The sequence below is a fragment of the Streptomyces sp. NPDC086549 genome, from assembly GCF_044746205.1.
Lineage (GTDB): Bacteria > Actinomycetota > Actinomycetes > Streptomycetales > Streptomycetaceae > Streptomyces.
Window position 1 is genome coordinate 228,298 of the sequence record NZ_JBIVBS010000005.1, and the last position, 56,408, is coordinate 284,705.

General features: G+C 70.5%; 49 protein-coding genes and 1 pseudogene (2 of these 50 only partly in view). 22 read left to right on the top strand and 28 right to left on the bottom strand.

Annotated features, from left to right (window positions below):
* Positions 1-1,449 carry the 3' portion of a hypothetical protein gene (locus ACIPSA_RS18920; RefSeq protein WP_402635955.1) on the top strand. It extends 138 nt beyond the left edge of the window, so 1,449 of the gene's 1,587 nt are visible here — the last part of the coding sequence; its start codon lies off the left edge, out of view; its stop codon occupies positions 1,447-1,449.
* 45 nt (positions 1,450-1,494) lie between these two features.
* Here ACIPSA_RS18920 and ACIPSA_RS18925 read toward each other — a convergent pair whose 3' ends face one another.
* The 3 genes from ACIPSA_RS18925 to ACIPSA_RS18935 form a co-directional block, all read right to left on the bottom strand.
* Positions 1,495-2,982 carry an SPFH domain-containing protein gene (locus tag ACIPSA_RS18925; protein ID WP_402635958.1) on the bottom strand — a complete coding sequence of 496 codons (1,488 nt, stop codon included), beginning with the start codon at positions 2,980-2,982 and terminating at the stop codon, positions 1,495-1,497.
* 131 nt (positions 2,983-3,113) lie between these two features.
* Positions 3,114-3,332, bottom strand: a complete 219-nt coding sequence (locus tag ACIPSA_RS18930) for a hypothetical protein (protein ID WP_351667879.1) — start codon at positions 3,330-3,332, stop codon at positions 3,114-3,116.
* 26 nt (positions 3,333-3,358) lie between these two features.
* Positions 3,359-4,822, bottom strand: a complete 1,464-nt coding sequence (locus tag ACIPSA_RS18935) for an amidase (RefSeq protein WP_402635962.1) — start codon at positions 4,820-4,822, stop codon at positions 3,359-3,361.
* 213 nt (positions 4,823-5,035) lie between these two features.
* On the opposite strand from ACIPSA_RS18935, the gene ACIPSA_RS18940 reads away from it, so the two are divergent.
* From ACIPSA_RS18940 to ACIPSA_RS18955, 4 genes are all read left to right on the top strand, one after another.
* Entirely contained in the window at positions 5,036-6,424 is a 1,389-nt protein-coding gene (locus ACIPSA_RS18940) for a glycoside hydrolase family 43 protein (protein ID WP_402635965.1), read from the top strand.
* A 328-nt stretch (positions 6,425-6,752) separates the two neighbouring features.
* Positions 6,753-10,781, top strand: coding sequence for a molybdopterin-dependent oxidoreductase (locus ACIPSA_RS18945; protein ID WP_402636678.1), 4,029 nt, complete (start codon positions 6,753-6,755; stop codon positions 10,779-10,781).
* Between the two features lie 176 nt (positions 10,782-10,957).
* Positions 10,958-13,072 carry a molybdopterin cofactor-binding domain-containing protein gene (locus ACIPSA_RS18950; protein ID WP_402636681.1) on the top strand — a complete coding sequence of 705 codons (2,115 nt, stop codon included), beginning with the start codon at positions 10,958-10,960 and terminating at the stop codon, positions 13,070-13,072.
* A 31-nt stretch (positions 13,073-13,103) separates the two neighbouring features.
* A complete protein-coding gene (locus tag ACIPSA_RS18955; RefSeq protein WP_402635968.1) occupies positions 13,104-13,574 on the top strand; it encodes a (2Fe-2S)-binding protein in 471 nt (156 codons plus the stop codon).
* A gap of 116 nt (positions 13,575-13,690) precedes the next feature.
* Here the strand turns inward: ACIPSA_RS18955 and ACIPSA_RS18960 are convergent, their stop codons facing one another.
* Positions 13,691-14,248, bottom strand: a complete 558-nt coding sequence (locus ACIPSA_RS18960) for an NAD(P)H-dependent oxidoreductase (RefSeq protein WP_402635971.1) — start codon at positions 14,246-14,248, stop codon at positions 13,691-13,693.
* Between the two features lie 100 nt (positions 14,249-14,348).
* Here ACIPSA_RS18960 and ACIPSA_RS18965 point away from each other — a divergent pair, with 100 nt between their 5' ends.
* Entirely contained in the window at positions 14,349-15,029 is a 681-nt protein-coding gene (locus ACIPSA_RS18965) for a TetR/AcrR family transcriptional regulator (protein WP_402635974.1), read from the top strand.
* Between the two features lie 5 nt (positions 15,030-15,034).
* Here ACIPSA_RS18965 and ACIPSA_RS18970 read toward each other — a convergent pair whose 3' ends face one another.
* Entirely contained in the window at positions 15,035-16,171 is a 1,137-nt protein-coding gene (locus ACIPSA_RS18970; RefSeq protein WP_402635977.1) for an FAD-dependent oxidoreductase, read from the bottom strand.
* Positions 16,172-16,191: 20 nt separating this feature from the next.
* Complete coding sequence (locus ACIPSA_RS18975) at positions 16,192-16,875, bottom strand: TetR/AcrR family transcriptional regulator (protein WP_402635980.1); 684 nt, start codon at positions 16,873-16,875, stop codon at positions 16,192-16,194.
* 138 nt (positions 16,876-17,013) lie between these two features.
* On the opposite strand from ACIPSA_RS18975, the gene ACIPSA_RS18980 reads away from it, so the two are divergent.
* The gene (locus tag ACIPSA_RS18980) at positions 17,014-18,060 is read left to right on the top strand and encodes a LacI family DNA-binding transcriptional regulator (RefSeq protein WP_402635983.1); all 1,047 of its coding nucleotides are present in this window, start codon (positions 17,014-17,016) and stop codon (positions 18,058-18,060) included.
* A 322-nt stretch (positions 18,061-18,382) separates the two neighbouring features.
* Here the strand turns inward: ACIPSA_RS18980 and trxA are convergent, their stop codons facing one another.
* On the bottom strand, positions 18,383-18,769 hold the full coding sequence (gene trxA / locus ACIPSA_RS18985; protein WP_402635986.1) for a thioredoxin: 387 nt from the start codon (positions 18,767-18,769) through the stop codon (positions 18,383-18,385).
* A gap of 120 nt (positions 18,770-18,889) precedes the next feature.
* On the opposite strand from trxA, the gene ACIPSA_RS18990 reads away from it, so the two are divergent.
* Positions 18,890-20,326 carry a dihydrolipoyl dehydrogenase family protein gene (locus tag ACIPSA_RS18990; protein ID WP_402635989.1) on the top strand — a complete coding sequence of 479 codons (1,437 nt, stop codon included), beginning with the start codon at positions 18,890-18,892 and terminating at the stop codon, positions 20,324-20,326.
* A gap of 48 nt (positions 20,327-20,374) precedes the next feature.
* On the opposite strand, the gene ACIPSA_RS18995 is transcribed toward ACIPSA_RS18990, so the two are convergent.
* Positions 20,375-21,070 carry a peptide deformylase gene (locus ACIPSA_RS18995; protein ID WP_402635992.1) on the bottom strand — a complete coding sequence of 232 codons (696 nt, stop codon included), beginning with the start codon at positions 21,068-21,070 and terminating at the stop codon, positions 20,375-20,377.
* Between the two features lie 135 nt (positions 21,071-21,205).
* Here ACIPSA_RS18995 and ACIPSA_RS19000 point away from each other — a divergent pair, with 135 nt between their 5' ends.
* Entirely contained in the window at positions 21,206-22,606 is a 1,401-nt protein-coding gene (locus ACIPSA_RS19000; protein ID WP_402635995.1) for a PepSY-associated TM helix domain-containing protein, read from the top strand.
* A gap of 147 nt (positions 22,607-22,753) precedes the next feature.
* Here ACIPSA_RS19000 and ACIPSA_RS19005 read toward each other — a convergent pair whose 3' ends face one another.
* The 3 genes from ACIPSA_RS19005 to ACIPSA_RS19015 all read right to left on the bottom strand — a co-directional run bounded on the left by ACIPSA_RS19005 (position 22,754) and on the right by ACIPSA_RS19015 (position 24,160).
* Entirely contained in the window at positions 22,754-23,116 is a 363-nt protein-coding gene (locus tag ACIPSA_RS19005) for a tetratricopeptide repeat protein (protein WP_402635998.1), read from the bottom strand.
* A gap of 74 nt (positions 23,117-23,190) precedes the next feature.
* Positions 23,191-23,637 carry a MarR family winged helix-turn-helix transcriptional regulator gene (locus tag ACIPSA_RS19010; RefSeq protein WP_402636001.1) on the bottom strand — a complete coding sequence of 149 codons (447 nt, stop codon included), beginning with the start codon at positions 23,635-23,637 and terminating at the stop codon, positions 23,191-23,193.
* A gap of 55 nt (positions 23,638-23,692) precedes the next feature.
* Positions 23,693-24,160, bottom strand: coding sequence for a MarR family winged helix-turn-helix transcriptional regulator (locus tag ACIPSA_RS19015; RefSeq protein ID WP_402636004.1), 468 nt, complete (start codon positions 24,158-24,160; stop codon positions 23,693-23,695).
* Between the two features lie 393 nt (positions 24,161-24,553).
* On the opposite strand from ACIPSA_RS19015, the pseudogene ACIPSA_RS19020 reads away from it, so the two are divergent.
* A pseudogene (locus ACIPSA_RS19020) lies at positions 24,554-25,482 on the top strand (galactosylceramidase); the annotation flags it as partial.
* Between the two features lie 498 nt (positions 25,483-25,980).
* A complete protein-coding gene (locus ACIPSA_RS19025) occupies positions 25,981-27,288 on the top strand; it encodes an RICIN domain-containing protein (protein WP_402636684.1) in 1,308 nt (435 codons plus the stop codon).
* Between the two features lie 117 nt (positions 27,289-27,405).
* Here the strand turns inward: ACIPSA_RS19025 and ACIPSA_RS19030 are convergent, their stop codons facing one another.
* The 3 genes from ACIPSA_RS19030 to ACIPSA_RS19040 all read right to left on the bottom strand — a co-directional run bounded on the left by ACIPSA_RS19030 (position 27,406) and on the right by ACIPSA_RS19040 (position 30,244).
* Entirely contained in the window at positions 27,406-27,807 is a 402-nt protein-coding gene (locus ACIPSA_RS19030) for a tautomerase family protein (RefSeq protein WP_402636007.1), read from the bottom strand.
* Between the two features lie 190 nt (positions 27,808-27,997).
* Positions 27,998-28,741 carry an SDR family NAD(P)-dependent oxidoreductase gene (locus ACIPSA_RS19035; protein ID WP_402636011.1) on the bottom strand — a complete coding sequence of 248 codons (744 nt, stop codon included), beginning with the start codon at positions 28,739-28,741 and terminating at the stop codon, positions 27,998-28,000.
* Positions 28,742-28,825: 84 nt separating this feature from the next.
* Positions 28,826-30,244 (bottom strand): carboxypeptidase regulatory-like domain-containing protein, encoded by a 1,419-nt coding sequence (locus tag ACIPSA_RS19040; protein ID WP_402636014.1) that lies wholly within the window; start codon positions 30,242-30,244, stop codon positions 28,826-28,828.
* A 154-nt stretch (positions 30,245-30,398) separates the two neighbouring features.
* Here ACIPSA_RS19040 and ACIPSA_RS19045 point away from each other — a divergent pair, with 154 nt between their 5' ends.
* Positions 30,399-30,968 (top strand): TetR/AcrR family transcriptional regulator, encoded by a 570-nt coding sequence (locus ACIPSA_RS19045; RefSeq protein WP_402636017.1) that lies wholly within the window; start codon positions 30,399-30,401, stop codon positions 30,966-30,968.
* Between the two features lie 323 nt (positions 30,969-31,291).
* Here ACIPSA_RS19045 and ACIPSA_RS19050 read toward each other — a convergent pair whose 3' ends face one another.
* Both ACIPSA_RS19050 and ACIPSA_RS19055 read right to left on the bottom strand, forming a co-directional pair.
* The gene (locus tag ACIPSA_RS19050; RefSeq protein WP_402636687.1) at positions 31,292-32,008 is read right to left on the bottom strand and encodes an NPP1 family protein; all 717 of its coding nucleotides are present in this window, start codon (positions 32,006-32,008) and stop codon (positions 31,292-31,294) included.
* Between the two features lie 187 nt (positions 32,009-32,195).
* A complete protein-coding gene (locus tag ACIPSA_RS19055; RefSeq protein WP_402636020.1) occupies positions 32,196-33,302 on the bottom strand; it encodes a lectin in 1,107 nt (368 codons plus the stop codon).
* A gap of 628 nt (positions 33,303-33,930) precedes the next feature.
* On the opposite strand from ACIPSA_RS19055, the gene ACIPSA_RS19060 reads away from it, so the two are divergent.
* From ACIPSA_RS19060 to ACIPSA_RS19080, 5 genes are all read left to right on the top strand, one after another.
* Positions 33,931-34,710 carry a hypothetical protein gene (locus ACIPSA_RS19060; RefSeq protein ID WP_402636023.1) on the top strand — a complete coding sequence of 260 codons (780 nt, stop codon included), beginning with the start codon at positions 33,931-33,933 and terminating at the stop codon, positions 34,708-34,710.
* A 41-nt stretch (positions 34,711-34,751) separates the two neighbouring features.
* Positions 34,752-36,656, top strand: a complete 1,905-nt coding sequence (locus ACIPSA_RS19065) for a hypothetical protein (protein ID WP_402636026.1) — start codon at positions 34,752-34,754, stop codon at positions 36,654-36,656.
* 60 nt (positions 36,657-36,716) lie between these two features.
* Positions 36,717-37,457 (top strand): VOC family protein, encoded by a 741-nt coding sequence (locus ACIPSA_RS19070; RefSeq protein ID WP_402636029.1) that lies wholly within the window; start codon positions 36,717-36,719, stop codon positions 37,455-37,457.
* Positions 37,458-37,823: 366 nt separating this feature from the next.
* Positions 37,824-38,273, top strand: a complete 450-nt coding sequence (locus ACIPSA_RS19075) for a hypothetical protein (RefSeq protein ID WP_402636032.1) — start codon at positions 37,824-37,826, stop codon at positions 38,271-38,273.
* A 91-nt stretch (positions 38,274-38,364) separates the two neighbouring features.
* A complete protein-coding gene (locus ACIPSA_RS19080; protein WP_402636035.1) occupies positions 38,365-39,963 on the top strand; it encodes a multicopper oxidase family protein in 1,599 nt (532 codons plus the stop codon).
* A gap of 107 nt (positions 39,964-40,070) precedes the next feature.
* On the opposite strand, the gene ACIPSA_RS19085 is transcribed toward ACIPSA_RS19080, so the two are convergent.
* The gene (locus ACIPSA_RS19085; RefSeq protein WP_402636038.1) at positions 40,071-40,619 is read right to left on the bottom strand and encodes a DUF1062 domain-containing protein; all 549 of its coding nucleotides are present in this window, start codon (positions 40,617-40,619) and stop codon (positions 40,071-40,073) included.
* A gap of 650 nt (positions 40,620-41,269) precedes the next feature.
* Between ACIPSA_RS19085 and ACIPSA_RS19090 the strand changes: the two genes are divergently transcribed.
* Positions 41,270-41,491: a hypothetical protein gene (locus tag ACIPSA_RS19090; RefSeq protein WP_402636041.1), complete on the top strand. Its 222-nt coding sequence runs from the start codon at positions 41,270-41,272 to the stop codon at positions 41,489-41,491.
* Positions 41,492-41,648: 157 nt separating this feature from the next.
* Here the strand turns inward: ACIPSA_RS19090 and ACIPSA_RS19095 are convergent, their stop codons facing one another.
* The 3 genes from ACIPSA_RS19095 to ACIPSA_RS19105 form a co-directional block, all read right to left on the bottom strand.
* A complete protein-coding gene (locus ACIPSA_RS19095; protein WP_402636044.1) occupies positions 41,649-41,858 on the bottom strand; it encodes a hypothetical protein in 210 nt (69 codons plus the stop codon).
* Positions 41,812-42,420, bottom strand: coding sequence for an ABC transporter substrate-binding protein (locus tag ACIPSA_RS19100; RefSeq protein ID WP_402636047.1), 609 nt, complete (start codon positions 42,418-42,420; stop codon positions 41,812-41,814). The genes ACIPSA_RS19095 and ACIPSA_RS19100 overlap by 47 nt, the downstream gene beginning before the upstream one ends.
* A 435-nt stretch (positions 42,421-42,855) precedes the next feature.
* Positions 42,856-43,821, bottom strand: a complete 966-nt coding sequence (locus tag ACIPSA_RS19105) for an alpha/beta hydrolase family protein (protein ID WP_402636050.1) — start codon at positions 43,819-43,821, stop codon at positions 42,856-42,858.
* Between the two features lie 167 nt (positions 43,822-43,988).
* On the opposite strand from ACIPSA_RS19105, the gene ACIPSA_RS19110 reads away from it, so the two are divergent.
* On the top strand, positions 43,989-44,582 hold the full coding sequence (locus tag ACIPSA_RS19110; protein WP_402636053.1) for a TetR/AcrR family transcriptional regulator: 594 nt from the start codon (positions 43,989-43,991) through the stop codon (positions 44,580-44,582).
* Between the two features lie 146 nt (positions 44,583-44,728).
* Positions 44,729-45,460, top strand: a complete 732-nt coding sequence (locus ACIPSA_RS19115) for a hypothetical protein (protein ID WP_402636056.1) — start codon at positions 44,729-44,731, stop codon at positions 45,458-45,460.
* Between the two features lie 75 nt (positions 45,461-45,535).
* On the opposite strand, the gene ACIPSA_RS19120 is transcribed toward ACIPSA_RS19115, so the two are convergent.
* The 4 genes from ACIPSA_RS19120 to ACIPSA_RS19135 all read right to left on the bottom strand — a co-directional run bounded on the left by ACIPSA_RS19120 (position 45,536) and on the right by ACIPSA_RS19135 (position 50,777).
* Positions 45,536-45,814 (bottom strand): hypothetical protein, encoded by a 279-nt coding sequence (locus tag ACIPSA_RS19120; protein WP_402636060.1) that lies wholly within the window; start codon positions 45,812-45,814, stop codon positions 45,536-45,538.
* Between the two features lie 107 nt (positions 45,815-45,921).
* On the bottom strand, positions 45,922-46,716 hold the full coding sequence (locus tag ACIPSA_RS19125) for an oxidoreductase (protein WP_402636063.1): 795 nt from the start codon (positions 46,714-46,716) through the stop codon (positions 45,922-45,924).
* A 61-nt stretch (positions 46,717-46,777) separates the two neighbouring features.
* Entirely contained in the window at positions 46,778-47,605 is an 828-nt protein-coding gene (locus ACIPSA_RS19130) for an alpha/beta hydrolase (protein WP_402636066.1), read from the bottom strand.
* A 220-nt stretch (positions 47,606-47,825) separates the two neighbouring features.
* Entirely contained in the window at positions 47,826-50,777 is a 2,952-nt protein-coding gene (locus ACIPSA_RS19135; RefSeq protein ID WP_402636069.1) for a LuxR C-terminal-related transcriptional regulator, read from the bottom strand.
* A 236-nt stretch (positions 50,778-51,013) separates the two neighbouring features.
* Between ACIPSA_RS19135 and ACIPSA_RS19140 the strand changes: the two genes are divergently transcribed.
* Positions 51,014-51,871: an alpha/beta fold hydrolase gene (locus ACIPSA_RS19140; protein ID WP_402636072.1), complete on the top strand. Its 858-nt coding sequence runs from the start codon at positions 51,014-51,016 to the stop codon at positions 51,869-51,871.
* Positions 51,872-52,009: 138 nt separating this feature from the next.
* On the opposite strand, the gene ACIPSA_RS19145 is transcribed toward ACIPSA_RS19140, so the two are convergent.
* Both ACIPSA_RS19145 and ACIPSA_RS19150 read right to left on the bottom strand, forming a co-directional pair.
* Entirely contained in the window at positions 52,010-52,984 is a 975-nt protein-coding gene (locus ACIPSA_RS19145) for an NADP-dependent oxidoreductase (RefSeq protein ID WP_402636075.1), read from the bottom strand.
* Positions 52,985-53,488: 504 nt separating this feature from the next.
* Positions 53,489-53,935, bottom strand: coding sequence for a cupin domain-containing protein (locus ACIPSA_RS19150; RefSeq protein ID WP_402636078.1), 447 nt, complete (start codon positions 53,933-53,935; stop codon positions 53,489-53,491).
* A 685-nt stretch (positions 53,936-54,620) separates the two neighbouring features.
* Between ACIPSA_RS19150 and ACIPSA_RS19155 the strand changes: the two genes are divergently transcribed.
* A complete protein-coding gene (locus tag ACIPSA_RS19155) occupies positions 54,621-55,004 on the top strand; it encodes a nuclear transport factor 2 family protein (RefSeq protein ID WP_402636081.1) in 384 nt (127 codons plus the stop codon).
* On the opposite strand, the gene ACIPSA_RS19160 is transcribed toward ACIPSA_RS19155, so the two are convergent.
* Together ACIPSA_RS19160 and ACIPSA_RS19165 are read right to left on the bottom strand one after the other, a co-directional pair.
* Entirely contained in the window at positions 54,953-55,351 is a 399-nt protein-coding gene (locus ACIPSA_RS19160) for an alpha/beta fold hydrolase (RefSeq protein ID WP_402636084.1), read from the bottom strand. The two genes, ACIPSA_RS19155 and ACIPSA_RS19160, sit on opposite strands and share 52 nt — an antisense overlap.
* A gap of 635 nt (positions 55,352-55,986) precedes the next feature.
* Positions 55,987-56,408, bottom strand: the 3' portion of a protein-coding gene (locus tag ACIPSA_RS19165; RefSeq protein ID WP_402636087.1) for an FMN-dependent NADH-azoreductase. It continues 190 nt past the right edge of the window; only the last 422 of its 612 coding nucleotides appear in the window; its start codon lies beyond the right edge, outside the window — the gene reads right to left on this strand; the stop codon is at positions 55,987-55,989.

A 56,408-nucleotide genomic window follows, 5' to 3' on the forward strand; every position in this document is an offset into this window, starting at 1 on the left:
CTGTGCCGGGACCGGGAGCTGCCCGAGGCCGTCGTGGACGCGGTGATCGAACACCCCGACCGGCGTACGCGCGGCTTCCTCGCGGTCAATCCCCATGTCGATCCCGCCCAGCGGGCACGGCTGGTGGACGACCCGGACTGGTTCGTGCGGTGTCACCTCGTCGAGGGGCCCAGCGTACGTTTTCCCCACCGGCCGAGGCCGCTGCCCGACGAAGCCGTCGTCCGGATGATCCGCACGTACAACGGCGAGGAACCGCTGGGCAATTACGGCTTCTTCCAGCAGATGTCCGCCGAGCTGATCCGGTCCATGCCCACGCATCCGCTTCCGGAGGTCCGCTGGTGGGGCGTCGGCAGCTGGGACCGGCTGCCGCCCGACGTCAGGGCCGCGCTACTGGCGGACCCCGACGACCGAGTGCGGGAGCGGGTGCGGGTCTTCCAGCGGTACGAGGATCCGGCGTGGGTGGAGAGCGAGCTGCCCGCCCGGCCGTGCCACGCCCGCACCGACCTGCTGCTCCACCGGGCCCTCAGCAGAGGCGTGGTGGACGGCGTGCTCACGGCTCCGGCCGACGGGGACGACAAGGCGATGATCGCCGGCAATCCCAGTCTCCCCGCCGACGTCGTCGCCCTCCTGGCCGCCGATCCGGACCCGGAGGTGCGCGAGCGGATCGCGCGCCGCCCGGATCTCCAGCCCGCCGAGCGCCACGCCCTCGTCACCGACCCGCACCCGGAGGTGCGCAGAGCCGTCGCGTACCGCGTCGATCCGGGGCCCGCCGAGCGCGAGGCGCTCGCGGTGGACCCCGACCCGAAGGTACGGCTGGCCGTGTCCGTGCACCCCGCACTGACCGAGGAGGAACGGGCGCGGATCGATTACGAGGTCCCCATGGACTGCCGCTTCGGGTTCCGTTCCGTGTCCGTGCTGCCACAGCCCCGGGACCCCGAGGCCGTCCGCCGCAAGGCGCTCTCCGGTCACCCGATGCTGCGCCGGGAGGCCGCGGAGGACCGCGAACTGCCGACAGACCTCGTGGCCCGTCTGGCCGAGGACGACGATCTCGGCGTACGGGTGCTGCTGGCCCAGAACCACCCGGACGCCCCGGCGGCGCTGCTGCTGCGCAGCTTCCTGGAGTACACCGGCCCCGAACGCGAGAACCTGATCAACCGGCCGAACTTCCCGCATGCCGGTCTCGCGGCCCTCGCCGACCACGAGGACCCGCAGGTCCGCGCTCTGGCCGCGCGGGACCCGGACACCGAGCCGGCCACCGTGGAGCGGCTCACCCGCGACGTGGACCCGGATGTACGGGCCGCGCTCGCCGGGCATCCGAACCTGCCGCGGCCCCGGCTCGCGGAACTCCTCGACGACGAGGAACTGGCCCACGCGGCCGCCTCCAACCCGGCACTGGACCCGGTCACGATCGACCGCCTGCTGACGACGGACGGCCGGGGCCCCTGCTGAGGGAACCCCGGCCGTACCACCGAACCGGACAGGCCCTGGCCCGTCCTAACCCTCCTTCTCCACCGGCACCTTCTGCGACGGCGGCGGCGTCACGACTCCGTTGAGGGCCGAAGTCCCGTTCGGGGTCTGGTTGTTCTGGTTCATCGAGGCGAGCAGCTGGCGGGCCAGGCCGAGACCGGTGCCGCCCATGGTGAGCGCCTTGGCGAACATGTCGGCCATACCGTCGGCTCCGTTGAGCAGCACCATGTTGTCGACGTTGCCGAAGGCGGACGCGCCGGCCTTCACGATCTCCGGCCAGTTCTCAGCGAGTTGCTGGGCGACCACCGCCTCCTGGTTCTCGGCGAGGGCGGCGGCGCGGGCCTTGATGGCCTCCGCCTCCGCGAGACCCTTGGCCTTGGCCGCCTCGGCCTCCGCCAGGCCCTTGGCCTGGGCCGCGGCCGCCTCGGCCTCACCGGTGGCCCGGGTCGCCGCGGCCGTGGCCGCACCCCGGGTCTTGGTCGCCTCGGCCTCGGCGCCCGCGGCCGTCTTGACCCGGGTCGCCTCGGCCCCCGCCGCGAGCTCCGTCTCCTTCGCCTTGGCCTCGGCCCCCGAGATACGCGCGTCACGCTCGGCCTCGGCCAGCGTGCGCTTCTCGTAGGCCTTGGCGTCCGCGGGCTTGCGGACGTCCGCCTGGAGCTGCTGCTCCCGCCGGTGCGCCTCGAGTTCGGCGACCCGCGTCTCCTGGACCACGACCTCCTGCCGGGCGGCCGCGTCGGCGAGCGGACCGGCCTGCCTGGCCTTCGCCGCCGCCTTGTCCCGCTCGGCCTGGTAGCCGGCCTGGAGGATCTCGCTGTCCCGGGTGGCCTCCGCCATCAGGGCGAACGACTGCTGCTCCGCCTCGGTGGCGAGACGATTCGCCTCCGCCTGCGCGATCCGCGCGTCCCGCTGGACGGCCGCCGCGTGCGGGGCGGCCAGGTTCCTGATGTACCCGGTCGGGTCCTCGATCTCGTGGATCTGCAGCGAGTCGACGATCAGGCCGAGCTTCTCCATCTCCGTGCCGCAGGCGGCCCGGGTCTGTCCGGTGAGCTTCTCCCGGTCGCGGATCATGTCCTCGACCGTCAGTCCGCCCACGATGGACCGCAGATGACCGGCGAACACGATGTGCACCCGCTCGGACATCAACTTCTGCTGGTCCAGGAACCGGCGGCCCGCGTTGGCGATCGACACGAAGTCGTCGCCCACCTTGAAGATGACCACACCCCGCACCCTCAGCGGAATGCCCTGGTGGGTCACGCAGTCCACCGACAACTCGGTCTCGTTCAGGTCGAGAGAGAGCTTACGCACCGCCTGCACGCCGGGCAGCACCAGAGTGCCGCGCCCCGTGACGATGCGGAATCCCATGCCCTCCTCAAGACCCTCGGTCCGGTGCTTCGAACCGGAGATGATGAGCGCCTCGTTCGGCTCGGCGACCCGCCACATCATCTTGAACACACCGATCAACACGAGAACGGCAGCGACCGCCGTCCCCGCAACGACGCCGACAACCATCGGCATACGCCCCCTTGGCATGGTGCCCTCTCGGCACCGAACGAAGGGAGTGTGCTCCCGCGCAACCGCATGGTGAAGGTTCTGACGAATCCTTGTTGCATTCTTGATGCGCGGCTCTCACCTGGGGCGGAGCACGCTCAACTGTCGTACGCCGCCGTGACGTAGACGGTTCTCGGCGGCAGGTACTCCACCACCATCACCACCGTGCCCCGCTCCATCCTCCCGGTCCCGTCCGCGGCATAGGCGAGGAAGTGCTCCGCGCCCCCGCGCACCCGGACGATCACCTCGCCGACGAGCCCGGGCCCGATCGTTCCGGTGACCCGCCCCATGAGCCCCACCATCGACGCATCGTCCATGGTCACAGGGTACGGGCGGAACACGCTCACGCGGCCGGGGCGTCCGCGACGACGTGGTTCGGCGGCCACCGGTCGTGCCAGCGCAGCTCCGCCTCCAGCTGGGCGGCGAGGGAGATCAGCAGGGCCTCGCTGTTCGCCGGGCCGAGGAGCTGGGCGCCGACCGGGAGTCCCCCGAGGCCTCGGCCTCGTTCGCCCGGGGAGGTGCCGCCACCGTCGACGAATCCGGCGGGGACGTTGATGCCGGGCCAGCCCAGGACGTTCCACGGCCAGGCGTAGGGGCAGGCGGCGATCATGGCGCGGTCGGTGGCCAGGCCGCCGAGGTTCAGCATCGAGCCGATGCGGGGCGGGGGAGCCGCCGTCGTCGGGGCGAGGATCACGTCGTACGTCCCGAAGAACCCGCCGATCCGCCGGTGCAGCGTCGCTTCCGCGCGCCGGGCCGCCCGCAGCGGGGCCCCGCCGAGCAGCCGGCCCAGACGGGCGGCGTCCCGGGTGCGGCGGTCGAGCAGTGCCGGCTCGGGCGTCTCACGGACGTGCTCGGCGATGCCGGCCGTGGCCCGTGGCACGAAGGTCAGCCCGATCTGGCCGTAGGGCGGGTCGGCCTCCTCGACGCTGTGCCCCAACGCCGCCAGTTTCTCGGCGAGTTCGAGGATCCGGGCGCGTACCTCCGGCTGGAGCCGGGCCGGCACAGCGGTGAACGGCGGCTTCAGCGACAGCGCGATGCGCAGCCGTCCGGGGTCCCGGCCCACCGCGTCCGAGGCCTTCAGAACGGGGGGCTGATGCGGGTCCAGGTCGTGGTTGCCGCTCGCCGCGTCGAGGAGCAGGGCCGCGTCGGCGACGGTCCGGGCCAGGGTGCCGTTGACCGTGATGCCCTGGAAGGACTCGCCGCGCGGCCAGGTGGAGATGCGGCCGCGCTGCGGCTTGATGCCGATCAGATGGGTCCAGGAGGCCGGGATCCGCACCGAACCGGCGCCGTCCGAGCCGAGCGCGGCCGGGATCAGCCCCGCGGCGACCGCCGCCGCCGAGCCGCCGGACGAGCCGCCCGGGCTGTGGTCGGCGTGCCACGGGTTGCGGGTGTCGCCGAACGCGGGCCCCTCGGTGAACGGCCACTGTCCGAGCTCGCAGGTGTTGGTCTTGCCGACGATCACGGCCCCGGCCGCGCGCAGCCGCCGTACCGCCTCGCCGTCCTCGGCCACCGGCGGGAACGCGCCCGGGCAGCCGAACGCGGTCGGCTCGCCCGCGACGTCCGTGTCGTCCTTCACCGCCACCGGCACCCCGAGCAGCGGGCCCCGCTCCCCGGCGGCCAACTTCCGGTCGGCTGCGTCCGCTTCGGCGAGCGCGGCCTCGTCGCGTACGATCCGGAAGGCGTTGAGGGTGCCCTGGGTGGCCGCGATGCGGGCGAGGGCCTGCTCGACGAGCCGACGGGAGGTCACCTCCCCGGCGGCCAGTGCGCGGGCGGACTCGGCCAGACCTTGGGCACGGTCGAGCGTCATTGCGGGACCACCTCCGGGTGCACGATGTCTACCGGAGAGTAACTCCCGAACGGCTGGCGTAGCACAGGTTTCGCACAGGCGGCGCCCGGTCGTGTCGAAAGCATTGACGTGCACCTGCCGCCCCTCTACTTTCTGCCCGACTTCTCGAACCACGTCCGAAATATCGGACGAATGGGTATGCATGAGTATGCACGAGTCCAGGGAGAGCCGCCCGTGACCACACGTCCCTCCACCCCCTCCCGTCGCGCCCTGCTCCGCGCGATGGCCGCTCTGCCCGTGTCGGCCCTGGTCCTGGGCGAACTGCCCGGACTGCTCGGCACGGCCGCGGCCGCCGCCCCCGCGAGCGGCTCCGCCACCCGCTACACCATCGTGCCGTTCCTCAACAGCGACGACGGCACGGTGAACGTCTACCAGTCCGACGACGCCACCGACTTCCGGCTGGTGCAGGCCTCCGCCTACACCCCGCCCAGCAACCGCATCCGGGACGCCAGCGTCTTCAAGCACACGGACGGTTACTACTACCTCACCTACACCACGCACACCTGGCAGGACGTCAGCACCACCATCGGCTTCGCCCGCAGCTCCGACCGGGTCGGCTGGACCTTCCTGTACGACTACACGGTCCCGATCACCGGCCTCTCCCGCGCCTGGGCGCCGGAATGGTTCGTGGACAGCGACGGCAGCGTCAACGTCATCGTGTCCTGCTCGACCACCGACGACGAGTGGATCTTCACACCGTATGCGCTGAAGGCGACCAACTCCACGCTGACCGCCTGGAGTTCACCGGTCGCCCTGTCCGGCATCGGCAGCAACCACATCGACACGTTCATCGTGAGGATCGGCTCGACCTACCACGCCTTCACCAAGAACGAGACGGCGAAGTACATCGAGTACGGCACCGCGTCGAGCCTCACCGGCCCGTACACGATCTCCAGGACGGGCGACTGGGCGGGCTGGGGCAGCTACCGCGAGGGCCCGTCCCTGGTGCAGCTCGACAACGGCGGCTGGCGGATCTTCTTCGACGGCTACGGCGACGGCACCTACTACTACAGCGACAGCTACGACACCTTCGCCACCTGGAGCGCGCCGAAGGCGCTGCCGGGCGTCTCGGGCACGGCCCGGCACTTCACGGTCATCAAGGAGACGGTGTCCGGCGGCGCGAGCCTCACCAAGAACGCCACCCGCTCCTTCCAGTCCGGCAACTACACCACCCGGTACTGGGAGGAGCAGTCCGCCCTGCTCAACCTGCCGACCGTGACCAGCTCCAGCGCCACCGCCGACAAGCAGGCCGCCACCTTCACCGTGGTCGCGGGCCTGGCCGACGCCAACGGCTACTCGTTCCGTGACACGTCGGGCAACTATCTGCGGCACTACAACTTCCGGGCCCGCTTCGACGCCGACGACGGGGCGACGACGTTCGCGAAGGACGCCACGTTCGTCGCACGGGTGGGCTCGGCCACCGGGTCGGTGCGCTTCGAGTCGTACAACTACCCCGGCTACTACCTGCGTCACTACAACTACCAGCTCCGCGTGGACGTCTCGGACGGCACGGACCTGTTCCGGCAGGACAGCTCGTTCGTGCCGGTGACCGCCTGGGCCTGAGCGGTCGGCATGACCGTGACCTGCTGGAGGTTCGCGCAGGTCACCGGTGTGCGGGACCGCCGGCGATCCATGGGTGAGCCCGGCGGCGGTCCATGGGTGAGCCCGGCGGCGGTCCCGCTCACACCCGTCGGCCGGGACCTGTGCGGCGGGCTTAACTCCCGATGATCGGCCGAGGTGATCTCGACGTAATGAGAGGTACGTACGTTCGTCCTGTACGAACCGGCCCGATCACCAGGCAGAGGAGGCGCCCGTGGCCGCGCCCGACCCGCGGACCGACCGCATCTCGAAGGTGCGGACGGTCTGCTCGTACTGCGGTGTGGGCTGCGGCATGGTCCTCGACGTCGGCAGCGGACCGGACGGCCGCCGTGCGGTCCTGAAGGCGTCCGGCGACAAGGAGCACCCCGCGAACTTCGGCCGGCTGTGCACCAAGGGCGCCACCACGGCCGACATGCTGTCCGCCCCCGGCCGGCTGACCACGGCCCTCCTCCGGCCCGAGCGGGGGGAGGAGCCGGTGGCCACCGCCGTGGACGCGGCGATCGACGAGACGGCACGGCGGCTGCGGGCGGTCGTCGACGAGCACGGGCCGGACGCGGTGGCGCTCTACGTCTCCGGGCAGCTGAGCCTGGAGGCGCAGTACCTCGCGAACAAGCTGGCCAAGGGCTTCATCCGCACCAACCAGATCGAGTCGAACTCCCGGCTGTGCATGGCCAGCGCCGGCACCGGCTACAAGCTGTCGCTCGGCGCGGACGGCCCGCCCGGCTCGTACCAGGACCTCGACAAGGCGGACCTCTTCCTGGTCATCGGCTCGAACATGGCCGACTGCCACCCGATCCTCTTCCTGCGCATGATGGACCGGGTCAAGTCGGCGGGCGCCAAGCTGATCGTCGTCGACCCGCGCCGCACCGCCACCGCCGCCAAGGCCGACCTCTTCCTCCAGATCGAGCCGGGCACGGACCTCGCCCTGCTCAACGGCCTCCTGCACCTCCTGCACGAGAACGGACACACCGACCCCGACTTCATCGCCGCCCACACCGAGGGCTGGGAGGCGATGCCCGGGTTCCTCGCCGACTACCCGCCCGCCACCGTCGCCGAACTCACCGGCATCCCCGAGGACGACATCCGCGAGGCCGCCCGGCTGATCGGCGAGGCGGGGGAGTGGACCAGCTGCTGGACGATGGGCCTCAACCAGTCCACGCACGGCACCTGGAACACCAACGCCCTGATCAACCTCCACCTCGCGACCGGCGCGATCTGCCGCCCCGGCAGCGGCCCCTTCTCCCTCACCGGCCAGCCCAACGCGATGGGCGGCAGGGAGATGGGTTACATGGGCCCGGGGCTGCCCGGACAGCGGTCCGTGCTCGTCGACGCCGAGCGCGCCTTCACCGAGGAGCTGTGGGAGCTGCCCCCGGACACCATCCGCGCGGACGGCGTCGGCAGGGGCACCGTCGAGATGTTCCGGAAGATGGCCGACGGGGACATCAAGGCCTGCTGGATCATCTGCACCAACCCGGTCGCCTCCGTCGGCAACCGCAAGACGGTCATCGAGGGCCTGGAGGCCGCCGAGTTCGTCGTGACCCAGGACGTCTTCACCGACACCGAGACCAACGCGTACGCCGACATCGTGCTGCCCGGCGCACTGTGGACCGAGACCGAGGGCGTCCTCGTCAACAGCGAGCGCAACCTCACCCTCGCCCGGCCCGCCGCCGACCCGCCCGGCGAGGCCATGGCGGACTGGCGGATCATCGCCGCCGTCGCCCGCGCCATGGGCTACGAGCAGGGGTTCTCCTACGACAGCGCCGAGCAGGTCTTCGAGGAGATCAAGCGCGCCTGGAACCCGAAGACCGGCTACGACCTGCGGGGTGTCACCTACGGGCGGCTGCGTTCCACCCCCGTCCAGTGGCCCGCGCCGACCCCCGACGGCCCCGACCGCAACCCCGTCCGCTACGTCGGGGAGGACGGCTCCCTCACCTTCCCCACCGCCACCGGCCGCGCCGCCTTCCACCCCCGCCCGCACATCGAGCCGGCCGAGATGCCGGACGACGACTATCCCTACGTCCTCAACACGGGCCGCCTCCAGCACCAGTGGCACACCCTGACCAAGACCGCGAAGGTGCCCAAGCTGAACAAGCTCGACCCCGGCCCCTTCGTCGAACTGCACCCGCGGGACGCGGCCGGACTGGGGATCGCCGAAGGGGACTCGGTGGAGGTCGCCTCCCGGCGCGGCCGGGCCGTGCTGCCCGCGGTCGTCACCGACCGGGTGCGGCCGGGCTCCTGTTTCGCGCCCTTCCACTGGAACGACCTGTTCGGCGAGTACCTGAGCGTCAACGCGGTGACCAGCGACGCCGTCGACCCGCTGTCCTTCCAGCCCGAGCTGAAGGTGTGCGCGGTGTCGCTCACCAGGGTGTCCGCGCCGGTGACCGTGGCGGCCTCGCCGCAGGTCCCGGTCGAGAACCCGATTGAGACCCCGGCCGCCGCGCCGACCGCCCTCGCACCCACCGCCGTCCATCCCTCGCCCGCCGCCGTCTTCGGCCTCGACCCCACGCCCCCGCCGGTCCTGACCGAACGCGAACGGCAGTACCTGGTCGCCTTCCTCGCCGGCATCCCGGCGGGCGCCCCCGGCGTACCCGTACTGCCCCCGGACGCCCCGTTCAGCCCCGGGCACGCCCTGTGGGTGAACGGCACCCTCGCCGGCATGTACTCCCGCACCTCCACCGTCCCGGCCCCGTTCGAGGAGCCCGACCCCGGCCGCCGGGTCGTGATCCTCTGGGCGTCCCAGACGGGCAACGCCGAGGAGTTCGCCGCCACCACCGCCGAGCGGCTCACCGCCCACGGCCATGCCCCGTCCGTCGTCGCCATGGACGAGGCCGACCCCGCCGCCCTGCCCTCCGACGCCGACCTGCTGCTCATCACCAGCACCTTCGGCGACGGCGACGCCCCCGACAACGGCGCCGGCTTCTGGGACACCCTCGCCGCGCCCGGCGTCGGCCGCCTGGAGGGACGGCGCTACGCGGTGCTCGCCCTCGGCGACTCGTCGTACGGCGACTTCTGCGGCCACGGCCGCCGCCTGGACCGGCGCATGGACGAACTCGGCGCGGAACGCCTGGCACCCCGCACGGACTGCGAGCCGGACTACGAGGGCGCGGCCCATGTCTGGCTCGACCAGGTGCTCACCGCCCTCAAGGGCAGCCCGTCCCCGTCCCCGGCGCCGCCGGCCCCGGCGGCTCCCCGCGCCAAGCGCCCCGCCCCGGTCACCGCACTCCTCACCGGCAACCGGCTGCTGAGCCTGCCGGGCGCCGGCAAGGAGGTCCGCCGGTTCACCTTCGACACCCGCGACAGCGAGGCGCCGCTCGTCTACGAGGCGGGCGACGCCCTCGGCGTACGGCCGCTCAACTCCCCTGACCTCGTGGCGGAATGGCTGACCGTCACCGGTCTGGCGGCGGACACGGCCGTAGAGGTCGGCGGCGCCGGCGAGATGGCCCTCGGCGAGGCGCTACTGCGCCATCTGGACATCACCCGGATCACCCCTGATCTGCTGCGTTTCGTCGCCGGACACGCGCGCGACCCGCGTGAGCTGAAGAAGCTGCTGCGCCCGGACAACAAGGGCGAGCTGGCGCGGTGGTCCTGGGGCCGGCAGGCGGTGGACGTGGTCGCCGAGTTCGGCGTCCGGGCGGCGGCCCAGGACTGGGCCGGGGCCCTGGGGCGCCTGCAGCCCCGCCTGTACTCGATCTCCTCCAGCCCGCTGACCGACCCGCACCTGGTCTCGCTGACGGTCTCCGTCGTCCGGTACGAGAACCTGCACGGCAGCCCCCGGCAGGGCGTCTGCTCCCCGTTCCTCGCCGACGCCGGGCCCGGCACGGCCGTACCCGTCCACGTCCAGCGCTCACCGCACTTCCGGCCCCCCGCCGACCCGGCGACTCCCATGGTGATGGTCGGCCCCGGCACCGGCGTCGCGCCCTTCCTCGGCTTCCTGGAGGAGCGCCGGGCCCGCGGTCACCGGGCCCCCAACTGGCTGTTCTTCGGCGAACAGCACCGGGCCACCGACTTCTACTACGAGGACGAGCTGGCCGCCTTCGTCGCCGAGGGCACCCTGGACCGCCTGGACACCGCCTTCTCCCGGGACCAGCGGGCCAAGGTCTATGTGCAGGACCGGATGCGCGAACACGGCCCGCTGCTCTGGTCCTGGCTCCAGGACGGCGCCCACTTCTACGTCTGCGGCGACGCCTCCCGCATGGCCAAGGACGTCGACCGCGCGCTCAGGGACGTCGCCGTCTTGCACGGCGGGCTGACGGAGGAGGACGCCGTGGCCTACGTCAAACAACTCGCCGCCGACCGGCGCTACGTGCGCGACGTCTACTGACCGGCCCGGGTCTCGGCAGGAGACTAGGCCCCGGCACGCAACCGATGACCGGGCCGACCCCTCATATCTGTCGAGACACGAGTCGTGTCGCACGGACAATCGACAGGAGCGCTCGTTTGGACGGCAACGAGTCCCCGCGGCCCCGCCCGGCCGACGGGTTGTCCCGCCGGAGATTCATGGTCTACACGCTGGCGGCGACCACCCTGACCGTCGCCGCCCCGCTCGGCTGCGACGCCTCGTCCGCGGAGGGCGCCGAGCCCACCGCGGACGGCGCCGGCCGCGCCGCCTCCGACGTCCTGGTGACCGGCACCGACGAGGAGATGCTGGTCCTGGAGGTCACGGCGGCGAACAAGATCGTCGTACGGCTGCCCCGCGTCGAGGTCGGCCAGGGCATCACCACCGCGGTCGCCATGATGATCGCTGAGGAGCTGGACGCCCGGCTGGACGACGTCACCATCCCGCTCGCCGACGCCCGGACCAAGGGCAACCAGTACACCGGCGGTTCGAGTTCGGTCAGGTCGCTGTACGGCCCCGCCCGGCAGCTCGCCGCCACCGCGCGCGCCAGACTGGTGACGGCGGCCGCCCAGCGGTGGCGCCTGCCCGCCCACACCCTGCGCACCCGCAACACCAGGGTCGTCGCGCCGGACGGGCGCACGGCCACCTTCGGGTCGCTCACCGAGAGCGCGGCCCGGATCCGCCGCACGGCCGTGCCCGACAGGCCCAAACCGGCCTCCCGGCACCGGCTGATCGGACGGCCGACGTCCCGGATCGACGCGCGGGACATCGTCACCGGCCGGGCCCAGTACGCGGGCGACCTGTCGGCCGCGGGAGCGAAGCCGACCGTGGTGGCCCGGCCGCCGACGGTCCGGGGCAAGCTCGTCTCGGTGGACGACAGGGCGGCGCGGGCCATGCCAGGGGTGCTCGCGGTCGTCAAGGCGGCCGGCGGGGTCGCCGTCGTCGCGGAATCCTTCCACTACGCCCTCCAGGCCCGGGACGCGCTGCGCATCACCTGGGCCCCGGGCCCGCTCGCCCCGCTCTCGGACGCGGGCATCCGGACCCGGCTGCGGGCCGCGGTCCCCCGGCTCTCCGCCGCGCCGCACGGATCGAGCCAGGTCGAGGGCGAGTTCGAGTTCGCCTTCGTCAGCCACGCGCCGATGGAGGTGCTGACCGCGGTGGCCGACGTACGGGCCGACCGCGCGGAGTTCTGGTTCTCCTCGCAGACGCCGATGGACGCACGCGACACTCTCGCCGACCTGGTCGGAGTGCCGAAGTCCAAAGTCCGGGTCCATGTCGTGCGCGGTGGCGGCTCGTTCGGGCGGCGGCTGGACTTCGACGCGGCGATCGAGGCCGCTCTGATCTCGAAGGCGGCCCGCCGCCCGGTGAAGCTGATGTGGACCCGGAACGACGACATGCGGCACGGCCGGATGCGCCCGGCCAGCCAGCATCGGATCCGGGCCAGCGTCACGCGCGGCCGGGTGGTGGCGTTCGAGCACGCGATGGCCTCGGTGGGCGAGTCGTCCGAGGGCAAGGGCCTGACGGCGCAGGGCGGTGCGAGCCCGGCCGCCCTGGTCACCCGTCGTACTCCCGCGGCAGGCCCGCTGCCCAGCGACAGTGGCCTGTACAACTTCGGCCGGGTGTCGGGGAATTCGGGCGGGATCGAGCTGGCCATACCGCTGGGCGCCTGGCGTTCGGTGGACTCCGGCACGATGCGGACGGCGGAGGAGGTCGTCGTCGACGAGATCGCCCGGGCCCTGGGCAAGGACCCGGTCGCGTTCCGGCGCACCACGCTCCGCAGCAAGGCCGTGAAGGCCGTGCTCGACAAGGCCGCGGCCGCCGGACACTGGGGGCGCGCCATGCCGGCGGGCACCGCCCAGGGCGTGGCCGTCCACGAGGAGTACGGCTCCTGCGTGGCCTGCCTCGCCGAGATCGACGCCACCGACCCGAAGAAGCCCCGGGTGACCAAGGTGGTGATGGCCGCGGACGTCGGTACGGCCGTCAACCCGCGCGGTCTGGAGGCCCAGCTCATGGGTACCGCGATGGACGGGATATCCACCGTCCTCCTGGCCGGTCTCCACATCGACCGGGGTGCCGTCCGCGAGGGCAGCTTCGCCGACTTCCGCTACGCCCGCCAGGCGCAGGCCCCCCTGCACTTCGAGGCGCACATCATGCCCTCCCGCGGGGAGCCGGGCGGCGCGGGCGAACTCGGCGTGCCGGCCGCGTCCGGCGCCGTCGCCAACGCCTACGCCCGGGCGACCGGCACCAAGCCGCGCCGCTTCCCGCTCGACTTCTGATCAGCCGCCGATCAACTCCGAGAAGGCACCGATGCGTTCGTACTCCTTCGTCCTCAACGGGAAACCCGTCACCGTCGAGGCGCCCGCCGACATGCCGCTGCTGTGGGTGCTGCGCGACATGCTCGGGGTCACCGGTCCCAAGTACGGCTGCGGGGTCGGCGTCTGCCGCGCCTGCACCAGCCACCTCGACGGCGCGGAGATCCAGCCCTGCGTCGTACCGGTCGCGGACTGCGCGGACCGGAGCGTCACCACCATCGAGGGCCTGGCCGACGGCGACACCCTCCACCCCGTGCAACAGGCCTGGCTCGACTGCGACGTGGCACAGTGCGGCTTCTGCCAGCCGGGCCAGATCATGGCCGCGGCGGCCCTCCTGAAGAAGACGTCCGAGCCGACCGACGCCGACATCGACCGGATCGAGAATGTCTGCCGCTGCGGCACGTACTTCCGGGTCCGGGAGGCGATCAAGAAGGCCGCGGCGGACGGCCCTGCCGCGGAGCACTGACCCTCGGCACGTGAGCCACGGGACCGGGCGGGGCGGCAGGGGCGGCGTACGGCGGGCGGCCGCAGGGGCCGGAGCTCCGTGAGCTCCGGCCCCTGCGGGACTCGCGACGGTCCGGATCAGGCGGCCGCGGCCACGTTGCCGTGCAGCTGCGCCACGACCTCGGCCAGCTGCGCGGCGACCTCGGCGTCGTCGGCCGGGTGGGTCTCGGCGAAGCGGGTCAGCGAGCCGGGGATGGACAGCTTGACGTCCTCGAGGACCTTGCCGCCGGCGATGCCCACGGCCTTGCGGGCCTCGTCCTGGGCCCACACGCCGCCGAACTGGCCGAAGGCGGTGCCGACCACGGCGACCGGCTTGCCGCCGAAGGCGCCGGCGCCGTACGGGCGGGACAGCCAGTCGATGGCGTTCTTCAGGACGGCCGGGATGGTGCCGTTGTACTCGGGGGAGAAGAGCAGGAACGCGTCGGAGGCCTGCGCGGCCTCACGCAGCTTGGCGGCGGCCGCGGGGACGCTGCCCTCGACGTCGAGGTCCTCGTTGTAGAAGGGGATGTCGGCAAGGCCCTCGAACAGGGCGATCTCGGCGCCCTCGGGAGCGTGCTTGACGGCGGCCTCGGCGAGCTGGCGGTTGGTCGAACCGGCGCGAAGGCTGCCGACGAGCGCGAGGATGCGGACAGACATGGGGAACTCCAAAGGGCTGAAACATTGCCGTTACGAACCGGACCGAGGTCCGCTTACCGTTGTAGCAGCATAACCGGACCGCGGTCCAGTTTTCTTCCCGGTGCTTTACGCTGTCTTCATGTCCAGCGCCCTGCCGCCGTTCCCGAAGCCCCAGGAGCCCTTCGACGCGCCTCAGTTGCTGGAGGTCGGCTCCGGGCCCGATGAGCCGTGCCTGCGTGCCGACGCGGCCCGCAACCGCGCGCGGCTGCTGGAGGCCGCGACCCGGCTGATCGCGGAGCACGGGGTGGCCGGGGTCACGATGGAGGCGGTGGCGGCGGCCGCCGAGGTGGGCAAGGGGACGGTCTTCCGGCGCTTCGGCGACCGCAACGGCCTGCTGACGGCGCTGCTCGACCACTCGTCGAGGCAGCTGCAGGCCGATTTCCTCGGCGGGCCGCCCCCGCTGGGCCCCGGTGCGCCGCCGGTCGAGCGGCTGCGGGCGTTCGGCGTGGCGGTGCTGTACCGCTTCGCCGAACAGCTGGACCTGCAACTGGCCGCCCAGCCGGAGGCGAGCCGCCGGTTCTCGCACCCCTCGGTCGGGGCACTGCACACGCACGTCATGATGCTGTTGCGGCAGATCCTGCCGGACGCCGACTGCGATCTCCTCGCCCAGACGCTGATGGCGTCCCTGGACCCGGCCCTGATCAACCACCTGACCAGGCGGTGCGGGATGCCGATGGAACGGCTGGAGGCCGGCTGGGTCGACCTCGTCGCCCGTGTGACGGGTACGGCGCTGCCCGGCTGAGTCGCTCAGCCGTGGGCCGCGAACATGTCCACCAGGCCCTGCGGGGCGTCGTCACGGAACAGCGCCACGCCGCCGTGCGCCGACTCGGCCGCCGACGCCTCGCCACGCGGGAACAGCTTCTCCTCGTAGGCGGCCAGCGCGGCCTCTACGGCACCCGGGTCCGCGGCGATCGCCAGGCCGAGCTCCGCGCCGTCGAGCAGGGCGAGGTTGGCGCCCTCGCCCGCGAACGGCGACATCAGATGGGCGGCGTCGCCGAGCAGCGTGACGCCGGGGACCCGGTCCCAGCGGTGCCCGACCGGAAGGGCGTGGATCCGCCGGGGCACCAGCGCGCCGTCCGCGTCCGCGACCAGTGCCCGCAGGCTCTTGTCCCAGTCCGCGAAGTGCTCCAGCACGGCCGCCTTGGCCGCCTCGGTGTCGGCGAAGTCGATGCCGTCGAGCCAGTCCTCGGGGCTCTCCAGGGCGGCGTACACGTGCAGACTGCCATCGGTCTCGCGGTGGGCGAGGAAGCCGCGGCCCGGGCCGAGGGCGAACAGCATGCCGTCGCCGACCACCTCCGCGCTCACCGGGTGGCGCACGTCCGCCTCCAGCAGGTCCGCCTCGACGAACGACACGCCCGTGTAGGCCGGTCGGTCGGGGGAGAGCAGCGGGCGGATCCGTGACCAGGCGCCGTCGGCGCCGACCAGGAGGTCCGTGGTGAACGCCCCGCCGTCCGCGAGGGTCACCTCGTGACGGCCGTCGCCCAGCGGGCGGGCCCCGACGACCTTGGTGCCCCAGCGGACCGTGCCCTCCGGCAGCGAACGCAGCAGCAGGCCGCGCAGCTCGCCGCGGTCGATCTCGGGCCGGCCGCCGGTCCCGTCGTCGGGTTGGTCCATGCGGACCACGGCGTCCTTGTCGAGGATCCGCATCTGCTGGCCGCCCGGGTGCACGAGCGTCAGGAACTCCTCGTGCAGGCCGGCGGCGCGCAGGGCCGCCTGGCCGGAGTCGTCGTGGATGTCGAGCATGCCGCCCTGGGTGCGCGCGGCGGGGGAGTCGTCCAGGTCGAAGACGGCCGCCTCGATGCCGTGCACGTGCAGGACACGGGCGAGGGCGAGCCCGCCGAGACCGGCGCCGACGACGGCGATGGGGTGGTGGGCGGTGGACATGGTGGCCTCCTGAGGGATGGTCAGTCGGGTACGGCGGTCCGCTCGATGCCGTTGATCAGCGCCTGGAACGCCCACGACAGGCGGGCCTCGGGCGCCCCCGACAACAGCTCGCCGGCGGTCGCGGCGATGAGCGGATGGGTGCGGTCGGACACGTTGCCCAGGACTCGGCCCAGGGCGTCCCAGTCGTCCTGCGCGGTGGGCGAGGTGTCCTGTCCGGCGTGCTCGGCGGCGGTCGCCGTGGCGTGCTGGAGCAGCAGGTCCACGCCCCAGGCGGCCTGGGCGGGCGGCACACCGCCCTCGTCGAGCAGGGTCAGCAGCGTTTCGATCAGGTTCAGATAGTGCGGGCCGCTCGGGCGGGCCGTCAGCGCGGAGCGGGCCAGGCCGGGGTGCTCGAAGAGCATCGCGGTGTACGCGGTGAGCACCCGCTCCAGACGCTCCCGCCAGGTGCCGTCGGCCGGAGCCGGCCCGATCGTGCCGAGCAGCTCGTCCAGGACGGCCGCGTGCAGCTCGTCGGTGTTGCGCACGTAGACGTACAGCGAGGCCGGGCCGGTGTCGAGCTCCTGTGCCAGGCGCCGCATGGTGACCTTCCGCAGTCCTTCGGCGCGCAGCACGGCGACGGCGGCGGCCACGATGCCCTCCCTGCTCAGGGCGGGCTTGGCCGGGCGCTCGCGGCGGCTGCGGGGGGTGTCGGGGCGGGCTGTCATGCCCCCACGGTAACAAACATGTTCGTTGCGAACAAGTTCGTGACGAACATGTTCGTGCCATCGCGTCGCCGTGTCCGGGTTCGTGCAACTGTGAACCACGTTCCCCCGCTGATTCGGTCGCTCCGGGCTTCTGCCAAGATGCGGTACGTCATGGTGCAGATACCGAACACGCCCTCGCCCGCGTCGCCCGCACCGCGCTCCGTCCCCACGAGTGCCGATGTCGCCCGCCTGGCCGGCGTCTCGCGCGCGACCGTCTCCTACGTCCTCAACAACACCAGTGCCGTGCGGATCAGCGAGCCCACGCGCCGCCGCGTCCACGAGGCCGCGAAGGAACTCGGGTACGTGCCGCACGCGGCCGCCCGCAGCCTGCGCGCCGGACACAGCCGCATGGTCCTGATGCCCGCACCGGCCATCCCCGTCGGCCCGCTCTACGGCCAGTTCCTCAACGATCTCCAGTGGTCCCTCGGCCGCCTCGACTACACGGTCGTGCAGTACGGCACCGTCGGCCTGCACGGTGACGAAGCCGCCCGCGCCTGGGCCGAGTTGCGGCCGGTGGCGGTGCTCGTCCCGGGCGCAGGGCTCGGCCCCCAGGGCGTCGCCGTCCTCAAGCGCGCCGGCGCCCGCGCCGTGGTCACCCTCGGCCCCGAGAGCGTCGAGGGCGCCCACACCCTGCTGATGGACCACGGCAGCGTCGGCCACTGCGCCGGCGTCCACCTCCACGCCCGCGGCAGGCGCCGTATCGGTGTGGTCGTACCCGAAGAGCCCGGCCTGGAGGTCTTCTCCCGGCCCCGCCTCGAAGGCGTGCGCCGGGCCCTCCGCGATACGGACGCCACGGTGACCGAGCTGCCCCTCGCCCACGAGGAGCGGGCGGCCGCCGAACTCGCCTCGCGCTGGCGGGACTTCGACCTCGACGCGGTGTTCGCCTACAACGACGAGTACGCGATGCTGCTGATGCGCGCCCTGCAGGACGAGGGCGTCCGCGTCCCCGAGGACACGGCCGTGATCGGTGCCGACGACCTGATGCTCGGGCGGCTGCTGCGGCCCCGGCTCAGCACGGTCCGCATCGAACTGCCGTCCGGCCGCGCCCTGGCCGAACTGGTCGACCGCGCGGTACGCGACCCCGCGGGCGCGCCGGAGACCCACAAGGTGCTGGGAGCCTCGGTGGTGCACCGGGACTCCAGCTGACTGCGGACTTCAACTGACGCCGGACTTCAGCCGATGCCGGACTCCGGCTCGCTGTGGACTCCGGCCGGCCGCCGACTCACCTCGGTCGGCCGCGGCACGCTTCCGGCAAGGGCTCGTTCTTCCACATCAACGACCGTGAACGCGTGACCGTACGACGAGGCCGTGGCCCCCTTCGGCGGTGTCGCCGCGTCCGGCACCGGCGCCCGCTTCGGCGGCGAGGGCCAACCTGGAGGCCTTCGCCGACGTGCGCCGGACGGCGGTGCGCGGGGACGTGGCGCCGTATCCCTTCCAGGGGCCTTCGCCCTGGAGGGCCTTCAGGAGGTCACTCGCCGTTCTGCGCGGCCTTGGCCTGCTCCTCGGCGATGCTCTTGCGGACCGCGTCCATGTCGAGCTTCCGGGCCTGCCCGATGACGTCCGCCAGGGCGGCCTCGGGCAGGGCACCCGGCTGCGCGAACACGGCGACCTGGTCGCGGACGATCATCAGCGTGGGGATCGACTGGATGCCGAAGGCCTCGGCCAGCTCCGGCTGCGCCTCGGTGTCCACCTTGCCGAACACCAGGTCCGGGTTCTCCTGCGCGGCCTTCTCGTAGACCGGGGCGAACATACGGCACGGCCCGCACCAGGACGCCCAGAAGTCGATCAGGACGAACTCGTTGTCCGTGACCGTCGCGTCGAAGTTCTCCTTGGTGAGCTCCACGGTGCTGCTCATGCCTGAATCCTTCTTCCTGCTGTGAGGGCGAAACCGTCCGCACAACACGGCGGCCCGGGTACCTATTCCGCGCACGTACCCGTGTGGCCACCGCGCACACCACCCACCACACTGATGTCCATGACGGAAACGGAAACCATCGCGTACGACGTCGTGGTGCTCGGGGCCGGGCCCGTGGGGGAGAACGTCGCCGACCGCACCCGCGCGGCCGGCCTGTCCACCGCGGTCGTGGAGAGCGAGCTGGTCGGCGGCGAGTGCTCGTACTGGGCCTGCATGCCCAGCAAGGCCCTGCTGCGCCCGGTCATCGCCCGCGCCGACGCCCTCCGCCTGCCGGGCCTGAGCCAGGCGGTCCAGGGCCCCCTCGACACTGCCGCGGTCCTCGCCCGCCGCAACGTGTACACCTCGCACTGGAAGGACGACGGCCAGATCCACTGGCTGGAGAGCATCGGCGCCGACCTCCACCGCGGCCACGGCCGCCTCGCCGGACCCCGCACGGTCACCGTGACCGGCCCCGACGGCGAGCTCAAGACCCTCACCGCTCGCCACGCCGTCGCCGTCTGCACGGGCACCCGCGCGCAGCTGCCCGGCCTGCCCGGGCTCGCCGACGTGAAGCCCTGGACCAGCCGCGAGGCCACCAGCGCACAGGCCGCCCCCGGCCGGCTGATCGTGGTGGGCGGCGGCGTGGTCGCCACCGAGATGGCCACCGCCTGGCAGGCCCTGGGATCCCAGGTCACCGTCCTGGTCCGGGGCAAGGGCCTGCTGTCCCGCATGGAGCCCTTCGCCGGGGAACTGGTCGCCGAGGCGCTCACGGAGGCCGGCGTCGACGTCCGCACCGGCACCTCCGTCGAGTCGGTGACGAGGCAGAACGGCACGGTCGTGGCGGTCACCGACGCAGGCGACCGCATCGCGGCCGACGAGATCCTCTTCGCCACCGGCCGTGTCCCGCACACCGACGACATCGGCCTCGACACGGTCGGCCTGGAACCCGGTTCCTGGCTCCCGGTCGACGACAGCCTCCGCGTGACCGGCACTGACTGGCTGTACGCGGTCGGCGACGTCAACCACCGCGCCCTCCTCACCCACCAGGGCAAGTACCAGGCCCGCATCGCGGGCGCCGCCATCGGCGCCCGCGCATCCGGCGTCCCCCTCCTGGAAACGGACCCCTGGGGCGCCCACGCCGCCACCGCCGACCACCACGCCGTACCCCAGGTCGTCTTCACCGACCCCGAGGCCGCCGCCGTCGGCCTCTCCCTGGCGGAGGCGGAGCAGGCCGGACACCGCGTCCGGGCCGTCGACGTCGAGTTCTCCTCGGTCGCCGGAGCGGGCCTGTACGCCGACGGCTACCGGGGCCGCGCCCGCATGGTCGTCGACCTGGACGAGGAGATCCTGCGCGGGGTCACCTTCGTCGGCCCCGGCGTGGGCGAACTGATCCACTCGGCGTCGATCGCGGTCGCCGGCCAGGTGCCGATCGCCCGCCTGTGGCACGCCGTGCCGTCGTATCCGACGATCAGCGAGGTGTGGCTGCGGCTGCTGGAGGCGTACCGCGACGGGGCCTGACGGCCGTTCGTACCGGTTGCCCGCCGACCCCTGCCGGTTGCCCTTTCCTCACGGCATGGGCAGGGGGAAGCCGAGGGCCGCCGCAGCGGCGTCCGGTGTCGGCTGCGCCCACCGTTCCGCCATCGCCTGGTTCGAGGACAGCGAGCGGAGTTCCGCGCGGTCGAGGTAGAGCATGCCGTCGAGGTGGTCCGTCTCGTGCTGGACGATGCGGGCCGGCCAGCCGGTGAAGACCTCGTCGACCGCGCGGCCCGCCTCGTCCTGCGCCCGGAGCCGCACTTGGGAGTGCCGGGCCACCACAGCCTGCCAGCCCGGGACGCTCAGGCAGCCCTCGAAGAAGGCGGCGCGGGCGGTGCCGACCGGCTCGTACCACGGGTTCACCAGGACGCGGAACGGCTGCGGCACCCGGCCCCGGGCCAGCCGTACCTCCTCCGGCACGGGCGCCGGATCCTCGATGACCGCGATCCGCAGTTCCACCCCGACCTGCGGCGCGGCGAGCCCGACGCCGGGGGCCGCGTGCATGGTGACGCGCAGGGCCTCGATGAAACGTGCCAGCAGGGCGGGCTCCAGCTGCCCGTCGAACGGCTCGGTGCCGCGCCGCAGGGCCGGGTCGCCGGCCGCGACGATGGGCAACGGGCCGTCACCGGCGAGGAGTTCCTCGACCCGCTCGGTGAGGGGCGCACGAACAGCGCGATCAGTGCGATCGGCACGATCAGCGCGGTCGGCGTGGTCACTGGGAGATGCCATCGCGTCAGCATGCCACGGCCACCGGCAGCCCCCTGCGTGACGCAGGTCACTTCAAGGGCTGGGAACTCGGCCCCCTCGGGTCCCGACTACTGGACCGTCATCCCCTGAGGAACGAGTCCCCGGAGAAGCCCGCCGATGTCCACCGCTCCCTCGACCGCCACGGACGAGGCTCCCCAACCGTCGTCCCCGTCACCGGCTCCGTCCCCGAGCCGCTGGGCCCCGCTGCGTCCCCTCGTGCTGCGCCTGCACTTCTACGCCGGAGTGCTCGTCGCACCGTTCCTGCTCGTCGCCGCCGTGACCGGCCTGCTGTACGCCGGTTCCTTCCAGGCCGAGAGGATCGTCTACGCGCACGAGACGACCGTTCCGGTCGGCAGGACCAAGCTGCCGCTGTCCGAGCAGGTGGCCGCCGCCCGCAAGGCCCACCCCGAGGGCACCGTCTCCGCCGTGCGCCCCTCGCCGGAGGCCGACGCCACCACCAGAGTGCTGCTGTCCGGCGTCAAGGGCGTCGACGCGGACCACACCCTCGCCGTCTTCGTCGACCCGTACACCGGCAAGGTGCGCGGCGCGCTCGAACAGTACGGCTCCACCGGTGCGCTGCCGCTGCGCACCTGGATCGACGAGCTCCACCGCGACCTGCATCTCGGCGAGACCGGCCGGCTCTACAGCGAGTTCGCCGCGAGCTGGCTGTGGGTGATCGCGGGCGGCGGTCTGCTGCTGTGGTTCTCCCGGCGCCGTGCGCTGCGCAAGATACGGGGGACCAGCGGGCGGCGCCGCACGCTCGGCCTGCACGGCAGCGTCGGCGTCTGGGCGGCGGCCGGGTTCTTCTTCCTGTCGGCGACCGGTCTGACCTGGTCCACGTACGCCGGTGCCAACATCGACGAACTGCGCACCTCCCTCGGCCAGGCCACCCCGTCGGTGTCGGCGGCCGCGACCGGCGGCGAGCACGCGGGACACGGCGGCGCGGCCGGCACGGGCGGGAACGCCGAGCACGGCGTGGGCCTCGACAAGGTCCTCGCCGCGGCCCGCGCGAAGGGACTCGGCGACCCCGTGGAGATCGTCCCGCCCGCTGACGCGAACTCGGCGTACGTCGTCAAGCAGGTCCGGCGCAGCTGGCCGGAGAAGCAGGACTCGGTCGCCGTCGACCCGGCCACCGGCCAGGTGACCGACGTGCTGCGGTTCGACGACTACCCGGTGCTCGCCAAGCTGACCCGCTGGGGCATCGACCTGCACACCGGCGTCCTCTTCGGGATCGTCAACCAGATCGCCCTGGCGCTGCTCGCGCTCGCCCTGATCCTGCTGATCCTGTGGGGCTACCGCATGTGGTGGCAGCGCGGCCGGGGTTCCGCCTTCGGCCGGCCGATCCCGCGCGGCGCCTGGGTGCAGGTGCCTCCGTACATCCTGGTCCCGGCGATGGCGGCGGTCGCCGTGCTCGGCTACTTCGTCCCGCTGCTCGGCATCCCGCTGGCCGCCTTCGTCGTGCTGGACGTCGTCCTCGGCGAGTTCACCCGCCGCAGGGGGCGGGTCGCCGGCGAGTGACGACAACGCGGCAGATGTGCGCGCCAGACCCCGCGTCTGCGGCATGATCCGCCGGACAGGCCCCAGGGCCGTGCCCGTGCGGACCCTGCACACGAAGAGCGGGGCCCGGTTCCTGGTGAACCGGGCCCCGCGTGCCGAGTGTTCCGCTCAGTCGCGGTCGCGGTCGCGGTCGTCGAAGTCGCCCGCGAGCGCCGAGGCGATGCGCAGGTGCCGCTCCGCCTCCTCGTGCCGTGCCTGCCGCTGGAGCGTGCGGCCCAGCATCAGCCGGGCGTAGTGCTCCACCGGGTCCCGCTCGACGATGACGCGCAACTCCGCCTCGGCGCGGCGCAGTTGGGCCGAGTGGTAGTAGGCCCGCGCCAGCAGCAGCCGGGGTCCCGTCTGCTCCGGCGCCTCCTCGACCAGCCCGGCCAGGACGCGAGCCGCGCCCGCGTAGTCCTTGGCGTCGAAGAACCGCTGCGCGCGCTCCCAGCGCTCCGCCGCCGTTCCGTGGTCGTAGTACGTCGTGTCCACTTGAGTCTCCATCCGAGTCCCCACTCGTGACCTCCTTCGAGGCCGACAACAGAGCCCGATGGTTCAATATTCCACTACTTTTTCGGGGTGGTCAGCTCGGCGTTGGCCCGCTCCGTGACCAGGGTCAGGACCCGGCCGGCGACGGCCCGGTCCTCGTCGGAGATGCCGTCATAGATCCGGGCGGCGACCGCCCCGGTCTCGGCGGAGACCTTCGTGTACAGCTCCCGTCCGGCGTCCGTGATCCGTATGTGCGCCGGCTCCTCCTCGGCCAGCAGCCCGGCGGCGATCAGCTCGTCGATCGTGCCGTGCGCGTCGGACGCGTCGGCCTTGACCGCGCCGACGACGCCGTCGGCGAGCGTGTCGCGTCCGGTCGGGCCGTCCGCGACGGCGACGAGTCGCAGGGTGACACTCTGCTGGAAGGTGACGCCGTACGGGGCCAGGACGCGCTCCAGGACGGCGCGCGCGGCGTAGTGGGCCAGGCCGATGACGCGGCTGTCGACGATGGGTGCGGTGGTGGTCATGACTGCTCCGTCTCGTTGTCGGACGTGCTGAACGGGTCAAGACGTGCTGAACGGGTCAAGGCGTGCTGAACGGGTCAAGAGGTGCGTCGAGGAGGGTTGCCAGGTCGCGGGTGAACTCCCGGGTCCGCGGGCTGTCGAGTCCGCCGAGCGGCTCCAGCAGCTGTCGCAGCAGCCCTTGCACGACATCGATCGCCCGCCGGGTGACCTCGCGGCCCTGCTCGGTGAGCGCGAGCTGTACGGCACGCGGGTCGTGCGGATCCCTGGCGCGTTCGAGGAGCCCGGCCGACTCCAGGCTGCGGGCCAGCTTGGACACGTACAGGGCCTCCAGGCCCGTGTGGTCGGCGAGTCGACGCTGACTGGGTCGCAGACCGGAGCGCTGCATGCCGTACAGGGACGCCACCAGCGAGTACTGCGCGTGGGTGAGTCCCAGCGGGGCCACCGCGCGGTCGACCGCGACCCGCCACTTCATCGACAGCCGCCACACCAGGAAGCCGGGCGTGGCTCCTTCGGAACCGTTGCTCATGAGTAGATACGGTACATGGATACTATGTACATGGCTACTATCATCCTGTGATGCCGTCCGGGCGGCCGCACGACGGTGTTCCGGCCAAGTTTCGACATGAATGAACAGATGTAGGGATGATCGCCGTGTCGCGGGTCGTCGAAGTGAGTACTCGTGATGGTGTGACCACCCCCTGACCTGGGTGGATGAATGCCCCCCGGGATCGTTGAACTTTTATCTGTGGTATAGACCTTGACGGTCAAATCAACACGACCTCACACTGTCGCCCAAACCTCCACGGACGGCTCGGCTGGCGCCCTCTGGTGAGAGCGCTCTCTGAAGCAGTCTCATCCCCACCGGAGAAGGGACGACGCTGTGCAACGGACCTTGAGACGCCTCCTGCCCTTATGGGTCATGGCTCTGGTGGCCGCCCTCCTCTCGGCCGGTGTGCCCCCGGCCCGGGCGGCGGCAGGCACGACGATCACCGTGGACGGTGGTCAAGGCGGCCGGACGTTCGACGGGATCGGTGCGATCAGCGGTGGCGGTGGCAACTCCCGGCTGCTGCGGGACTATCCGGCCGCCCAGCAGTCGCAGATCCTGGACCACCTGTTCAAGCCGGGCTACGGTGCCGACCTGCAGTTGCTGAAACTGGAGATCGGCGGAGACGCCAACTCCACCGACGGCGCGGAGCCGTCCATCGAGCACACCAGAGGGCAGATCAACTGCGACGCCGGCTACGAGTTCTGGCTCGCCGAGCAGGCCAAGGCCCGCAACCCGGACATCAAGTTCTACGGACAGGCCTGGGCGGCCCCGGGCTGGATCAACGGCGGGTTCTGGTCGACCGACACCATCAACTACCTGATTTCCTGGCTGGGGTGCGCCAGAGAACACGGTCTCACCGTCTCTACCTCGGCGGCTGGAACGAGAAGGGCCACAACGTCGACTGGTACATCCGGCTGCGGTCGGCGCTGGACAACGCCGGATACGGCGGCGTGCAGATCGTCGGCGACGACTCGGGCTGGAGCGTCGCGGAGGACATGGCGGACAACGCGTCGTTCAACGACGCCGTGTCGGTCATCGGCGCCCACTACCCCTGCGCGGGCGGTGACGGCGGAAACGCCGAAACCTGCTCCAGCACCACTACGGCGAGGAACAACGGCAAGCCGCTGTGGGCTTCGGAGAACGGTTCGCTGGACATGGACGGCGGAGCGCCGACGCTGATCCGCTCGATCGTGCGCGGATATGTGGACGCGCGGATGACCGCGTATCTCAACTGGCCGCTGATCGCGGCGATCTACCCCAACCTGCCGTTCAACACGGTCGGCCTGGCCACCGCGAACTCGCCGTGGTCCGGGCACTACGCGATCGGTGAGAACACCTGGGCGACCGCCCAGGTCACCCAGTTCGCCCGGCCGGGCTGGAAGTTCATCGACTCCGCGTCGGGGTACCTCGGCGGAGCCGAGCCCAACGGCGCCTATGTGACGCTGAAGTCGCCGAACGGGTCCGACTGCTCCACCGTGCTGGAGACCACCACCGCCGCTTCGGCGCAGACCGTCGACGTGCAGGTCAAGGGCGGCCTGTCCACCGGCGCGGTGCACGTGTGGGCGACCCGGGTGAACAACCCGAGCCCGTCCACGGACTTCGTACACACCCAGGACATCACCCCGGCCGGGGGTTCGTACACGCTGACCCTGCAGCCCGGCTGGATCTACACCGTCACCACGACCACCGGCCAGGGCAAGGGCACCGCCGGCGCGCCCGCCGCCCACGCCCTCGCGCTGCCGTACGACGACACGTTCGACAGCGATCCCACCGGCACCGAGGCCAGGTATCTGTCCGACATGCAGGGCTCGTTCGAGGCACGCCCGTGCGCCGACGGCCGGACGGGGCAGTGCGTGCAGCAGGTGACCCCGGTCAGACCGATCGAGTGGCAGGACGACTCCGACGCCTTCTCGCTGCTCGGTGACCCGACGTGGAGCGACTACACCGTCAAGCTCGACGTCGATCTGCAACAGGCCGGTACCGTCGAACTCCTCGGCCGGGCAGGCACCCAGAATCGTCCGCAGAGCCACCAGGTCGCCTACCGACTGCGGGTGAGCGACACCGGCGCCTGGTCCATCGTCAGAAGCTCGGCGGCCGGCAACCTGAGCACGCTGGTCTCCGGCAACCGGGCAGCGCTGGGCACACACGCGTGGCACACTCTCGCCCTCGGTTTCTCCGGCGACCGGATCACCGCCACCGCGGACGGCGCCACCCTCGGCACCACCACCACCGACCCTTCCTTCGCGGCGGGCCAGATCGGCATCGGTGTGGTGGGTTACCAGACCGACCAGTTCGACAACCTGGCCGTCACCGCCAACGCACCGGGCAACCGAGGCGGCATCCTCAAGGGCCGCCAGTCCGGTCTGTGCGCGGATGTGCCCGGGGCGAGCCGGACCAACGGCACGCAGGTCGCGCTGTGGGACTGCCAGGGCCAGGCCAACCAGACCTGGACCCTGACGCCCTCCGGCCGACTCACGGTCTACGGTGGTGCGAAGTGCCTGGACGTCAAGGGGGCCGCCACGGCCGACGGCACGGCGGTGCAGATCTACGACTGCAACGACTCAGCGGCCCAGCGGTGGACCGTGGGCAGCGACGGCACGGTCGTCAACCCCGGCTCGGGCAAATGCCTGGACGCCACCGCGGGCGGTACCACCTCCGGCACGCCGCTGCAGATATGGACCTGCACCGGCGGCACGAACCAGACGTGGTACCGCGGCAACACCACTGCCGCCTACAAGGGGAAGCAGTCCGGCCGCTGCCTGGACCTGCCTGGCGGCAACCAGTCCAACGGCACCCGCCCGGTGCTGTGGGACTGCAACGGGGGCACCAACCAGACCTGGTTCTCCACGGTGAGCGGTGAACTGACCGTCTTCGCCAACCGCTGCCTGGAGGCCGCGGGAGGAGCCACCGCCAACGGCACCCCGGTCCAGATCTACGACTGCAACGACACCTTCGGGCAGAAGTGGCGGGTCCGCTCCGACGGCACGATCGTCAACCTTGCTTCCGGCACGTGCCTGGACGCGATCGACGCCGGCACGGCCAACGGCACCCGGCTGCAGCTGTGGACCTGCAACGGCGGCGCCAACCAGGTGTGGGCCAGAAGCTGACGGGCCGTTCACCTCAGCCGGCGCTGCCCGGCTGAGGTGAACCCGCTCATCCCGCTCACCCCGTCGCCCGCCGGGATGCGTCGCTTCGCGAGACCGGCCTCTCCGCGGGGCGACCGTTCAGGCCTCGCTCTGGCGCAACCACTCCTTTTCCTCGCCCGGCTCGGGCAGCACACGACCGCCTTCGACAGCGGAACGCGCGGGGCTGTCCTGGAGCACCACCATGATCTGGGATGCGTCCACCCCGGAGATCCGCGCGGTCGCCGAAGACAGTTCCAGCGCCAGTCGCGTCGCCTCCTCCTGCGGATGGCCCCGCCGCACCCAGCCGGTGAGGATCAGCGGTCTTCCCGGCCGACCGCCCGCGAAGACACTGTCCGCGGGCAGTTCGGAGAAGACCACGTTGACGTAGGCCGGTGGCACATGATTGATGTCCGCGTGAATCCCGGTGATCTCGGCTGCCAACAGGGCCTTCGACTCACCTGTCAGGGTTCCCTGGGCGGCGGTGCAGGTGTAGATGGGCATTTCGACTCCTCGACCGGCCGCCGCGGCAGCGACCTCCGCGCATCACGATTACCGGATCTCTACCGTGGTTCCTCGCCGTGGGGACACCCCCCACGGACGGATCAGCCGCGTGGGGGACGGCCGAGGCCGGCATGCGGGTCGACAGGTGCCGTCGACCTCCGCAGGACCGTCTGCGGTGTGTGCCGTCCGGCTAGAAGCCGTTGCGTGCACCGCCGTCGACCGACAGCATCACGCCTGTGACGTACGAGGCGGCCGGTGACAGCAGGAAGGCGGCCGCTCGGCCGAACTCCTCGGGAGCCCCGAAGCGGCGCAAGGGGACGTCGGCGACCGCGTCGGCCGCATCGCCCTTGAGGGCCTGGAGTTCGCGGGCCCGGTCCGTCTCGACGTAACCGGGAAGCAGCCCGACGACACGGATGCCCCGCGGACCCAGCTCGTTGGCGAGGCTCTTGGCGTAACCGGCCAGGCCTGGCCGCAAGGCGTTGGACACGGCGAGCCCCGGGATCGGCTCGTGCACCGAGGTGGAGAGCACGAAGCCGATGACGCCGCCCTCGCTCAGCTCTTCGGCAGCGGCACGGGCCAGCCGTACGGCGCCGAGGAAGACGGATTCGAAGGCGTCGCGCCACTGGCCGTCGTCGACGGTGTCCGAGGTTCCCGCCCGGGGTCCGCCGACGCTGATGAGCACCCCGTCGAGCCGCCCGAAGCGGCGCGCCGCCCCGATGAGCCGTGCCGGGGTCTGTGCGTCGGCGTTGTCGGCGGCGACGCCGATGACCCGGTCCGGCTCGCCGAGTTCCCGGACAGAGGCCAGGGACTGCTCGCTGCGACCACTGACGACCACCTTCGCGCCGTCCGCCAGCAACTCGCGTGCCGTAGCCCTTCCCAGTCCTCGGGTGCCGCCGGTGACGACGTACACCCGGTCCTTCAGTCCGAGGTCCATGACTGCTCTCTCCTGTTCACTCGCCGACGCTCTGACGCGTGGCCTCTTCGGGTTGTGTGGGTATGACGACCTGCCCTCCCCGGCTCACCGGTTCACACCAGCGCGAACGGTCGTAGGGCGGGAGAACCGGTCCTGTGGCGTCGCTCCGTACTGTCCGTACTGATGGGGCATCGGAGAACCCGTGTCCCCGTCAGTCCGGCTGCGCAGCGTGAAGTCGGCGCGGATGATCGAGCCCGGCTCCAGCAGTTGCCGCTGTACCTGTGGCTTCCTGCCGAGGGAAGAGGCCACGATGGTGAGGGGGCCCTCGGGCAGACCCGCCACGGCGTACTCGCCCCGGGCGTTCGTCGCGGTGCGCACCAACTGCCGGCCGCGGACGTCCATGACGGTGACCGCGGCATGGCGCAGCGGCTGCCGCACACCGTCGCGGACGGTGCCCACCAGCGTCGGCACCGGCTCGCCGAAGTGGTGGCCGTGGCCGGGCATCGGCATGGGGGTCAAGGTCTCCAGGGAGGGGTCCTCCACCGGCGGCTCAGCCACGTCGTCCGACTCGGCACCGATGCCCTGCCAGGTGGCTGCGCGGCGCCGGCGCCAGGCGTCGAGGCCCAGCAGTCCGAGGCCCGCCGTGATCCACGCGCACAGCACGAGGACGGGCTTGAGCACCCCTGTCCCGTGGAAATACAGGACTCCCCGGAGAGCGTCGACCGCGTTGCCCAGAGGCATGACGGCGTGCAGGTACTGGAAGAACCCGGGCAGCATCGGCACGGGGGCCACGCCGCTGGTGGGCGTGCTCAGCACGATGAACAGTCCCATCCCCACCCCGGGGAAGAACTGCTTGGTGAACGGCGCCAGGCCGTAGGAGAACGTGGCCACTGCCGTCGTGAGCAGGAAAGCGATCCCGAGGGCGGCCGGGTTGTCCGGCAGGTAGCCGAGGCCGACCCCTACGAGGTCGCCGATGACGGCGAAGAGACCGGCGACCCCGACGATCGTCAGCAGCTTCTTGCGGCGGTTGAAGGTCACCGCACGCAGCAGGGTCGTCGCAAGCAGGTAGCCGGGGATGTTCCAGGCGGTGCCGAAGTAGACCAGGGTGGTGCCCGTCATGTCCTTGCTGGCGGTGGGTGCCACGTCCGTCACGGTGAGCGGCGCGCCGACGGTGGGCGTGAGCCCGGCGAAGTCCTTGGTCAACGCCTGCAGGAGGGAATTCCCGTTGGCCTTGGCCACGTACAGGACCGGGTGACCGCCGGGGACGTAACCCGCCACCGCCTTTCGGTCCAGCACCGCGCGGCGGGCGGCCCGGGCATGAGCCACGGAGGTGACGTCGAACCCTCCGGGGTACTGACGCCGCAGCGCGGTCTCCACCTTCCCTTCGGGGACACGGCCGGCGACCACCACCTTGGCGTGATGCGGCTGAGGCGCGTGCAGGGCGGGGGCGAAGCAGAACAGGAAGCCCAGGAAGAGTGCCACCGGGAACCACAGTGCCTCGGCCAGGGTTCTGGACGTCGACATGCTCTGTCCCCCGCTCGTGACCGGGGCTGTCTCCGCCTCCATGGCGTCCCTCTCCGTCTCATCCGCCGGCCGTCGCCACGGCCGCCCTCGTTAATGTACCGATCGGAACACTTACTCGGTGGACCATATGCGTACCGACCGGTACAGTCAAAACGTGCCCCGTCCTCTCAACGTCGAGAAGCGCGCCGAGCTGCTGGAACAGGTCGTGCAGTACCTCCAGCAGCACGGGCTCGCCCAGATGTCGCTGAACCCGCTCGCCCAGTCGATCGGCACCACCAAGCGCATGCTTCTGTACTACTTCGGCAGCCGTGAGAACCTGCTCGCCCAGGTATGGGCGTCGCGCCATCCCGACGCCCACTCGATGTTCGACGACGTCCGTGACACCGCCGACCTGCGGCGGGCCGCTCTCTCCCTGTGGGAGGCGATCACCATCGGGGAGCAGGCCGGACCCGTGCGCCTGCTGCTGCAGCTGCTCAGCCTGGCCACCACCGACCCGGACCAGTACGGCAGCCTCGCCGCCGAATCCGTCGAGGTCCTGGTCGGCCCGATCGAAGCCGCCTTCATCCGGCTGGGCCGTCAGCCGCAGCAGGCACGAGCAAGCGCCACCCTGCTGGTCTCCGGTCTGCGCGGACTGTGCCAGGACCGTCTGGTCACCCATGACATCGCCCGCACCGACGCGGCCGCCCGCCAACTGATCGAGGCAGCCATCGCCACGGCAGGCTGACACCGGCCGAGCACTGACGAGGCGCGGCGTCGACGATGCTGTTGCAGCCGCTGAGGCGCGGGGGTCCGGCGGCGGGCTGCGCTCACCGAGGCGACCCCGGTCGAGGCGAAGGAGCGTCTGTCGGCCCACGCCATCAGCAGCTGGAAGGTGTTCCCGGTGCCCCCTCGGACACTTGTGAGGAGCGCACCGGCGGTTGAGGCGTTGCGCTCGGCCTCCGCCGCCGACATCGGCGACGGAGGCCGGACCACGTGCGGGGACCGCCGTCGGCCGACCGGTCGTTCCGTTTCACGGGACGGCGCATCGGCCCTACGGCGTGGCGCTGCTCAGGCGTTGGGGTCGAAGGGGATGCCCGACGGCTCGGAGTGTGCCAGCGCGTACTCGAAGTCCCCGTCCTTGATCTTGATGGTGGCCGAGCCGAAGTCGGCGCTCATCAGCTTGTCCCGATAGCCGGCCGGATAGCCGTTCCAGCCCACCAGGCGGGGGTAGAACCAGCCGCCGGTCACGTTCTCCGGCGGCTCGTCGTTGGAGTTGGCGAAGCGGAAGTCGTGCGTCGACACGCCGTCCTTGTGATAGACGATCTTCGGGTGGGTGCCGTCGAAGCGCACGGAGGAGCGGGCGGCCACCTGGTAGCTGGTGTGCTGGGACACCGATACGTACTGGACCTCGTTGTTGTTGATCCACACCACGACGTGCTCCCAGTCGTGAGTGTGCCCGATGGCGGCCGGCCCGAGGGTGGCCTGGTCCTTCTCGAAGTAGCTGGCGTACATCACGGCGCACCAGCCGTTGTTGCACTTCTCCCGTGAGTAGGTGTTGGCGTTGGCGAGCTGGGCGTAGTCGTGGCAGTGACCGTTGACGTCACCGCCGAGCTTCAGGCCGGGGTTGATGGTTCCGTCGGCGCCGATGGCGGCGGTGGCGTAGCAGCCGTCGCCGTCGTAGTCGTACGCGGGGGAGAAGGTCTGCTCCAGGCCGTCGGCGTTCTGCGGCAGCAACTGCAGGACGCTGGCGTCGGCCTGGGTGGTCAGCGATGCCACGAGGGCCATCGTTCCCAGGGCGGTGGCCGACACCGACAGGCGCAGGCGCCGCGAGCGCCGGCGGGCGGTGGCGGGGGCGGTGGCGGTGGTACGTCTGGTGCGGGACAGCAGGGGGCGCACGTCAACTCCTCGGTGACAGAGGCAGAAAGAAGGATCTGCGGGATCTGAGGGATCTGAGGGATCTGCGGGAGCGTGATCAGCAGTACAGGTTGCCGCCCGCCGAGACCCCGAGGATCTGAGTGAACCGCTGGTAGGCGTCGACGCGGCTCTGTACCTGCGCCGGGTTCCTGCCGTCGCATTCGAGGGAACCGTTGATGGACCGGATGGTCTGTCCGAAGCCGGCCTGGTTCACCATCGCGTTGTGCGGAGTCATGGTGCCGGGCCCGGACTGCGTGTTCCAGTACCACAGGCCGGTTTTCCAGGCGATCGCGGAGTCGTTCTGCACCAGCCAGGGATTGTTCAGCAGATCGACCCCCAGCGCGTCGCCCGCCGCCTTGTAGTTGAAGTTCCAACTGAGCTGGATCGGGCCGCGACCGTAGTAGGCGGCCTGACCGGCCGGACAGCCGTAGGGCTGGCTCCAGTCGCAGTAGTTCGGGTAATTGGCGGTGTTCTGCTCGACGACGTACACCAGGCCACCGGTCTCGTGGCTGACGTTGGCGAGGAACGCGGCGGCCTCCTGCTTCCGGACCGTGTCGCTGCCGGTCTGGGCGAAGCCGGGGTAGGCACTCAGGGCCGAGGTGAGCCCGCTGTAGGAGTAGAAGGAGTTCCGGTTCGGGAACATCTGGTTGAACTGCGCCTCGGTCACCACGAATCCGGACGGTGTGCCGTCGTCTCCGCCTGCGGGCGCGTTCCACTTCTGGTTGGCGCCGCCGCTGCAGCTCCAGATCTGAATCCGGGTGGTGTTGGCGGAGTTGTTGCCGGTGACGTCCAGGCACTTGTTCGCCTGCGGGTTGACGATGTCGTGGGCGGCGGAGACCGACCACTTCTGATTGGGGCCGCCGGTACAGCTCCACAGCTGCGCCTTGGCTCCGTCACCGGTCGAATTGTCCGTGACGTCAAGGCATTTGCCGAGGGCGCGGATGCTGCCGTCGCTACCGACCGACCACTGCTGGGCGGCGGTGCCGTTGCAGTCGTAGAGCTGGACGGCCGTGCCGTCGGCGGAGTTGGCTCCCGCGACATCGAGGCACTTGCCGGCGAGGCCGGTGATCGTGCCGGTGGCGGCCTGGGCGGGGGCCGCGTTGAGCAGGCACGCCGAGAAGCCCAATGCGGTGGCGAAGATGGCCGCGGTGAGGGATCTGGCCATGAACGGGTGGCCTTTCACGTGGGGGGTGGACACCGGGCGGCGCTTGACTCCTGACGATGAGTGCGTCGCACGGTGCGGAGTCGACCCGTGAACCTAGAGGTATGGACCAACTTTCGTCAAGAGGTGAAGTAAGTAGTGGGGAGGGCTAGTTGGGGGCTACACCTTTGACCTTGGACACCGCTTGTACGGCTGGGGGCAGCGTGGTTGATGATGTGTCGAGTGCCGTCCCGTACCGGCATCAGCCGCCGAACGCCCCTCTGTCGGGGGTGTTCCATGCCAGGCGCCGGCAGTACAGAGGCCTGCCTGCTGTGCCATCACCTGATTGACCGTCGGTGAATTCGGCATCGGGTCGGCACCGGGTCGGTATTCGTCCGACCGCAGCCGCCCGCAGATGCCCACACCTTGGAATCGCCGACAGGCCCCGCCATGGGCCGCTGCTGTGAGAGAGGCGCAGGCATGGTTAGTGCACACCTAACACCGGCCCAACCGGCCTGACCAGGGATTTCGTCAAGGCGTTCAGGTTGTGGTCAGGCTGCCTGCCCGTTTTTGAAACTCATGCATTAGAAGCGTCAAAACAATGGCAAAGGCATCTGTGAAACCGGGACTTCACCGTGTCATCGTGCGCTTCATGACCACAGAGCACCTTCTGGATGACCGCCCCCTTGCTCCCCTCCGTACCATGGTGAACAAGGTGCCGGAAGTGACCGTCTACTTCTGGATAATCAAAGTCCTCACCACGGGGATGGGGGAGACGGCATCGGACCTGCTGGCCCGTCTGCTCGGCCCGGTTCCGGCGGTCGCGCTGGGTGGTCTGGCCCTGGTGGCTTCCCTGGCTGTTCAGTTTGCCGTCCGTCGGTACGTCGCCTGGGTGTACTGGACCGCCATCGTCATGGTCAGCGTCTTCGGCACCATGGCGGCCGACGTCCTGCACGTCGGCCTCGGCATCTCCTACGCGGTCTCCACGCCGCTCTTCCTCACCGCACTGGCCGCCGTATTCGCCCTTTGGTACGCCAGTGAGCGGACACTGTCCATCCACAGCATCCGCACCCGCCGCCGCGAGGCCTTCTATTGGGCGGCCGTACTCGCCACGTTCGCCCTCGGCACCGCGGCCGGCGACCTGACCGCCACCGTCGGCTTCGGATACCTGGGGTCCGTCGCCCTCTTCGCCGCCGCGATCTGCGTGCCCGCCCTCGCCCACCGATTCACGGGCCTGAACGCCGTGACCGCTTTCTGGACGGCCTACGTGATCACCCGTCCCCTCGGCGCCTCCCTTGCCGACTGGATGGCGCTCGGCCAGGCGCGTGGCGGGCTCGGACTGGGGCTGGAGCCGGTCACCCTCGCCTGGACGGTTGCGATCGTGTGCTTCGTGGCTTACCTGGCCGTGTCCCGGCAAGATGTCGAGCGGTAGGGCGATCTGACACCGGCCTGTCACCCCAGGACGTCGCCACGGTGGTCGACGCCGTCTGCGGCGCCCCCGTGGACGAGGCCACGGTCACCGCGCTCGCCGAGCGGACCGGGGGCAACCCCTTCTACGTCTGGGAGAGTGCGCGTCTCCTGGCCAGTGAGGGCGCCCTGGTGGCCGTGTCGGACGTCCCCCAAGGCGTCCGTGACGTGCTGCGCAGGCGACTGGCGCTGCTGCCGCCGGACGCGCGCTCGGTCCTGCAACTCGTGGCCGTGGCGGGCCTGGAGGCCGACGTCTCGCTTCTGGTGGACGCCGCCGACATGGACGAGGACTCCGTGCTCGCCGGGCTCGACGCCGCTGTGGCAGCGGATCTGCTGAGCGAACCCGGTCCCGGACGCGTCCGCTTCGTGCACGCGCTCGTCCGTGACACCGTGTACACCGACCTGTCCGGCATCCGCCGTTCGCGCCTGCACGACCGTATCGCCCGAGAACTGCGCCACCACCGCCCCGAGGACGTCGCCGCCTTGGCGCATCACTTCGCCCGCTCGGGCAGAACGGCAAATGCCGAGCCGGCCGTGGAGTACGCATTGCGCGCGGCCGAGACGGCCGAGCGGCGGTATGCCCACGACGTGGCCGTCGACCTCATCCAGCAGGCGCTGGACACACACGCCGCGGCGACGCCCGACCCCGACCCGGACCGCACGGTCGCCCTGCTGGAGCGCCTGCTGGGGGCACAGGTGCGCTGCGGCGCCACGGACGCCGCCCGGCGCACCCGGCAGCGGGCGATCGGCCTGGCCGTACGAGCGGGCCGGGACGACCTGGCCGCGGCGGTCTACGGCGCGGGGACCGAACCCTCACCCTGGCGCAGCCGCCTGGAGGGCTTCTACGACCGGGCGGCACTCGCCCGCCTGGAGCGGCTCTCCCGTGACCACACGCTGGACGGCCCGACGCGTGCACGGGTGCTCCAGGTCCTGGTCGACGCGGTGGCCGCCGAGGACGCGCCGCGCGCTCTGGAGGCGGCACGCATCCTGCTCGAACTGGCGCGGGCCGACGGCGAACCACGCCTGCTGGCCTCCGCGCTGATGACGTCCGCCAGGCTGCTGCCGCACGAGGTCCAGGGCAGCGCCCGTACACCGCTCGTCGACGAACTGCGCCGGCTCGCCCGGCAGCACGACCTTCCCGCCTACCGCTGGGTGTGCGAGCACCTCGACAGCATGACCGCCGCGACCCGCAACGATCCGGCCGCGGTGCGCCGGCACACCGCCGAGGGCCTTCGACTGGCGCACCGCTACCGGATGCTGTGGGCGCAGGGCATCAACCTCGCCACATCGGCCATGCTGGCCGCGGTCGCAGGACGCTTCGACGAAGCGGAGGCCGGGTACGCCCAGGCCGACGGCTTGTTCCAACGCGTCGGGACGCACCACGCCACGGGACCCCGCACGCTGGGCCTGTGGACGATCCGGCTCACGCAAGGACGCGCGGCGGAGATCGAACCGGCCGTGCGCGAACTGCACGCGGCCGTCGGCGCCCCCGTCGCCGTGGCGCACGCTCTGGTCCTGGCCCGCCTGGGCCGACTGGACGAGGCACGGGACGTGCCCTATCCACCACGGCCGGTGACCGACCACCTCTACGGCGTGGAGCTCGACTACCGCTGCCAACTCGCGGTCCTTCAGCGCGACTTCGACACGGCGGCCATGCTGATCACGGACGTCCTGCCCGTCCGGGAGCAGTTCGCCGGCACCGCCGGCGCCGCATACGCCACCCGTCCCCTCGCCCATGCCCTGGCCGACCTGTACCGGCTCGTCGGCGAGGAACAGGCCGCCGCCGACGCCTACGCACTGGCCGAACGCGTCGCCCTGGCCTGGGGCGCCGGCCACCACGCGGCCGCCGCGCGCCGGGCCGCCGCGGAACTGTCGACGCGCCCGGCCCGGCGCCGGACCTTCACGACGTGAGGCACCGGCGGCAATCGCCATGAGGATGTCGTTGCGGAGCAGGTACATAGGATCGTCGGCATGGCACTGAGACCTGTCATGGTGAACATAAAGGCTCTTGATGGCTCGGCGGTCGGCCGGTTCTGGGCGGAGGCGCTCGGATGGAGTGCCTACAGCCCCGGCGTGACCACCTACGTCGGACCCGCCGGCGGCCTCGTTTGGCCGCACCCGGTCGCCGTCGGCATCGACGTCGTTCCCGTCCCGGAACCCAAGACAACGACAAAGAACCGTGTGCACCTCGATCTCGCCACCACCTCTGCGGCCCATCAGGCGGAGTTGGTCAGGCGCCTGAAGGCTCTCGGTGCGACGCCCGCCCACGTGGGCCAGGGCGAAGTGCCGTGGACGGTCCTCGCCGACCCGGAGGGCAACGAGTTCTGCGTGCTGGAGCCTCGGGAGATCTACCGGGACACCGGGCCGATCGCCGCGGTGGTGGTCGACTGCGCGGATCCGCGGGCCATGGCCCGATTCTGGGACGAGGCGATGGACTGGACCCTGCACGAGGTGACCGACGATCGTGCGGTGCTGCGCTCCGCCAAGGGCGTCGGCCCGTACCTCGAGTTCCTCCGCACGCCCGACGTGAAGACCGTGCCGGACCGCGTCCATCTCGACCTGCTGCCGTACCCCGGTGACGACAAAGCGGCGGAGGTGGCCCGGCTGCGGGTCCTCGGCGCCACCGACCTCGACCTCGGCCAGGGCGACGTTCCGTGGACGTGCCTGGCCGACCCGGAGGGTCACGAGTTCTGCGTCCTCGCCCCGTCCTGACGCGGAGCCTGAACGCCCCCGACACGTGAGCTCTGTGTGCTCGTGCGCCACGGCCCCGGGTGGGTCGGTCCGTGGCGTCTCGGTCGATCAGTGCGGCGAGAGCTTGTGCGCAGGGGGACCACGAGCCGCTGAAGTCGGCCGATGACCGGCGAGGCCCCGAGCCCGGACTCGCTCCATGCCCGCGCGCTCCCGGCGCCGTGCGGAGTCGGCTCAAAGCTCGCCGGACTCCCGGCACCTTGCGCCGCGCACCGCGTCTGTGGCCACCGCTGCGTTGGTCTCTCACGGACGTCGTTCTGATTACCAGCTTACCCCTCCGGGGTATACTGGCGGCGATCAGTCGATCCTCATCGAACGCGGACGGGAACCATGACGACAGCCCGCCACCGGACATACGGCGCTCGCAGCGCCGCGCTCCGGTGGACGCGGGCTGCCGTCATCGCGCTGACGGCGGCGCTCGCGGTTCTCGTCCACCACGAAACGGCCGCCGCCATCACGCACCTGCCGCCCGTCGGGGCCATGGCGGGCATGCACGATACGGCCACGCCGACGATCTCTGTCCACACGGGCGGCCACGCCGTGCCATCCGCCGGCACCGCACCGACCGCGGCCCACGACGATGGCGGGGCGTGCTCCGGCACCGCGATGCAGCACTGCTCCGCCGCCGGCGTCGACAACATGAAACTCGTACCTCCCCACCAGCCTTCCACCGGCTGTGCCCCGGCCCTGTGTGCCGGGGCAGCCGTCGGCCGGGACATCCCGGGATCCACAGGCCGGGCACCACCCGATCTCTCCGTCCTCTCTCGATTGCTGCTGTAGGCCGCGCCGCGCGGCTGCGCACGCTCATCCGTGCGTTCAGCCGGCCGCACGCGCGTCGAACAGAAGCGATATCGAGAAGAAGGACACCTCTGTGAACAGCATGAACCGCCGCTCCGTCCTGCTGGCCGGGCTCGGCGTCGCGGGCGCGGGCGCGCTCGCCGCCTGCAGCAGTTCCGGCAGCACGCCTGCCCTGATCAGCCCCTCCGGGGCGGACGTCGCCGCCGCCGACAAGAAGCGCACCCGGAGCGGCAGGACACACGAACTGACCCTGACCGCGGCACAGGCCAGGGTCGACCTGGGCGCTGGGATCACGGCCAGGACCTGGGCCTTCGACGGCCGGATTCCGGGCAAGGAGCTGCGCGTCTCGGCCGGTGACACGCTGGCCGCCACGCTGTCCGACCAGCTGCCGAACCAGACCGCCACCTCCATCCACTGGCACGGCATCGCCTTGCGCAACGACATGGACGGCGCACCACCGGCCACCCAGGCGGCCGTCCGGGCAGGACGCAACTTCACCTACCGATTCACCACGGACGCCCCCGGCACCTACTTCTTCCACCCCCACGTCGGCGTCCAGCTCGACCGGGGCCTGTACGCGCCGTTGATCGTGGAGGACCCGAGGGAGCCGCTGGCGTACGACGAGGAATGGGTGGTCGTCCTCGACGACTGGCTCGACGGCGTCACCGGCACCCCGGACGACGTCTTCGCCGAACTGCGCCAGGGCATGGGCGCGATGCACATGGGCGAAGGCTCGATGGGCGGCATGGACATGAGCGGCATGGACATGAGCGGCAGCATGGACGGCACGACCAGCTCCCCCTCCGCCTCGTCCTCCGGCGGAAGCATGGGCACGAAATTCATGCTGATGGGCGCTCAGAGCCCACTGCTCGGGGGCGACGCCGGTGACGTGAAGTACCCCTACCACCTGATCAACGGACGCGTTCCGGCCGACCCGGCAGTCTTCCGCACCAAGCCCCGCAAGAGGATCCGGCTGCGCCTGATCAACGCCGGCAGCGACACCGCCTACCGCGTCGCCCTCGGCGGCCACAAGCTCACCATCACCCACACCGACGGCTTCCCCGTCCGGCACCAGCAGGTCGACGCCCTGCTGATCGGCATGGGCGAACGCTACGACGTCCTCGTCACCCTGGGCGACGGCGCCTTCCCGCTGGTGGCGCTGGCCGAGGGAAAGAACACCACCGGCATGGCCGTCATCCGCACCGGCTCCGGCAGCACTCCCCAGGCGACCGTCCGGCCGAGCGAACTGGACGGCATGCTCATGAGCGCATCGCAGCTGCACGCGGCGGACGATGTCCGACTGGCGTCGAAGAAGGCCGACCGGGTCCACCGCATCGAGCTGACCGGCGGAATGATGAGCTACAACTGGGCGATCAACGGCCGGCGGTTCGACATGAACAAGCCGACCGCGCACCCGATCACCGTGGAACAGGGCCGGCGGATCCGGTTCGACTTCGTCAACACCACCACCATGTGGCACCCGATGCACCTGCACGGCCACACCTACCAGCTCGGTGACAACGGCCCACGCAAGGACACCACGATCGTGCTGCCGAAGAAGACGGTGTCGGTGTTCTTCGACGCCGACAACCCGGGGCAGTGGATGCTGCACTGCCACAACGCCTACCACGGCGAGGCGGGCATGATGGCGCTGGTCGCCTACCAAGCCTGATCTCCTGCACACGCCTTCGGCGACGGCCCCTCCGCGCTGAGGCTCGGAGGGCCAGGGCCTGTCCGGCGGATCTTGCTGCCGGACAGGCCCGTGGTCCCGAGGAGGGCTCAGCGCTTGAGCGTGAAGGTGAAGTCGCCGGAGAGCTTGCCGCTCAGCCGGACTGCGGAAACGAGCTTGCCCTCCGTGATCAGTCTCTCGACCTCGGCCCGTGAAAGACCGCACCCTTCAGCGATCAGTCGCACCGGCCGGACAGGGATCCGCGCCGCGAAGCGGACCGAGACGTCGATCACCTCGCTGTCCAGGTGATCCGATCCGCCGGTGTCGAGACGCCAGGCGTTGTCCCAGTCGAGGGCGATGCGATTGCGGCGCTGCACGACCGGATCCTGGAGCAGCTCAGCTGTCAGGCCAGGGTCGTTGTCATGCAGCCGGTCCAGCAGCTCAGGGCGTACGGAGCGCACGTTCATCCGCTCCAGGAGCGTGAGCTTTGCAGTTTCCCCGCAAGCGGTACAGAGCACGAGGAGCCAGGCGTCGATGAGCTTGTGGTTTGCGTTGACGCGAAATTTGCCGCTCGCCCGGAAGCGCTCGGACGCGCATGTGTGGCAACGACGGAGAACGAGCGGCAGGCAGGTGGGTACGACCACCCAGTTTTCGAGCACAGAAGTACACCGGTTTCAGTGAGAAGTCCGCAGCAAAAAGGAGCGCGGCGCACATGTGCGACGCGCGACGATTCAGCGCTCGGGAGGTCTCACAGGGTGTACAACGGCACGTCCTCGACTAGACGACTCGGTTCGGCAGCACGGTACTGGCGCACAGCGGCGGTGCTCCACTGGTTTTCGAGCGCCTCACCGCCAGGTTCCGTCCGGCGGATCATGGACGAAGCCAGAGCCGGATCGCGGCGACGGTGACGGTGCCGTGGAAGTCAACACGTCGATTTCGCCGCCCACTTGGATGGGCTGATCGTCTGATGGATCTCTCGTGCGACGTAGCGGTTGAGGCCAACCTGGGCGGCGTCCTGATCGGCTTCACCGTGTCGGTGCTGCGCGCCGGCGTCGAGTACATGCTGCCTGGCCGCCCTGGCCGCCCTGGCCGGCACAGCCGGCTTCGCCGGGCTGGCTTTCGGTCATGGTCAGAGCACGAGCGTCATCCTCGCGAGCGTCGTCACCGGCATCGCGTCTCATGGACCGTCGGGCACGATGGGGTGTCTCTTATCATTCACGGCAACTGCTGCGCCTGTCGGCCTTCCCGTCAATGGACAGTGCCCCGGGCCGCGGCCAGCGACCAGACCGTCCTGCCAAGTGAGTGGAATATGTTCGACGTTGAGCAGACGACTCCGTACGAAGTCAGGCTGATCGCCGCAGGGAAGACAGCGACCATCGCCGGTGAACCGATCGTGAACCGCGAAGATCACTGGCAGTTCGCGGTGTACCGCACCGACGTGACGCATTGGGACGACGGAACTGTTATGTCCGCTGACGAGCGGGCCTGCGTTCTCCAGCTCCTCAGCGAGCACGGTACGCGCCTGGACTGAGCCCGCAGGCGCCGGGTCGCGTCCCACCATCGCAGCAGGGGAGAGTCACACCAGCCCAAGGACCAGCGCCTGGGAGCTCGGGCCCGGCCAGTTGGCACTTGCCTCGCTCAGCGAACTCCCAGGGCCGGCCGCATCTGGAGGAGTGAATCGCTCGCGGTCACTGGCGCGGCCGGCGGCCGGTGTTCCCCAACAGCCTGGCCTGCTCACTCTTCAACTGGGTGAACCGGTCGCGGGTGTACTCCCGCAATCCGCGGCCGGGGAACGGCACGACCGACAGATGCTCCCTGAAGTCACCCTGTGCCCAGCGCGCGGCGGTGATCTCATAGCCGGAGACATGCGCGCAGAGCTGCAGCAGCGCCTCGGGCATCTCCTCCTCGATGAGCAGGTCCGCCCTGGTGACCACCACGTCCCGCATCGCCCGGATGTTGGGGATGAACACGCTCGTGGCCCATGTGCGCCACTGGGCGAGCTCCTCCTCGGTCGGCGGTATGTCGTGGTCGAACGGGTCCCGGCCGTCCTCGCGGGCGTTGCCGGTAGACGGGTCGCCCGGCGTGCCGGGCGTCGAGGATCGCGTTCAGGGTCAGGGCCTGGATGTTGTTCAGGACGGCGACGGCGACCTTCTTGCCGGCGAGGTCCGCGGGCGACTTCAGGGCCGAGTCCTTGGGCACGAGGACATCCATCATGTGCGGGGCGATCCGCACGCCCTCGGCGAGAATGCGCAGGTCCAGGGTGCCCTTCTCGTACGCCTGGAAGTAGGTGACGTAGTTCGCGCTCGCGATGACGTCGACCTGGCCCTTGAGCAGTGCGGGCAGCGCCTGGATGCTCTGCTGCACGGGCTGGATCCGCACGTCCAGGCCCTCCTTGGCGAACAGCCCGCGGTCCCGGGCCAGATAGAGGGCGGCTGAGTCGGTGAGCGGCAGGGCCGCCACGGTCAGCTGCTGCCGGCCGTCACCGGAGTGCCGCCGTTGTCACACCCCACCAGCATCAGCGCCACGGCGGCGACGAGCGCGGCGAGGCGTTTGGTTCCCGAACGTGACCGACGTAATCGACGTAATCGACGTAGAGGCATGTCGGCATGACTACCCGGATTTGTCATGATCGTTACAGGTTCGGGGCGGGTTTCGGTTTCTTTGGAGGGCAGTAGTGCGGGAACGCGCGGGATGGATCGCCAGGTCGGTTGTGATTTCGAACAGTGCGGGAGTCCGGGCAGCGCGGAGGCGGCCGATCACGGCTGAGGGCCCTGGGTGCCGAGGCACTTCACACCGTGGCCGTCGGCTGCCCGGACACCGTCGTCGAGTACGAGCCCGCCGGCTGTCCTTGTGTGCCTCTTCCGCCTCGCCCGGCAGCCTGAGCAAGGGGGAGGTCTACTTGGATTCGACGCGTCCTACTGGGGCGGGGCCGGTCGTCAGTGCCTCGCATTCGGTCGGCCACGTAGAGGCGCCGGGGCGAAGCTGGGTGCTGAGGTAGGCCGTGGTGAGCCGGGCGAGGGCGGCGACTCGCTCGGGGTTCTCGTCCGTGGTCTCGGCGGCGTCGTATCCGGCGATCCCGCCAAGTCCGTGCTCCGCGTCGAACAGGGTGAGCAGGGTCTTGGGGCCGGGGGCGAGGGTGTAGGGGTCGGCGTGCCAGTCCGGCCCCATGTCTGTGAAGTGCCGGGAATCGTCCTTGTCGCCGGCGACGACCAGCGCGGGTGTGGTCATGGTGGAGAAGTCGACGGCCCCGATGATCGGCCACTGCTCGGCCATGGGCCCGTTGAGGACTTCGCCACCTCTGCCGGGCGCCGCGAGCAGTACGCCCGCCTTGATCCGGGGCTCGATGAGGTGCACCACGCTGCCGGTATCGGGGTCGTTGAGCCCGGCGCCCAGCAGGAGGGCGGCGGTGAAGCCGCCCAGCGAGTGTCCGGCGGCGGCGACCTTGGTGGGGTCGATCCGCCCCGCGAGCTGCGGCACGGTGCGCTCGATCACGTCGAGCCGGTCGAGGATGTGTGTCATGTCCTCGGCGCGGGAGCGCCAGAAGTCGGGCGCGCCGGGTGCGTCGGCGACGAGGTGGCTCAGTGTCCGGGAGGTGAGGTGGGTGGGCTGGACGACAGCGAATCCGTGGGCGGCCCAGAAGTTGGCAAGCGGCGCGTAGCCGTTGAGCGAGGAGAGGTTGTTCGAGGGGCCGTGACCGTGGGAGAGGAGGATGACGGGGAGGCCGGTTCCGGTCGCGGGTACGGAGACGCGCACCTGGAGGTCCACGGGGCGTCCGGGCACGGAGAGGACCACGGGGCTGAAGGACAGGACCGGGACGGGCGTGCCCAAGATGTCGGCGCTGGTGGCAGTGGATGTGCTCACGAGGTGGATTCCCTTTCGGTGGCAGCTGCCGTCGCTGGTCTCCTGCGACCGGCGACGGGCAAGGCGGTCAGGAGCGACTCGCTTCGGCTAACCTGAAGCGGAGCGACGCTCCATTTAGTTTCCGGAGCGATGCTCCGTTTTGTCAATCGGTTGGGAAGGACTGCGTGATGGCCACCGAGAGCCCTGCAGGAGATACGCCGTCCCGAGGCAAGCGAGCCGACGCGCAGCGCAACCGGCACACGGTGCTCGCCGCCGCCGCCGAGGTATTCGTCATCTCCGGCGTCGACGCGCCGATCCGCCAGATCGCAGCCAGGGCGGGCGTTGGCATGGCCACGATCTACCGCCACTTCCCGACCCGGGCGGATCTCGTCACCGCCGTCTACCACCACCAGATCGAGGAATGCGCGGAGGCCGGCCCGGACCTGCTGGCCAGTGCCGACTCCCCGTTCGACGCGCTGCGCCAATGGATCGACCTCTTCGTCGACTTCCTGGTCACCAAGCACGGACTCGCCGACGCCCTGCAGTCCGACAGCGACCGCTTCGCCGCGCTGCACGCCTACTTCCTCGACCGCCTGCTGCCCGTCTGCGATCAACTGCTTGACGCTGCGGTCGAGGCCGGCGACATCAGGCCCGGCACGCAGCCGTACGAGCTGATGCGCGGCATCGGCAACCTCTGTGTCGGACGCGACGACGACCCCCGCTACAACCCCCGACGCCTGATCGCTCTCCTCCTCCAGGGACTCCAGCGACCTCATTCCTGATGCCGCCGAGCGACATCGCGACCTGGTCCCTTCGCGACTTCCACGCGGTCTGAGCGGCCGCCTCTCAACAGCCGGAGACGCCGGCAGGCAGCAGTCGCGGGCAGTGGGTCACTCTTGTTGATCAGTGGTCGCGTGTCTCTCACGAGATGATCTCTCCTGTGACACAAGCGGCAGGTTCAGGCAACGACGACGACCATGAGGTCGAGGGCTTGGCGTGGGCTTACGGCCTGATATCACCGGACCTCGCTGAGCGCGCGGCTGCCCTCGACCGTCACGCCAGAGCCCGCACGGAGGTCGAGGCGGCGTTTGACCGCTTGCGCGAAGGCCGGTTCCGGAGGCTGTGGTTCAGACCCAGGATGCGGGCTTATCGCAGGGCTTCCGGGCGTTGCTTTCCGGGAGCGCTGTACGGCGGGAGCAAGTACGGCCATGGGGAGATCAGCACGTGGCCGCGGTTGCCCCTTGCCCTGCTCTTCCTGGAGTGGGAGGCACGCTATCCGCTGGAGTGGACGGAGCACGCCAAGGCGTGGGGCGCGAAAGAAGCTCTGATCCGTGACCTGGCCGCCACCGACCACGATCAACACTTGAGAGCGAGGCTTGTCGATCTGGTCGGCCTGGCGGTCCAGCGGACCTACCGGTGCAAGGATCGTGAATACGTGCGTGTGGCCCGTGCAGTGGACGGAGACGAGCTGCGCGACAGGCTTCACAGTGCGAAGCGCTCGGGCAACCCTGCGGCACTGCTTCACGCGAGCTACGTGCTGTGGCTCCTCGACCGCCCCGAGATACCGAACACCCGACATGTCTGGCGCACATGGCTTTCCGGCACTGCCTCGTGGCAGGCGGCTGGGCGTCGGCGCGGGGCGGCTTCGGATCTCGTCTGAACGGCAGTGAACGGCGTCGAATGAGACGGAAACCGAGACTGGCGCTGCCGTCCAGCCGATACAGGTGCGGTCGGGCTACAGGCCGCGAAGTGCCTCGTAGAGGTCGCCGTAGATGCTCCAGCAGATGACGCTGCCGTCGTCGTTCAGGCTGCCCATGTACCAGTCGTCGTCGTTGACGGCCTTCACCAGGCAGAGTCCGTGGAATCCCAGGATGATCTCGGGATCGAGCCGCTCGTCTTGTGCCGGCCAGCCCGTCACGACGCGATCGATGTCGAGTGGTGTGGCCTCCCGGTCGCCAGAGACCGTGCGGATCTCCTCCAGGGTCCAACCTGCCGGTAGCTGCCTGTCTGTCATCCAATGATGATGACAGGCAGGCACGCGCTGCGAACGCTGTGCCGAAGACGTCTGCGCCCGCTCGCCGGCTGGGCGAGGCGGGCGCAGGGCGCTGCGACGGGATTGATTCAGAGCGTCTTGATGAGACCGCCGTCGATGGTGAAGTCGGCGCCTGTGATGTTGGCGGCGCGGTCGCCGGCGAGCATCAGGACGAGGTCGGCGACCTCGTCGGGGCGGGTGAAGCGACCGGTGGCGAAGCCGCCGAGGCCGTCGATCGTCTGGTCCACGGCTTCCTGCGGGGCGACGCCCATGGCGGCCGCGATGGTGTCGGCCATGCCCCCGGGCCCCATCCACAGGTCGGTGCTCACCGGACCGGGCGCGATGCTGTTGACGCGTACACCCTGTGGGGACACTTCCTTGGACAGAGCCTTGGAGAAGTTGGTGAGGGCCGCCTTGGAGGCCGTGTAGTCGATGACGCCGGGGTCGGGCAGGAAGGCGTTGACCGAGCTGATCGTGACGATGGAACCGCGCGAGGCCAGCAGTGCGGGGAGAGCCGCGCGTGAGGCGCGCACCGCGCTCAGCAGGTTGATGGTCAGGGTCTCGAGCCACTGTTCGTCGGTGACGGAGGCGAAGCCGCCCAGCCGCGGCTGGGCCCTGCCGACGTTGTTGACCAGGACGTCGATGCCGCCGAGCCGTTCCACTGCTGTTTCGATGAGCGCTTCCACGCCACTCGCCGTCGCCAGGTCGGCGGTCACCGGGATCACTGATCCGGTGGCTGCCAGCTCGGCGAGTTCGGGGGTGGTGGTACGGGCGCCGGCCACGACGCGGGCGCCTTCCTCGACGAAGGCTTGGGTGACGGCGAGTCCGATGCCGCGGCTCGCACCGGTGACGACGACGGCCTTGTCCTTCAGATGCAGATCCATGATCTCTTCCTTGATGTCTTCATTGTCTTCATTGTCTTCGATGTTCGTTCGATGCCCGTGGTCAGAGGCCGGCGGTGCTGGACCGGCCGGTGATGCCCTGGCGGGCCAGCCAGCCCAGGGCGCAGTCGGCGACGGCCCGCCAGCCCTGGTCGACGACGAGGGAGTGGCCGCGGTCCGGAAGTTGCTTGAGGTCGGTGGTGGCTGTCGAGTCGCCGTACAGCTTGTAGGCGGCGCGAGTGACGACGTCCGGCACGGTGTGATCGCGTTGGCCCGAGATGAGCAACAGGGGTCCTCGATGGGTGTTGCCGGTGTCGATCGCGGCCGGTGACTTGCGGCTGAAGTTGGCGAATGCCGCTTCGAAGAGTGGTCGGCCGGGGGCAGGAATGGCGTGTGCCTCGAACAGGGCGTCGGATTCCTGCTGTGTGATCGCGTTGCCGAACGCGTAGCGGAACTGCGCCGCTGTGAGGGAAACCGTTCGGGACCGGTTGGCCGGGTTACGGAGAACCGGGGAGGCGGAGCGCAGCTGTGTGAACGGCAGGGGTCTGACCCCCTTGATCGGCGCCGGGTCGATCGCCACTGCGGCCCGTCCCAGGCCGAGGCCGAGAAGTTTCTGGGCGATCAGGCCGCCGAAGGAGTGTCCGATCAGCACGGGCGGGGTCGGCAGCGCCTTGATGAGGGCCGCGTAGTGCTCGGCCACCTCGTCTATGCCTGCTCCGGCCATGGTCTGCGGATGTGACCGTGCGGCGGGCACGGTGTCCGGTTCGCCGGGCCAGCCGGGGGCGAGCGGGGCGAATCCCTCGGCATGCAGCAGCTCCGTCCAGGGGTGCCAGGAGGAGGAGTGCAGCCACAGGCCGTGGATCAGGACGACGGGGGTGCGCTGGTCCGTCATGAGAGCCTCCCTGTGACGGAGGACCGCCTGATGCGATCTCCTGTGGTGCTCTCCAAGGTGCCGTCAGCGTCATCCCGGTCGCCTCAGTCAGATGACGCAAACGGCGGGGTTGGGGCATGACCGAGGGGCAGGCATACCGCGCCGCCGTCGTTTCCAGGGACGGCACGCACCACCCGCAGTGCGCACAACACGTCGGGACGCACGGTGCCGGCGGACGAGGTCAGACCTCGTCGGGCGGAGCCGCGCCGGTGCCGGCGTCGAGGGCGTCGCGGAGCGCGGCGCGGCTGGTGATCCCCAATTTGGGGAAGATGCGGTACAGATGTGAGCTGACCGTGCGCGGGGACAGAAACAGCTTCGCCCCGATCTCCTTGTTCGTCAGTCCGGTCGCCGCGAGTTCGGCGATCTGCCGCTCCTGCACGGTCAGCGACTGCCATCCCTCGCCGCGCGCGCCGAACGAGGCTCCGGCGGCGGCGAGTTCGGAACGGGCCCGCTCGGCCCACGGCACGGCGCCGAGCTCGGTGAGGACCCGCAGGGCCTCCTCCAGCTGTTCGCGTGCCGCTCTTGTCTCATGGTCACGGCGCAATCGCTGACCGTAGGCCAGGCGGATGCGAGCGGTCTCGAAGGGGAACACGGCGGCACCCGGCAACGCGAGAGCCCGCTGGTACAGGCCGGATGCCTGATTCTCTGCGGTCATGGCCTGTGCCGCGGCGGTGACGAGCGCCAGGCGCGGGGAAATGGCGGGCAGCCCGTCCGCGACGGCCGCCCGCACATGACGGCGGGCCTCGTCGAGGTGTCCGCTGCGCACAGCCGCTTCGACGAAATCCAGCAGGGTCCGCGGCGCCTGCTGGTTGTACGGCGTGAACTCCCCGGGCGCCGTGATGCCGGTCGCGAAACGGTAGGCGGCCGCATCGTCGGAGCGCGCCAGTGCGCTCAGCGCGCTGACGGCGTCGGCGTACTGGGTCAGGTAGCCGATCCCTCGGGGCCGGGCCCAGTCCTCCACCGCCCTGCGATGACCGTCGGCCGTATCGGTGTCACCACGGCAGACGGCGACCATGGCGAGAAACGCGCGGTACTGATGGGCGAAGAGCGCGTAGCCGTGCCGTGCGGTCAGCTCCAGGCCGCGGTGGCCCGTCTGTTCGGCGTCGGCCCAGCGGCCTGCCCCCATATGGTCCAGCATCACGAGTTGGAGCAGCGTCATGGCGTTTCCGGCGGCGCCTGCCTCTCCTTCACGGGCCACCAGACGGGTCAGCAGGGTGCGGAACTCGTCGAGCGCGTCGAGATAGTAGGCGCTGACCAGCAGCCGCATGACCTCCCACGGTCGGTCGGACGTGGCGCGGACGAACTCCTGACGCAGGCGCTCGACGCCCCCCGCGCCCCGGCGGACCACGTCGCCCCACACGTCGCGGTAGAGGCGGCCGGCCGACCCCGCGGGACCGGCGGGATCGCAGAAACGGTCCACACAGGACTCGGTGATGCTCCAGGTGGTGGTGTCGGCCGCGAAAAGGGAGATCACCAGCAGGAGGTTGATCAGTCGCTCCACCGTCGGCCCGGCCCGGACAGGGTCCAGCCCTTCCAGGGCGGCGACGACTCTACGATGCGTGGTGCGCACCTCACCGTCCCGGTACAGGGCGGCGTAGCACTCGGCGATGACCACGTCGGCAGGGGCCGTGCCCGCGCTCTCCGACAGCTGTTGCGCCCGTTCGAGCTGGGCCGACTGTCCGGCGACGAAGGCCGCCTCAGCCAGCCGCCGGGCGCGCTGATCCGGTCTCTCGCTGAGCTGCGCGGCCCGCTCCAGCCAGCCGACCGCGACGGAAGAGGCTCCGCGCCTGGTCGCCGTCTCGGCAGCGTGCTCCAGCAGCGCGGCGACCTTCTCGTCCGGATCCACCGTCGCCTCGGCAAGATGGTGCGCCCGCCGCTCCTGGTCGTCCGGATACAGCGCGGCGAGTTCGGCGTGGGCCGCCCGGCGGAGGTTGGGCGAGGAGAGCTGGACGACCGCGGAACGTACGAGTGGATGCCGGAAGCCGAGCTGGCCGGTCGCCGGGTCGACCACCAGCAGCCCGCGGCCGATCGCCTCGTCCACATCGCCCAACCGCCGTTCCAGCGCGGGACGGCGGGGCCCGGCCACGGAGGCCAGACCGTCCAGGGCGGCCAGCAGCAGAGCCTCCTGGGTGGCGGGCGTCAGCTCGGAGATCCGGTGTGCGTACAGACTCTCCAGGCGGCGCGTGAGGGGCAATGGAGAGGCCTGTCCGGCCGGGTCCGCGGGCACGCGCCCGGCCGTCTTGGGCAGCTCGATCAGCGCGAGTGGATTGCCCTCGGCCCAGCGCAGCACGCGCTCACGGGCGGCCGGATCGAGGTAGCCACCGGTGCGCTCCAGCAGCGCTGCCGCCTCCTGCCGGCGCAGCGGCCCGACCTCGATCTCGTCGAGCCCGGCGTCGTCGAAGGCGGACGGCACGTCCGCCCGTACGGTGATGACGCCGCGGCCGCCGACCGCACCGGCCCGGCGCATCACGAACGTGCAGACCCTGGCGCTTTCGCCGTCGAACCAGTGCGCATCGTCGACGGCGAAGAACAAGGGCCGGTCCTCCGCCGCGGCGGCGATGAGCGAGAGCATCACGCCGGCGACCTCCGCCATACGCGGTGCCGCCCCCGCGCGCATGCCCGTGACCTGCTCCAGGATCGTTCGCGACGCAGCGGGCACGTGGGCGCTGTACGGCAGAAGCGGCAGAAGGAGCTGGTGCAGACCGGCGAACGGCAATTCGGACTCCGCTTCCACGCCGGACGAACCGATGACCCACAGTCCCGCCTCGGCGGCCAGCGACACGGCTGCCTGAAGCAGCGCGCTCTTGCCCGTACCCGCTTCGCCGCGCAGTACGGCGAAGGCCTGGTGTGGGGGAGCCGTCAGCATCTGCTCCAACCGCGCGAGCTCCTTCTGTCGCCCGATGAGCCGATGCTCGTGCTGCGCCACCTGCCACCGTCCCGTCCGTGCCGACGCCCGGCCACCTGCGGACTCTCGGCCGTCGCCGGTGGTCAGGACACGGTAGCGCGGGACGGGGTGTGGGGCGGCCTGACGGAGAGAGCGTGAGGACGTCCGGCTCCGTAGGCAGAATCCACCGACACGCGCTGCGCTGCCTGAGGCCGGGCCACGACGGCCGTCCCCGGTCGCCGGCCACATTCCACAAGCCCCGGCGCCGTACCAGGGCGAGGCTCGACGGGCCCGACTGCGCGACAGACGCGCCGTCGGCGAGTTCGAGGGTCGAATCACCAGTCGCTGTCGAAGTTGAGACAGTCAAATGACCGAAGTCTCTGACGGACCTTGCTCTTTATCGTCGTCGTAGCGGCGTCGGATGAAACCGGCATTGCTCCAACCCTGTTTTGAAAGGGCACCTCAACTCCCGGAAGGGGAAAGACATGTCCGTCGGCCTTCGCTCGCTCAGGCGACGCTGGATGTACCCGGTTCTGACCTTCAGCGTGGCTCTCACGGCATTTCTGCCGAGCGCGGTCGGCTCGGTTGCCGCCGCAGACGACAGCCCTGGCAACACCACCAAACCCACCATCGTCCTCGTTCACGGAGCTTTCGCCGATTCGAGCGGATGGAGCACGGAAATCGCGGATCTCCAGCGTCTCGGCTATCCGGTCGTCGCTGCGGCGAATCCGCTGCGCGGTGTCACCGGCGACGCCGACTACATTCGCTCGGTCCTGCAGTCGATCAAGGGACCGGTCGTGCTGGTCGGACACTCCTACGGTGGCGCGGTCATCACCAACGCGGCCCGCGGAGCCGGCAATGTCAAGGCGTTGGTGTACGTGGGGGCGTTCGTCCCGGACAAGGGAGAGAGCATCGAGACCGTGCTCGATCCGCAGAAGTACCCCGGATCGCTGCTCGGCCCCGACACGACCCTCGTCCGCCCGGCCCCGAACCCGTCCGCGCAGGGCGGCCAGGATGCGGACATATACATCAAACCCCATGACTTCCGAGGGGTGTTCGCCGCCGACGTATCCGCCACCGACGCGTCGGTGATGGCCGCGACGCAGAGGCCCCTGTCCTACACCGCCGAGACCGAGCCGTCCGGTGAGCCGGCGTGGAAGACCATCCCGTCCTGGGACCTCGTCACGCTGAACGACAAGGCCATTCCACCGGCAGGCCAGCGGTTCATGGCCAAGCGTGCGCACGCCCACGTCGAGTACGTGAAGTCCTCGCATGCCGTCATGGTGTCCCACCCGCGGGCGGTGCTGCGTATCGTTCTCGACGCCGTGCGCCAGACCGGATAACCCCCTTCTGGGGGCGTGTGGCCGCCGGCTGACCGGAGGCCGCACGCCCTTCACCCGCTTCCCGGCATCATGACGGTTGTGCCAGGCATACGTCATGGGTCACCGGGCGGTCGACCCGGTGACCCATGAGGTCCCGATTCAGGCGGCGCCATCGTCTCCGTCGTTCTCGTTCACCTGGATCACGATCTTCCCGCGGGGATGCTCCGACTCCAGGGCCTCGTAGGCGGCACGGGTCTCGGGCAGGGTGACGACACGGTCCACGACCGGCGTGAGACGGCCGTCGTCGATCAGCGCGGTGACGGCCTCCAGACCGGTACGGTCCGGCTCCACGACGAAGAACACCCCCCGTGCTCCGCGCGAGGCGGCGTCATCGGGATTCGGCGGCTGCACGATGCTGACCAGGGTGCCGCCCGGGCGCAGCGCCGACCACGAGCGGTTCAGCGTTTCGCCGCCCACGGTGTCCAGCACGACGTCGGCGCCGTCCACATGGTCCTCGAAGCGCTCGTCGGCGTAGTCGATGACCTGGTCCGCACCGAGCCCCGATACGAATTCCCGGTCGCGTGCGGACGCCGTTGCCGTCACTCTCGCGCCGAGCGCCGCGGCGATCTGCACGGCGAAGGAGCCGACGCCTCCGGCCCCGCCGTGGACGAGGACGTGCTGCCCGGACGCCAGTGAAGCCTTGCCGACCAGCGCCTGCCAGGCCGTGAGGGCGGCCAGCGGGACGGCGGCCGCACCGGCATGGTCCAGCCGGGACGGCTTCACTGCCAGCGCGTCCGCGGGAACGGTGACGTACTCGGCGGTGGCTCCGTCGCGCGTGAACGGGATCAGTCCGTACACCTCGTCTCCCACGGAGAGGCCGCCGACCCCTGGGCCGAGTGCGGCCACGACTCCGCTGACCTCGTGGGAAGGAACGATCGGCGTCCGGTCGCCGCCGCTCCCGTCGAAGCTGTCGGTCCAGGTGGCATCCCAGGCGAGCTCGCCGCTCGTGATGGAGGCCGCGTGCACGGCCACAAGTACCTCGCCCGCGGCCGGCTCGGGACGTGGCGCGCTCTCATACACCAGCTGCTCCGGACCGCCCCGCTTGTGGGCTCGTACAGCGCGCATGGTGGTCATCAGTGCGTCACTCCTTGCGATGCGGGCAGTGTTCCGGTCGGCCCTGTTGTCGTGCACTTCTGGACTCACCGCGGGTGTGTCGTTTGTATTCAGGATGTGAGCGGACGGACCAAACGGCTTCCGTCATATGACTGAAGCCGTCGGGAAATTCCGGCCTGGCGGACGTTCTCGTGGGGCGTGGTCCCGTGTCAGGCACCAGGGGCCCCGTGTACGCGGTTCACATATCAGTCTGTGACTGAATCCATACGGTGGGTGGTGCGATCCTCGGGTTGTGGATTTTCCCTCCCTCCAATTCCCGACGGCGAGGCTGGTTTCGGCTGCGCGTGGCGCAGTGAATCTGACTGTCAGGGGTGAGAACGTTCAGCGTGTCCTCGGCGTGGCGGTGTGGCGCGAGTTCAGGCGCTGTTGACCGCTCCGATCGGTCCTCGCACGTCCAGAGCAGACGGCCCCGGCAGCCACGGGGATGTGGGCGTTCGACATCCAGGATCCGATATCAGCGGCAGATCACGTGCCCGGACGGGGAGCTCGCAGGTGTTGGCGCTGGGCCAGCTCTTTGTCGTCGACCAGAGTGAGCATGGGCTGCCCCGGCGTACACATCATGGTGATGAGGAAACGGCTCCAGGAGTCCGTCCGGTTGTTCGCGTCCTGATAGTGGATGACATCGCCGCCCGGCTCCCAGAATGTCTCCCCGGCCTTGATCACCCGCTCCGGCTCACCTTCCAGCTCGAAGAGCATCTCGCCCTCCAGCATGTAGCCGAAAGCAGGTCCCGAGTGCCGGTGCGGAGGAGTGCCAGGATCGCCAGGAGGGAACTCGACGAGAGCCGTCGTCGCCTCTGCTCCCTCGGGAATGGACGGCGGTTTCGCCGACTGCAGCACAGTGAGCGCCGTCTTCCATGCCTCTGACCGCGGTTGGCTGTCAGCGCTGCCTGCTGCTGGCTCGTTGTTCGACATCGTGAGTTCTCCAGTGGTGGACTGGGCGGCTCAGGAAAGCCGGTCTCTGCAGTGGACGGGGCGATGCGGGCGTTGCCCTGGGCAGTGAGGACATCGCCGTGGACGGCGATGATGCCGGCCATGCCGGCAGCAACTTCGGCGACGATGTCGCCCTCGATGGTCCCGGACAGGACAGCCTTCATGAACTCCGTGAATGGGAGTGCGGTACGGGCGGCCTCACGTCCGGCCGCATCCGGCTTCGTCACGACCTGCGACCCCGAAAGCTCGCGGTGATCGGCGGTGCACATCGCACGCCGCTGAGTGACGCGGTCATGGGACCATGTTGCAACGGCGCAGTGCGCGGCGCACACGAGCGTGCTCTCCGGGGGATCCCGGTGACGCTGTGTGCTGACAGCGGCGGAAGGGTACATGCGCGGATCTGGCCACCAATAGTCCTGGCCCAGTGCGTTCCTCCGGCCATCACAGCCCACCTGTGCCTCGGGCACCATGAAGTTCCCCTGCAGTTTGCCGGGACAACGACCGGTGCGATCGGTCCGCGGACCTGACCGCGACGTACCAGGACCCACAGTCGAATGACCGAAGCGATGCAGGGTCGGCTCCATCACTCTGGACAGCGGTCGGACGTGCGACCGGCGCGTTCGGCCCTGGACAGAGTGGGAGACGGGCACTGATGAAGCGGGATGACATGGAAGTTGTCTATGCGGCATATGAGGCGATCAGGAACGGAGACGCGGCGGCAGCTGCTGCGCTCGTCCACCCGGAGATCACCATCCGGCAGTCCGACCGGCTGCCCTGGGGCGGCTTCCACCAGGGGCTTGCCGGTTTCCGGGAGTTCTTCGCCACCGTCAGCTCACACATCAGCAGCACCGTCGAGCCCGAGGCCGTTTACCAGGCCGGGGACCGCGTGGTCCAGGTGGGACGCACCCGGGGCATCGTCCGCGCCAACGGCCGTCCCTTTGACTCCCACGAAGTTCACATCTGGCGGATCACCGACGGCCTGATCACCGCACTCGAGATCTACGTGGAGGACGAGATGTTCCTCGCCGTGCTCGGCGAGGGCTCCGCGTGACATCCGGGGCCCCTGCGCACCGCAGGGGCCCCGGAACCGTTGACCGGCGCCTGGCTGAGCACCAGTCGCCGTACCATGCTGGGGAATTGCGCGGCGTAGGCGTACGCGACCATGCTGCCGATGTCGTGGCCGACCAGGCGCACGTCGTCGGCCAGGTTGAGGTGCCGCAGCAGAGCGCGAACATCCGCGGCCGAGGACTTCTTGCCGTAGCCGTCCAGAGGTGCGCTGGACCGGTCGGCGCCGCGCAGGCCGGGCACGATGACGGTGTGGTGCTCGGCGAGGGCGAGCATGACGTCCCGCCACTCGTACTGAGGCCCGTCCCCAAGCCGAACAGCGCCCCAGGTCACCGGCGTTGACCGCACTCCCGAGGACGGCCCGCTCGTTTCTTTGCGCCCGAGTCACCTGAAGCTCATGGTGGCAGTCAGGTGACTCAAGCCACGGTGCCGTCCACCGGACAAGTACGCGTGGGACGCGGGCATCCCCTGTGGCCCTGCTTTCACCGGCGGAAGGAAGGCCGGCTCCGATCATGACTTCGCGGCACCGCGTGCTGCCGGGTGCCAGGAACCGGTACGGCCATGCTCTTGGGTGCGCCGGCGAGTGGCGGCGGGGGCGGCGGCCTCCGAACCTTCCTCCCGGCACGCGAAGGCGGAGCGTCTGGTCAGCAGCGGTGACGACACTCGCCGGCCCCGACCGATCTCAGCGCGATCCCCGAGCGCTCCCTGACGAACCGACTTTCGTACCTCCGCGGCGGCGAAGGCTCAAGTACGACGTTATGCGGTCCTCGGCTGGAGGCCCGCGTATGGGCCCTTGGCTGTTCTGCGGATCCGCGGTTCCAGAACAGGCCCCTCGCGCGGTCCATCGCCTGGTCAGTCGATGGAAAAGCCGGACGGCACGGCGGCCGAGGGGAGCGCGCCGCAGATGGCAACGCGTTCTCGGCCGCCGCGCCGGATGAATCCGTATTCCTCATTCCTCGCCGGCGTCGTCAGAGAGCCTTGAGGGACGCGGCGATGGCCTGGTCGGCCTCGGTCAGTCCGGCCTCGATCTGCTCGGGGGTCTGGCCGTTGACGGCGATGAACTCGACGTCGGTGATGCCGATGAAGCCGAGGACGCCACGCAGGTAGGGGGCGTGGAAGTCCATGGGGGCGAACGCGGGGTTGCTGAAGTCGCTGCCGGAGGCGCGTGCGATGACGGCCTTCTTGCCGGCGAGCAGACCACGGGGGCCGTCCGCGTCGTACGCGAAGGTGCGGCCTGCCATGCAGATCTGGTCGATCCAGGCCTTGAAGGTCGCGGGAACATTGAAGTTGTACATCGGTACACCGAGCACCAGTACGTCGGCGGCCTCGACCTCGCTGATGAGCGTGGAGGACGCGTCGACGGCGGCCTTGCTCTGCGGCGTGTGGTACT

What these genes read in the sequence shown, in the direction of transcription:
- ACIPSA_RS18925 (WP_402635958.1), bottom strand. Translation starts at nt 2,982, where the DNA reads ATGCCGATGGTTGTCGGCGTCGTTGCGGGGACGGCGGTCGCTGCCGTT.
- ACIPSA_RS18930 (WP_351667879.1), bottom strand. Translation starts at nt 3,332, where the DNA reads ATGGACGATGCGTCGATGGTGGGGCTCATGGGGCGGGTCACCGGAACG.
- ACIPSA_RS18935 (WP_402635962.1), bottom strand. Translation starts at nt 4,822, where the DNA reads ATGACGCTCGACCGTGCCCAAGGTCTGGCCGAGTCCGCCCGCGCACTG.
- ACIPSA_RS18945 (WP_402636678.1), top strand. Translation starts at nt 6,753, where the DNA reads ATGGTCCTCGACGTCGGCAGCGGACCGGACGGCCGCCGTGCGGTCCTG.
- ACIPSA_RS18950 (WP_402636681.1), top strand. Translation starts at nt 10,958, where the DNA reads ATGGTCTACACGCTGGCGGCGACCACCCTGACCGTCGCCGCCCCGCTC.
- ACIPSA_RS18955 (WP_402635968.1), top strand. Translation starts at nt 13,104, where the DNA reads ATGCGTTCGTACTCCTTCGTCCTCAACGGGAAACCCGTCACCGTCGAG.
- ACIPSA_RS18960 (WP_402635971.1), bottom strand. Translation starts at nt 14,248, where the DNA reads ATGTCTGTCCGCATCCTCGCGCTCGTCGGCAGCCTTCGCGCCGGTTCG.
- ACIPSA_RS18970 (WP_402635977.1), bottom strand. Translation starts at nt 16,171, where the DNA reads ATGTCCACCGCCCACCACCCCATCGCCGTCGTCGGCGCCGGTCTCGGC.
- ACIPSA_RS18975 (WP_402635980.1), bottom strand. Translation starts at nt 16,875, where the DNA reads ATGACAGCCCGCCCCGACACCCCCCGCAGCCGCCGCGAGCGCCCGGCC.
- ACIPSA_RS18980 (WP_402635983.1), top strand. Translation starts at nt 17,014, where the DNA reads ATGCGGTACGTCATGGTGCAGATACCGAACACGCCCTCGCCCGCGTCG.
- trxA (WP_402635986.1), bottom strand. Translation starts at nt 18,769, where the DNA reads ATGAGCAGCACCGTGGAGCTCACCAAGGAGAACTTCGACGCGACGGTC.
- ACIPSA_RS18990 (WP_402635989.1), top strand. Translation starts at nt 18,890, where the DNA reads ATGACGGAAACGGAAACCATCGCGTACGACGTCGTGGTGCTCGGGGCC.
- ACIPSA_RS18995 (WP_402635992.1), bottom strand. Translation starts at nt 21,070, where the DNA reads ATGGCATCTCCCAGTGACCACGCCGACCGCGCTGATCGTGCCGATCGC.
- ACIPSA_RS19000 (WP_402635995.1), top strand. Translation starts at nt 21,206, where the DNA reads ATGTCCACCGCTCCCTCGACCGCCACGGACGAGGCTCCCCAACCGTCG.
- ACIPSA_RS19010 (WP_402636001.1), bottom strand. Translation starts at nt 23,637, where the DNA reads ATGACCACCACCGCACCCATCGTCGACAGCCGCGTCATCGGCCTGGCC.
- ACIPSA_RS19015 (WP_402636004.1), bottom strand. Translation starts at nt 24,160, where the DNA reads ATGAGCAACGGTTCCGAAGGAGCCACGCCCGGCTTCCTGGTGTGGCGG.
- ACIPSA_RS19025 (WP_402636684.1), top strand. Translation starts at nt 25,981, where the DNA reads ATGCAGGGCTCGTTCGAGGCACGCCCGTGCGCCGACGGCCGGACGGGG.
- ACIPSA_RS19030 (WP_402636007.1), bottom strand. Translation starts at nt 27,807, where the DNA reads ATGCCCATCTACACCTGCACCGCCGCCCAGGGAACCCTGACAGGTGAG.
- ACIPSA_RS19035 (WP_402636011.1), bottom strand. Translation starts at nt 28,741, where the DNA reads ATGGACCTCGGACTGAAGGACCGGGTGTACGTCGTCACCGGCGGCACC.
- ACIPSA_RS19040 (WP_402636014.1), bottom strand. Translation starts at nt 30,244, where the DNA reads ATGTCGACGTCCAGAACCCTGGCCGAGGCACTGTGGTTCCCGGTGGCA.
- ACIPSA_RS19050 (WP_402636687.1), bottom strand. Translation starts at nt 32,008, where the DNA reads ATGGCCCTCGTGGCATCGCTGACCACCCAGGCCGACGCCAGCGTCCTG.
- ACIPSA_RS19055 (WP_402636020.1), bottom strand. Translation starts at nt 33,302, where the DNA reads ATGGCCAGATCCCTCACCGCGGCCATCTTCGCCACCGCATTGGGCTTC.
- ACIPSA_RS19060 (WP_402636023.1), top strand. Translation starts at nt 33,931, where the DNA reads ATGACCACAGAGCACCTTCTGGATGACCGCCCCCTTGCTCCCCTCCGT.
- ACIPSA_RS19070 (WP_402636029.1), top strand. Translation starts at nt 36,717, where the DNA reads ATGGCACTGAGACCTGTCATGGTGAACATAAAGGCTCTTGATGGCTCG.
- ACIPSA_RS19075 (WP_402636032.1), top strand. Translation starts at nt 37,824, where the DNA reads ATGACGACAGCCCGCCACCGGACATACGGCGCTCGCAGCGCCGCGCTC.
- ACIPSA_RS19090 (WP_402636041.1), top strand. Translation starts at nt 41,270, where the DNA reads ATGTTCGACGTTGAGCAGACGACTCCGTACGAAGTCAGGCTGATCGCC.
- ACIPSA_RS19095 (WP_402636044.1), bottom strand. Translation starts at nt 41,858, where the DNA reads ATGCCCGAGGCGCTGCTGCAGCTCTGCGCGCATGTCTCCGGCTATGAG.
- ACIPSA_RS19110 (WP_402636053.1), top strand. Translation starts at nt 43,989, where the DNA reads ATGGCCACCGAGAGCCCTGCAGGAGATACGCCGTCCCGAGGCAAGCGA.
- ACIPSA_RS19115 (WP_402636056.1), top strand. Translation starts at nt 44,729, where the DNA reads ATGATCTCTCCTGTGACACAAGCGGCAGGTTCAGGCAACGACGACGAC.
- ACIPSA_RS19120 (WP_402636060.1), bottom strand. Translation starts at nt 45,814, where the DNA reads ATGACAGACAGGCAGCTACCGGCAGGTTGGACCCTGGAGGAGATCCGC.
- ACIPSA_RS19125 (WP_402636063.1), bottom strand. Translation starts at nt 46,716, where the DNA reads ATGGATCTGCATCTGAAGGACAAGGCCGTCGTCGTCACCGGTGCGAGC.
- ACIPSA_RS19130 (WP_402636066.1), bottom strand. Translation starts at nt 47,605, where the DNA reads ATGACGGACCAGCGCACCCCCGTCGTCCTGATCCACGGCCTGTGGCTG.
- ACIPSA_RS19135 (WP_402636069.1), bottom strand. Translation starts at nt 50,777, where the DNA reads ATGTGGCCGGCGACCGGGGACGGCCGTCGTGGCCCGGCCTCAGGCAGC.
- ACIPSA_RS19140 (WP_402636072.1), top strand. Translation starts at nt 51,014, where the DNA reads ATGTCCGTCGGCCTTCGCTCGCTCAGGCGACGCTGGATGTACCCGGTT.
- ACIPSA_RS19145 (WP_402636075.1), bottom strand. Translation starts at nt 52,984, where the DNA reads ATGACCACCATGCGCGCTGTACGAGCCCACAAGCGGGGCGGTCCGGAG.
- ACIPSA_RS19150 (WP_402636078.1), bottom strand. Translation starts at nt 53,935, where the DNA reads ATGTCGAACAACGAGCCAGCAGCAGGCAGCGCTGACAGCCAACCGCGG.
- ACIPSA_RS19155 (WP_402636081.1), top strand. Translation starts at nt 54,621, where the DNA reads ATGGAAGTTGTCTATGCGGCATATGAGGCGATCAGGAACGGAGACGCG.